This window comes from Streptomyces sp. NPDC079167, from assembly GCF_040686735.1.
Classification (GTDB): domain Bacteria; phylum Actinomycetota; class Actinomycetes; order Streptomycetales; family Streptomycetaceae; genus Streptomyces.
Genome location: NZ_JBFBLO010000021.1, coordinates 57672 through 115342 on the forward strand (window position 1 = coordinate 57672; position 57671 = coordinate 115342).

A 57671-nucleotide genomic window follows, 5' to 3' on the forward strand; every position below is an offset into this window, starting at 1 on the left:
GAACCGCGCGATCTCGGCGGCCCGCAGGCGCCAGCGCAGCGCGTAGCCGGACCGGCGCGGCGCGTGTCCGGGGCCGGCGGCCCCGGAGCCACCGGAATACAGTGGCATCCGCGTGCGTTGGTCACGTACGATGGGCCGTGCACCCCACAGAGGGTGTGCGCATTTGAAAAAACAACATGGGGATGATCGGTTTCGACAGCGGATGTCGAAGCAGGGGAAGCGAGTCGAGGAAGCGGCAATGATCTCGTAAACCATATGTCGCAAACAATAATCGCCAATTCCAAGCGCGATTCCTCCGCCTTCGCCCTCGCTGCCTAATTAGCAGCTAGCGAAGACTCTGCGGAGTGTCAGCCCGGGGTTGATCCCGACCCGGATCCTGGCATCAACTAGGGATCTAAACTTCTAAGCCCGGTCACGGGGCCTAGAAGGAAATCAAACAGTGACTGGGCCTGTCGGAGGCTTGTTCGCGTGACCTCCGGGGCCGAGAAAAGCGTAGCGAACTGCACTCGGAGAAGCCCTGGTTCCGCACCGTTGGACGCGGGTTCGATTCCCGCCATCTCCACAATTCCCATGTGAACGAGGACCCCGTTGCCCCTGGCAGCGGGGTCCTCGTTTTTTTCGGGGTGGTCGTTTTCTCACGTGTTCCCCTTCAGGCTCTGCGCGTTCCCACGGCAGCCACGGCCAGGGCGAGAGCCGCCGCGCACACCGGTGCCGCGTAACCGCTCACCGTCCCGGCGTGCTCGACCGCCCAGCCGCCCGTCGCGGACCCCGCCGCTATGCCGCCCAGGAGTGCGGTGACGGCCAGCGTCATGCCCTCGTTGATCTGTGCTGCCGGGGTGAGCCGCTGGATCAGCGTCATGCCGGTGACCATGGTGGGGGCCGTCGCCGCTCCTGCCAGCAGCAGGCAGCCGGCCAGCACCGGCAGTGAACCGGTGGTGGTCGCGGCCAGCAGCGGCAATGACATCAGGCCCGTCATGCAGGTCAGGCAGAGCAGCAGCCTGCGGTGTACGTCCCCGGCGGGGCGCAGCGAGCCGTAGACCAGGCCCGCCACGCAGGAACCCGCGGCCTGGAGAGCCAGGATGGCGCCTCCCGCATGGGCGATGGAGACGACCTCCATCGCCCCGAAGACCGCCCCCGTGGCCAGGAAGACCATGAGCAGTGCGGGTACGCCCGGGGTACGCAGGGGCGAGGCCGCAGGAGTGCGGGGCGCCACCGGCGGCTCCGTCGCGCGCTGCGCGGCGAAGACCAGGACGCCGGTCATGAGCAGGACCGCGCCGGTGAGCGTGCCGGCCTCGGGGAAGAGTGCTCCGCAGAGGGACGCCGCGAGGACCGGGCCGAGCATGAAGCACAGCTCGTCGGCGGCCTGTTCGAAGGAGTTCGCCGTGTGCAGGGCCGCCGGGTCGCCCCGGTGCAGATGGGCCCAGCGGGCCCGGGACATGCCGCCGGTGTTCGGGGTGGTGGCCGTGGCGGCGTAGGCGGCGAAGAGCGTCCAGACCGGTGCGTCGTAGCGCACGCAGAGCACCAGGGTGAGCGAGCCGAGCACCGCGACGGCCGTCGCGGGCACCGCGATCCTGGCCTGTCCGTACCGGTCGACGAGGCGCGCCGTCCAGGGGGCGACCACGGCGGTCGCCGCCAGTCCGGTCGCGGTGACGGCCCCGGCCAGGGCGTACGAGCCGTGCGCCCCGGCGATCATGATGACGGCGCTGACGCTGAACATGCCCATGGGGAGCCGGGCGAGGAGATTGCCCGCGGTGAACGCGCGCGCTCCGGGGGTGGCGAGGAGGCGCAGGTACGAACCCGGAAGTGACGGGGGAGTGGCGGTTTCTTGATGCACGCGTCCACCCTCGGATCGGGTGGCCCGTGGCGTCCAACACCTGATCGGACCCCATTGACGCACTTTTGTTGTAAATTGACCCCGTGGCCGCGACCGACATCGATCCCCGTCTTCTCCACGCCTTCGTCATGGTGGCGCAGGAGCTGCACTTCACCCGGGCCGCCGCCCGGCTCTACGTCGCCCAGCAGGCGCTGAGCCGGGACATCCGCCGGCTGGAGCGAGAGCTGGGCCGGGAGCTCTTCGTCCGTACCACCCGGCAGGTGTCGCTCACCGCCGACGGGGAACGCCTCGTCCCGTACGCCCGCCGGGTGCTAGACGCCCACGCCGCACTCTCCGCCGCCTTCGCGGACCCGGCGGACCGGCCGCTGCTCGTCGATCTCAACACCGACGGGATGACGGCGGCCCGGGTGCTGGCCCGCGCGCGGGAGCTCGCGCCGGAGTGCGAGCTGATGGCGCGCTTCGAGAGCGGGCTGACCTGGGCGGCCGGTGAGGTGCTCGCCGGGCGGCTCGACGTCTCCTTCGGGCGGGCCGCCGGGCTCGATCCCGCGGTGCTCGCCCAGCTCTCCGTACAACCGGTGCGGTACGAGCCCATGGCGGTCCTGCTGCCGCACGGTCATCCTCTGGCCGGGCGCGAAGAGGTCGCCCTGAGCGATCTGACCGGTGAGACCGTCTACGCCGGGGCGGGCAATGCGCGCACGCTGGAGTGGACGGACCTCGCGGCCGCGCTCTTCGAGGAGTGGGGGATCGTCCTGGCGCCGCCGGCCCCGCTTGCCGTCGGAGTGGCCGAATTTCAGCGGGTGATGGCGAAGACGGGGAACCCCGTGCTGGCCGTCGCGGGCTTCCCGCCGCTGCCGGGGACGGTCCTGCGCCCGCTCGTACGGCCGGTGCCGCTGTCGCCGCTGCTGATGGTCTGGCGCAAGGGGCTCGACCACCCCGGCCTCTCCGCATTGCGCGCCGCAGCCGCCGAACTCGCGGCCACAGAAGGATGGATGGTACGGCCACGGACATCGTGGCTACCGGAAGCCGATGTGTCACTTATGAGTCACTGTTCATGAACAACAGGCGATACGACCCTCTCCCGGTCGCCGTCGTGCGCTACATTCGGGGCTTCGGGTGCTCGGTGGCAGGTGGCGCGCGGACGGGGTGGGGGCCCGGTTCGTTGGCATGATTCCAGTCATTTCCCGCGCATCTGTTTGATTCAGTGGGGGAAGTGCGATCACCTGTGGAAAATTGGCGCGAAGGTACCCGTACCGGGCACACGCACGAGCCGAACGACGTCACCGTCCAACTCGACGGACTCGGGCGTCAGCTCTCCGAACTACCCGTCGAACCCGGCCCGCCGGCCCCGTCCGACGGCCCGGTCTTCGTCGACGAGAGCGGCCGCCGGAGCAAGACGTACAGGCGTGTGGGCTGGGTGCTCGCCGCGATCTGCGCGGTGTACGCGGTGACGCTCGTGGTCGCCGTGCTCGGAGGGAACTCCACCGCTCCGTTCCTGCCGCTCTCCCGGCAGGAGGAGAAGCACGCCGAAGAGGTCGAGGTGCGGCCCGCACCGAGTGACGCCACCGTGTCCGGGAGCCCCGGAGCGACGCCCAGCGCCTCCGCCTCCGCCTCGGGCACCGTGGTCGCCCCTCCGTCGCGCGGCCCCGACGCGTCCGGCTCCGCCCGGCCCGGCGCGAGTGCCTCGGCCTCCGCGGCCGGCGAGCCCGCCCGGACCGGCACCGCTTCGGCCCCCGCCGTCCCGGACGACGCGGTCCCCGAACAGCCGGCCGGTGACTCCTCGCCGCCGGCCACCACCGAGCCGTCCGTCGACGACAGTCCGCTGGCCTCCCCGGACCCCTCGGAAACACCGGTGCAACCACAAGAAGGCGCTCAGTAGATGACAACCCCCGTTTCGCGGGGCAGACACAACCGGAAGAAGAAGCGGACCGTCAGGCGCAGACTTCCCATGCGCTACCTGCTTCCGTCACTCCTTCTTGTGGCCCTGCTCGCCATGCTCATGCTGCGCGGATACGTGCACAGCGAGATCCTCGCCGACCACCGCGTCCAGCCGCCCGCTCCCACCACCCAGGTGCCCGACAAGGTGATCGAGGGCGGCCCGGTCATCGACGCCCGCGCGGCGGGCGAGGAGGCCGAGACGCTCCGGATACCCGACCACAAGATCGTCCTGACCTTCGACGACGGCCCCGACCCGGTCTGGACCCCGAAGGTCCTGGACGAGCTCAAGAAGCACCACGCGCACGGCGTCTTCTTCGTCACCGGCACCATGGCCTCGCGCTACCCGGACCTCGTCGAGCGGATGGTCGACGAGGGGCACGAGGTCGGGCTCCACACCTTCAACCACCCCGACCTCTCCTTCCAGTCCACCAGCCGCATCGACTGGGAGCTGTCCCAGAACCAGCTGGTACTGGCGGGCGCGGCCGGCATCCGTACGTCGCTGTTCCGGCCTCCGTACTCCTCGTTCTCCGACGCCATGGACAACAAGTCCTGGCCGGTCACGCAGTACATCGGCAGCCGCGGCTACCTCACCGTCGTGAACAACACCGACAGCGAGGACTGGAAGCGCCCCGGCGTCGACGCGATCATCGAGCGCGCCACGCCCCGGCACGGCGAGGGCGCGATCATCCTGATGCACGACTCCGGAGGCGACCGGTCCCAGACCGTGGCCGCCCTGGGGAAGTTCCTGCCCCAGATGCAGGACCGGGGTTACGACTTCACCAACCTGACCTCGGCGCTCGGCGCCCCCAGCGCACACACCCCGGCCACCGGGTTCGCGCTCTGGAAGGGCAAGGCGTTCGTCGGAGCGGTGGGGATCTCCGAACACGTCACCGGCGTCCTGGTGGTGGGCCTCGCCGTCATCGGCGTGCTGGTGATGGTCCGCTTCGGCCTGATGCTGCTGCTGTCCTTCCTGCACGCCAGGAAGGTGCGCCGCAGGAACTTCAGCTGGGGCGCGGAGTTCGACCGGCCCGTCTCGGTCCTCGTCCCCGCCTACAACGAGCGTGAGTGCATCGAGGCGACCGTCCGGTCGCTGGTGGCGAGCGACTACCCGATCGAGGTCATCGTCATCGACGACGGCTCGACGGACGGCACGGCCGACCTCGTCGAGGCGATGTGGATCCCGAACGTCCGGGTCGTGCGCCAGCGCAACGCCGGCAAGCCCGCCGCCCTCAACAACGGCATCGCGCACGCCCGCTACGACATCGTCGTGATGATGGACGGCGACACGGTCTTCGAACCCTCCACCGTGCGTGAGCTCGTGCAGCCGTTCGCCGACCCCAGGGTCGGAGCCGTCGCGGGCAACGCCAAGGTCGGCAACCGCGACTCGCTGATCGGCGCCTGGCAGCACATCGAGTACGTGATGGGCTTCAACCTCGACCGCAGGATGTACGACCTCCTGGGCTGCATGCCCACCATCCCCGGGGCGGTCGGCGCCTTCCGCCGGGAGGGGCTGGACCGGATCGGCGGGATGAGCGAGGACACCCTCGCCGAGGACACCGACGTCACCATGGCACTGCACCGCGACGGCTGGCGCGTCGTCTACGCGGAGAACGCCCGTGCCTGGACCGAGGCCCCCGAGTCGGTGCAGCAACTGTGGTCGCAGCGCTACCGGTGGTCCTACGGCACGATGCAGGCCATCTGGAAACACCGCCGCGCGGTCATCGAGAAGGGACCCTCGGGCCGCTTCGGACGTGTGGGCCTGCCGTTCGTCTCCCTGTTCATGGTCGTCGCCCCGCTGCTGGCGCCCCTCATCGACGTCTTCCTGCTCTACGGACTGGTCTTCGGCCCGACGGGGAAGACGGTCGCGGCCTGGTTCGGCGTCCTGCTGGTGCAGGCCGTCTGCGCCGCGTACGCCTTCCGGCTCGACCGGGAGCGCATGACGCATCTGATCTCCCTGCCGCTCCAGCAGATCCTCTACCGGCAGCTGATGTACGTCGTGCTGCTCCAGTCCTGGATCACCGCTCTCACCGGGGGCCGGCTGCGCTGGCAGAAGCTGCGGCGTACGGGCGTGGTGGAGGCACCGGGAGGCACCCAGACCCGACGTAAGGACACGGACAAGGACCGGAGGCCGGTGGCATGACCCACCCCGACCAGGGGCACGCGCCGGCCGGTGGCGCGTACACCGTGCCGCTGCCCGTCCCGCCCGCCCCTTCGGCGTACCCGGAGCACGGCACCGCCGCCCCTTCGGCGTACCCGGAGCACGGCACCGCCGCCCCTTCGGCGAACCCGGAGCACGGCACCGCCGCTCCGGAGACCGCCGGCCGGACTCCCGCGCCCCTCGCCAGGCCCGTGCGGGACCGCTACCTCGACCTGCTCAGGGCCGTGGCCCTCGTCCGTGTCGTGGTCTTCCACCTCTTCGGCTGGGCCTGGCTGACCGTCCTCTTCCCGTCCATGGGCGTGATGTTCGCCCTGGCGGGGTCGCTGATGGCGCGTTCGCTGGCCCGGCCCGCGGGCAGCGTGATCCGCAGCCGGCTGCGCAGGCTGCTGCCCCCGATGTGGCTGTTCTCGCTCGTCGTCCTGCCGGTGATGTTCGCACTGAGCTGGAAACCCGTCCGGGAGGAGGGGCTGTGGTGGTTCATCAAGCTCGGCAACTACCTCTTCCCGCTCGGCTCGCCCCCGTACCCCGAGGAGAGCGGCTCCACCGGCGGTTGGCTGGAGATGGACTGGGCGGACCAGGCGGCGGGGCCGCTCTGGTACCTCCAGACCTACCTCTGGTTCGTCCTCGCCTCGCCCCTGCTGCTCAAGGCGTTCCGCAGGCTGCCGTGGGCCACACTGCTCGCCCCGGTCGCCCTCACGGCGGTGATCGGCACCGGCCTCGTGACCGTCCCCGGCACCTTCGGCGAAGGACTCCTGGACTTCGCCGTGTTCGGGTCCTGCTGGGTCCTCGGCTTCGCCCACAACGACGGACTGCTGAAGGAGATCCCGCGTTATCTGGCGGTGTCGTCCGCCGCGATCGTCATGGGCTTCGGCCTGTGGTGGGCGTCCGGGCACCTCACCGAGGAGGGCTGGAACCTGGACGAGATCCCGCTCGCCCAGGCCACCTGGTCCCTCGGTTTCTGCGCGGTCCTCCTGGTCTACGCCCCGTCCTGGAAGAAGCTCCCCGGCAGGCTCGCCGGCTGGGACAGCCTGGTCACGCTGGCCAACAACCGGGCCGTGACGATCTACCTGTGGCACAACCTGCTGCTGATGGCGGCCGCGCAGCTCGTGGAAGGCCTCTGGTCCGTCCCGTGGTTCGGCGACACGTTCGACACGTACATCGAGAAGTCGTACGACGGACTGATCCTGATCGCGATCTGGCCGCTGATCGGTCTCGCGATCCTGGCGTTCGGCTGGGTCGAGGACGTCGCCGCCAAGCGCACGCCGCGCCTCTGGCCGAACGGGCCGGACCGCAGGCGCCGGGCATGACCGGCCCGCGTGGGGTGCTCACCGCACCCCACGCGGCCGAGTGAGAGCAAGGTTGCGCACCGGTCACCTCACGGCACCGCACCGAAACGCGGGCTCCCTAGCGTCGGCAGGACAACACCCCGACCCCTGTGGAGGCGCGTGATGGCCGGTCGTTGGATCGAGCAGTGGGAGCCGGAGGACGAGACCTTCTGGCGCGAGACGGGCGAGAAGACCGCCCGGAGGAACCTGTGGTTCTCCGTGCTCTCGGAGCACATCGGGTTCTCGATCTGGTCCCTGTGGTCCGTCATGGTCCTCTTCATGGGGCCGGAGTACGGCATCGACCCGGCCGGGAAGTTCTTCCTGATCTCCACGGCCACCCTGGTCGGCGCCATCGTCCGGGTGCCGTACACCTTCGCGGTCGCGCTGTTCGGCGGGCGCAACTGGACCGTCTTCAGCGCCCTGTCCCTCCTGGTGCCGACCCTCGCCGCCTTCTGGGTGATGGAGCCCGGCACCTCGTACACCACGTTCCTCGTCGTCGCCGCGCTCACCGGCATCGGGGGCGGCAACTTCGCCTCGTCGATGACGAACATCAACGCCTTCTTCCCGCTGCGCAAGAAGGGCTGGGCGCTCGGGCTCAACGCAGGCGGTGGCAACATCGGCGTCCCGGTGGTCCAGCTCATCGGGCTGCTGGTGATCGGTACGGCGGGCGCCGCGCATCCGCGGATCGTGCTCGGGGTGTACGTACCGCTGATCGTTGTCGCCGCGCTGGGCGCCGCGCTCAGGATGGACAACCTCCGGCCCGTGCAGAACGACACCGGGGCGGCGCTCCAGGCCGTGCGCGAGCCGCACACCTGGATCATGGCGGTGCTCTACATCGGCACCTTCGGCTCGTTCATCGGTTACAGCTTCGCCTTCGGACTCGTCCTGCAGACCCAGTTCGGCCGCACTCCGCTGCAGGCCGCCTCGCTCACCTTCATCGGCCCGCTGCTCGGTTCCCTGATCCGGCCCGCGGGCGGCCGGCTCGCCGACCTGTACGGCGGCGCCCGGATCACCCTGTGGAACTTCGCGGCCATGGCCGCGGCCACCGGTGTCGTCGTCTACGCCTCCGGCATCGAGTCGCTGGCGGTGTTCCTCGTCGGCTTCATCGCGCTGTTCGTGCTGACGGGCCTCGGCAACGGCTCCACGTTCAAGATGATCCCGGGCATCTTCCACGCGCAGGGCATCGCCAAGGGACTGCGGGGCGAGGAGGCCGCTGCGTACGGACGGCGGCTCTCCGGGGCCGCCATGGGACTCATCGGGGCGGTCGGCGCCCTGGGCGGCCTCGCGATCAACCTGGCGTTCCGCCAGTCCTTCGCCACCTCGGGCGCCGGAACGGCCGCGTTCTGGTGCTTCCTCGGCTTCTACGCCGTCTGCTTCACCCTCACGTGGGCGGTATACCTTCGGCGTACCCAAGCGGTGGCCGCGAAGCCGCAGCTCAGCTATGCCGAGGTGTGAGCATGACCACAACACGTCGTATGACGTAACGGGCGGGAAATACAGGAGAACCGAGACTGTCACGCAGGGTTGACAGTCTCGGTCCTCCGCATCATCGAGCACCAGCGGGACGAGAGCCGGGTATCACGCCATGCACGACGACGACGCACAGCACGGGCCCCTGGCGGGCTTCACGGTCGGGGTGACCGCAGCCCGTCGCGCGGAGGAGTTGGGGACGCTCCTCACGCGCAGGGGCGCCGCGGTCCTGCACGCGCCCGCACTGCGGATCGTGCCGCTCGCGGACGACAGCGAACTCCTGGCCGCCACCAAGGAACTGATCGACAACGCACCGGACGTCGTGATCGCGACCACCGCCATCGGCTTCAGGGGCTGGGTGGAGGCCGCCGACGGCTGGGGCGTCGGTGACGAGCTCCTCGAACTGCTGCGCGGTATCGAGCTGCTGGCCCGTGGCCCCAAGGTCAAGGGCGCCATCCGGGCGGCCGGTCTCACCGAGGCGTGGTCGCCGCAGTCCGAGTCGATGGCCGAGGTGCTGGACCGGCTGCTGGGCGAAGGCGTCTCGGGCCGCCGGGTCGCGCTCCAGCTGCACGGCGAACCGCTGCCCGGCTTCGTCGAGTCGCTCCGTGCGGCGGGCGCCGAAGTCGTCGGCGTACCCGTCTACCGGTGGATGCCACCGGAGGACATCACCCCGCTCGACCGCATGCTCGACGTCACCGTCGCCCGCGGCCTCGACGCCCTCACCTTCACCAGTGCCCCCGCCGCCGCGTCCTACCTGAACCGGGCGGAGGCGCGCGGCATGCTCCCCGAGGTGCTGGACGCCCTCAGCCATGACGTCGTCACCGCCTGCGTCGGACCGGTCACGGCCCTGCCCCTGCAGGCCAAGGGCATCGACACCGTCCAGCCCGAGCGCTTCCGGCTGGGGCCGCTCGTCCAGGTGCTCTGCGCCCAGCTGCCCGCCCGGGCCCGCGCGCTCCCCGTCGCCGGCCATCACGTGGAGATCCGGGGCCACGCCGTGCTGGTCGACGGAGCCCTGCGCCCGGTGCCGCCGGCCGGCATGGCCCTGCTCCACACGCTGGCCCGCAAGCCCGGCTGGGTGGTCTCCCGCGCCGACCTGCTGCGGGCCCTGCCGGGCAGCGGCAGCGACGAGCACGCGGTGGAGACGGCGATGGCCCGGCTGCGTACGGCGCTGGGGGTGCCCCGGCTGATCCAGACGGTCGTCAAGCGCGGCTACCGGCTGGCGCTGGACCCGTCTGCGGACACCAAGTACGACGCCTCCTGACGGGCCGCTACGGTGCGGGGATGATCGAAGACGCCCATATCCTGACCGACGGTGTCCGGCTGAGGCCCGTGACCCTGGACGACGCCGCCTCGTTCGCCGAGACCCTGACCCGCAGCCGCGCGTACATGCGCCGCTGGGAGCCCGTGCGCCCCGAGCTCTTCTTCACCCCGGAGGGCCAGCTCCAGCGGCTGACGGGCCTGCTGGCGGACCGGGACGCGGGGCGCGCGATGCCCTGGGCGCTGGCCGACGACGAGGACCGGGTCGTGGGGGCGATGACGCTCGCCTCCATCGAGCGCGGGCCGTTCCGCAACGCCCGGCTCGGCTACTGGATCGACGTCGACCGGGCGGGCCGGGGCCTGGCCACGGCCGCCGTGACCCGGGTCTGCGAGCTGGCACGGGACGGGCTCGGGCTGCACCGGGTCGAGGCCGGGACGGTGCTGGACAACGCGGCCTCGCAGCGGGTGCTGGCGAAGTGCGGCTTCGAGCTCTACGGCACGGCGCCGCGCTATCTCCACATCAACGGCTCGTGGCAGGACCACCGGCTGTTCCAGCGCATCCTGCACGACGGCCCGCCGCAGCGCTGAGCGGTGCCTGCCGGGAGTGCCGGTGCCCGCCCCGCGGGTGGCGCGGGGGCCGGGCGGGGACCAGTTCCGCGAGCGGGAAGCCGGACTTCTCCGCGACCCGGCAGGACGCCTCGTTGCCGGCTCCGTGGAACAGGTCGAGGCTCCGGAGCCCGTCCTCGGCGAAGGTGGTGAACGCCCAGTCGGTGAGCGCCCCGAGAGCGCGCGGGGCCACGCCCCGGCCGCGTGCCGCCGCCGTCGTCCAGTAACCGGCCCGGGCGCTCTCCGCGCCGGGGCCGGAACGGTTCAGCGCGAGGTTGCCGACGAGCTCACCCTGACCGGCCGTGTCGGTCACCGCGAAGCTGAACCGCCTCCCGGACGCCCACCCCTCCTCCTGCGCGGTCATCCAGTGCTCGGCCTCCCCGGCGTCCGGGACCTGAGTCCGCAGCCACCGCCGCATCGCCGGGTCGTCGTACGCCGCGAGCAGCGCCGGTACGTCGTCCCGCCGCCAGGGGCGCAGGAGCAGGGAGCCGGCCGTCAGCGTGACCGTGGCGTCGTTCATGCGGACACGGTACGGCGGTGTCCGCAGGGGTTCCGGGCCGGGCCGGATCCGGGCACTCTGGGGGTGACTCTCCTCGACAGATGACCCCCGAGGCGGTGACAGGCTCATGGCGGCGGGCACGGGCGCGTACGACCGGCGGTTCGACCCGGGGCGTGTCTGTCTGGACCTGGTGGCGACGGGGCCGGTCTCCGGCGCGTGCGAGCGGCTCGACTGCCCGGCGCGTCTCGCCGAGTGGCTGGTGGCCTCGCGGCTGGTCCCGCGAGGGACGCCGCTGGCGGCGGTCGACGAGACCTGGGTGGCGCGCTTCCGGCAGTTGCGTACGAGAATCGACCGGCTGATGGCGGCTCAGCTGACCGGGGGGAGCGCCGACAGCGCCCTGGAGCGGGTCAACGCGCTGGCAGCGGGCGCCCCGCCGGGGCTGCGGGCCGTGCGGGGCCGGGGCGGTGCGCTCGTACGGGCGCCGATCGCGGACCCTGGGTGCCGGGAGCTGCTCGCCGAGGTGGCCCGGGACGCCGTCGACCTGCTCACCGACCCGATCGCGCGGGCGGGACTGCGCCGGTGCGAGGGCGACGCCTGCCGGCGGCTCTATCTGGACACGTCGAGGGGGCGGCGGCGCCGCTGGTGCTCCAGCGAGGTCTGCGGCAACCGGGAGCGGGTGGCCAGGCACCGGCGCCGCGTGAGGGCCCTGACGTGAGGACCTTCACGGTCCCGAATGCCCGGCGAACGTCGCAGTCCTGAGAAATGCGGCCTGGTCGCCGTGTCGAGTACCGGCGGCGAGGAGGTCCGTCACCTCAGGGTCCGTACCGGAATGGGGACACGGGACGAAGGATTCCTCCCACCCGATCGACGCGCGGACACGATCCGGGCGGCAGGTGCGCCGGAGGCCCCCTTTCGCGTACGGTTGACGGCTGCCCGATGCACGTCAGAAGGGGGCCTCGGTGGCCGCGCAGGATGCCGCTGTCGATTCGTTGCGGGACCGGGAAATCGGTGTCGAACAAGAACATCTGGACCGGGTCTACCGCCGTCTCGAAGAGAAGATCGACGAGGCGGAATTTCTCATGCAGGACGCCAGCAAACGGGGCCAGGTAGGCACCCCCGGGGCACTCGCCGAAAGGGACGCCCAGGTCTTCCGCGCCGGAGTCCATCTGAACCGGCTGAACAGTGAGTTCGAGGACTTCCTCTTCGGGCGGATCGATCTGCTGCGCGGCAAGGACGGCGAACGCGGCCCGGACGGCGCCTTCACCTCCGTGGAGGCGGCGGACGACGCCGTGGGGGAGGACGACACAGCCGAGATCGCGGAGACCCTCCACATCGGCCGTATAGGAGTGCTCGACTCCGACTACGCACCGCTGGTGATCGACTGGCGGGCGCCGGCCGCCGCGCCGTTCTACCGTTCGACGCCGAAGGAGCCGGGCCGGGTCGTACGCCGCCGGGTCATCCGCTCCAAGGGCCGCAGGGTCCTCGGGGTGGAGGACGACCTGATGCGTCCGGAGCTGACCGCACGGCTGGAGGGCGACGAGCTGCCCGTCATCGGTGACGGCGCCCTGATGGCCGCGCTGGGCCAGGCACGCAGCCACACGATGCGGGACATCGTCTCGTCGATCCAGGCCGAGCAGGACCTGGTGATCCGGGCCCCCGCGGCCTCCGTCACCGAGGTCTCCGGCGGCCCCGGCACCGGTAAGACGGCGGTGGCCCTGCACCGGGCCGCGTACCTCCTCTACCAGGACCGGCGCCGGTACGCGGGCGGCATCCTCGTCGTCTCGCCGACCCCGCTCCTGGTCGCGTACACCGAAGGAGTGCTGCCCTCGCTCGGCGAGGAGGGCCAGGTCGCGATCCGCGCGGTCGGTTCGCTGTCCGACGAGGCCGCCGGGGTGGAGGGCGCGACCACCTACGACGAGCCTGCCGTCGCCCGGATCAAGGGCTCGTCCCGGATGCTCCACGTGGTGCGCAAGGCCGCCCGCGGAGCCCTGGAGCAGCCCGCGCCCCGGCCCGCCCCCCAGGAGGGCCAGCTGGAGTTCGGAGAGGCCCCCGCCGAGGCGGGGACCCCCACCCGGCTGCGGGTGGTGGCCTTCGGCGCGCGCGTCGAACTGGAGGCCGACGAGCTCCGGCGGATCCGGCACAACGTCCTCGGCGGCACGGCGCCGGTCAACCTGCTGCGCCCGCGCGCCCGCAAGCTGCTCCTGGACGCCCTGTGGAACAAGTCGTCCGGCCGGGGCCGCTACACCGACCCGGAGCTGGCCGCGGAGCTGCGCTCCTCGTTCGACGAGGACGTGTCCACCGAGACGCCGTTCCTCACCTTCCTGAACGCCTGGTGGCCGGAGCTCACCCCGCGTCAGGTGCTCGCCGCGATGTCCGACGAGCGGCGGCTCAGCAGATGGGCGCGCCGGATCCTCAACCAGGGTGAGGTGCGCCGTCTGGCCCGTTCGCTGAAGCGGCTGGACGAGGACGGCAAGGGCCCGCTCTCCGTCCACGACGTGGCGATCCTGGACGAGCTCCAGACCCTCCTGGGCACCCCGGCCCGCCCGAAGAGGCAGCGGGAGGCGGACCCCCTGGACCAGCTCACGGGGCTGGAGGAGCTGATGCCGCAGCGCGAGGAGACGCAGCGCGAGCGGGCCGAACGGCTGGCGGCGGAGCGTACCGAGTACGCCCACGTCATCGTCGACGAGGCGCAGGACCTGACGCCCATGCAGTGGCGGATGGTCGGCCGCCGCGGCCGGCACGCGACCTGGACGATCGTCGGCGACGCGGCGCAGTCCTCCTGGTCGGACCCGGACGAGGCGGCCGCCGCCCGTGACGAGGCGCTCGGCAACCGGCCGCGGCGCCGGTTCACCCTCACCGTGAACTACCGAAACCCGGCGGAGATCGCCGAGCTCGCGGCCAAGGTGCTGGCGCTGGCCATGCCGGGGATGGAGTCCCCGGCCGCGGTCCGCTCGACGGGTGTCGAGCCGCGCTTCGAAGCGGTGCGGGACGGCGACCTCGCCTCGACCGTCCGCGAGGAGGCCCGCAGGCTGCTCGACGAGGTGGACGGCACCGTGGGCGTGGTCGTCGCGATGAACCGCCGGGCCGAGGCCCGTACCTGGCTCGCGGAGCTCGGCGAGCGTGTCGTGGCGCTGGGGAGCCTGGAGGCGAAGGGCCTGGAGTACGACGCCACGGTGGTGGTCTCACCCGCGGAGATCGCCGACGAGTCCCCGGCCGGGCTGCGCGTGCTGTACGTGGCACTCACCCGTGCGACGCAACAGCTCACCGTGGTCTCAGGGGAGCGCGACATGCCGGACGAGGACGGGGTTCCGGACCTGCTGAGGGACTGAGGGAGGGGCCGTCGGCGCCTGCGTGCGGAGTGCTCCGCGGAGTCAACCCGTCGCACGGGAATCACTTTTCCGGGGTGTTTGTTAGCCTGGAGTCGGCACCGGCTCGATCCAAGCCCCCGGGCCCAACCTTAGTCGCTACGAGCGACCACTTGCCGCGAGGCGAGCATGGCGGGCCGGTGTCACCTGACTCGTGGAAGACAGACCCGCGTCACCTTCTGGTGGCGCGGGTCTGTTTGTGTTCACGGGTTACGCATCTGCTGGGGTTCCAGGGTTACGCATCACCACTACTTCTCGTATGGTGGAAGAAAGTTTCCGAAAGGTGGCAGTCATTAACTGCTACCGGCCGGTAGGTGCGACGATCGGAACGCACGTGCGGGGCTGAGCCCCGTCCGCGTGCGGCAACGAAGCTCAGGAAAGCGAAGGACTCGGCCATGGCAACGGCGCCCAGCGTCTCGTACTCGATGACGGTCAGGCTGGAGGTGCCCGCGAGCGGCACAGCGGTCTCCCAGCTCACCACGGCCGTGGAGTCCTCCGGAGGCTCGGTCACCGGCCTCGACGTGACCGCCTCCGGCCACGAGAAGCTGCGGATCGACGTCACGATCGCGGCCTCCTCCACCTCGCACGCGGACGAGATCGTCGAAGGCCTGCGCGACATCGAGGGCGTCGTCCTCGGCAAGGTCTCCGACCGTACGTTCCTGATGCACCTCGGCGGCAAGATCGAGATGGCGTCCAAGCACCCCATCCGCAACCGTGACGACCTCTCGATGATCTACACCCCCGGTGTGGCGCGGGTCTGCATGGCGATCGCCGAGAACCCCGAGGACGCCCGCCGCCTGACCATCAAGCGGAACTCCGTCGCGGTGGTCACGGACGGCTCGGCGGTGCTGGGCCTGGGCAACATCGGCCCGATGGCGTCGCTCCCCGTGATGGAGGGCAAGGCGGCCCTCTTCAAGCGCTTCGCCGGCATCGACGCCTGGCCGATCTGCCTGGACACGCAGGACACCGACGCGATCGTCGAGATCGTCAAGGCGATCGCCCCGGGCTTCGCGGGCATCAACCTGGAGGACATCTCCGCCCCCCGCTGCTTCGAGATCGAGGCACGGCTGCGCGAGGCCCTGGACATCCCGGTCTTCCACGACGACCAGCACGGCACCGCGATCGTCGTCCTGGCCGCGCTGACCAACGCGCTCCGCGTGGTCGGCAAGGCGATCGGTGACGTACGGGTCGTCATGTCCGGCGCCGGCGCTGCCGGCACGGCCATCCTGAAGCTGCTCATCGCGGCCGGGGTCAAGCACGCGGTGGTCGCCGACATCCACGGCGTGGTGCACGCGGGCCGCGAGGACCTGGTGGACGCCACCCCGGACTCACCGCTGCGCTGGATCGCCGACAACACCAACCCGGAGGGCGTCACCGGCACCCTCAAGCAGGCCGTCGCCGGCTCCGACGTCTTCATCGGCGTCTCCGCTCCGAACGTCCTGGACGGCGCCGACGTCGCGGCCATGGCGGAGGGTGCGATCGTGTTCGCGCTCGCGAACCCGGACCCCGAGGTGGACCCGGCAATCGCCCGCGAGACGGCGGCCGTTGTCGCCACCGGGCGCTCCGACTTCCCGAACCAGATCAACAACGTGCTGGTCTTCCCGGGTGTCTTCCGAGGTCTGCTGGACGCTCAGTCCCGCACCGTCAACACGGAGATGATGCTCGCCGCGGCGCGAGCCCTCGCCGACGTGGTCGCCGAGGACGAGGTGAACGCGAACTACATCATTCCCTCGGTCTTCAACGACAAGGTCGCGGGCGCGGTCGCGGGTGCGGTCCGGGAGGCCGCGAAGGCGGCCGGCGTGGCCGAGGCGGCGTCCGACCCCGCGTAGTCCCCTCCGCTCCGACGGCCCTGCCACACGCCGTCCGCGGGGGTCGGCGACGGCTCCCGCGGGCGGTGCCGTAGCTCACGTCCGGGCGGCCCGTACGGCGCGTCGCGGGTCGCGGCGTCCCAAACGCCCCTTTAGGGTGGGCGGGCAGCGAGCCCCACAGGCCCGGCATCCGCTGCGGACCGCTCCAACAAGTCGACGGAACGTCATCACAGGCAACCGGTGGTGCTTTTCGTGTGACGACGAGGGGTTCCGGATTGGCGTTAGCGCCGCAGGTGGGGGCAGGATGCGTATTCGGGCGCGAGGGTCTGACAGCAGACCCGGGTCCGGGGACTGTCAGAGGGCCCTGGCAGCATCGGCTTCGATCTCACGCCTCACAGGCAAGAAGAACACGGGAGTACAAACATGAACCGCAGTGAGCTGGTGGCCGCCCTGGCCGACCGTGCCGAGGTGACCCGCAAGGACGCCGACGCCGTTCTGGCCGCCCTCGCCGAGACCGTCGGCGAGATCGTCGCCAAGGGCGACGAGAAGGTCACCATCCCCGGCTTCCTGACCTTCGAGCGCACCCACCGTGCCGCTCGCACCGCTCGTAACCCGCAGACCGGCGACCCGATCAACATCCCGGCCGGCTACAGCGTGAAGGTCTCCGCGGGCTCCAAGCTCAAGGAAGCCGCCAAGGGCAAGTAAGGCCCCGAGGCATCAATGAAGGGCGGCCGTCCCGACCGGGGCGGCCGCCCTTCGGCATGCCGAGGGGCGGGCCCGGGGCTTCGGCCCGCCGCACACCGCCCGTGCGGGCGCTGTGAGGCGCCCTGCGGCGCTCCGGCCCCCTCCGGTGGCCCCGGAGGGGGCCGGGTGTCCCGTTCGGCTCTGTACGGGCGTTCTGCGGCGTGCCCGCCGGTGGCCGGGGCGGGACACGAGCGCAGGACCGACGCAGAAGCCCGCCGCCCCGGTCCCTCGCGGGGGCCGGGGCGGCGGACTGTGGTGCGCGGGTGCGCAGTGCTGTGTGCGGCAGCACTGTGCGTACGCCGGAGTGCGCCGGCGGGCGCGTCAGACGAGCGAGCCGCCGGGAAGCTCGACCTTCGCGCCGAGCTTCTCGAGCTTGTCCATGAAGTTCTCGTAGCCGCGGTTGATCAGGTCGATGCCGTGCACCCTGGACGTGCCCTGGGCCGCCAGGGCGGCGATCAGGTACGAGAAGCCGCCGCGCAGGTCGGGGATGACCAGATCCGCGCCCTGGAGCTTCGTGGGCCCGGACACGACCGCCGAGTGCAGGAAGTTCCGCTGGCCGAACCGGCAGTCGGAGCCCCCGAGGCACTCGCGGTAGAGCTGGATGTGCGCACCCATCTGGTTGAGCGCCGAGGTGAAGCCGAGCCGGGACTCGTAGACCGTCTCGTGGACGATCGACAGTCCGGCGGCCTGCGTCAGGGCCACCACGAGCGGCTGCTGCCAGTCGGTCTGGAAGCCGGGGTGCACGTCCGTCTCCAGGGCGATGGCGTTCAGCGCGCCGCCCGGGTGCCAGAAGCGGATGCCCTCGTCGTCGATCTCGAAGGCACCTCCGACACGCCGGAAGGTGTTGAGGAAGGTCATCATCGAGCGCTGCTGGGCGCCGCGCACGTAGATGTTGCCCTCGGTCGCCAGCGCCGCGGACGCCCAGGAGGCGGCCTCCAGGCGGTCCGGGATCGCCCGGTGGGTGTAACCGTCGAGCCTGTCGACACCCGTGATCCGGATGGTCCGGTCGGTGTCCATGGAGATGATCGCGCCCATCTTCTGCAGTACGCAGATGAGGTCCTCGATCTCCGGCTCGACGGCGGCGTTGGACAGCTCGGTGACGCCCTCGGCGAGGACGGCGGTCAGCAGCACCTGCTCGGTGGAGCCCACCGACGGGTACGGCAGCCGGATCTTCGTGCCCCGCAGTCGCTGCGGGGCCTCCAGGTACTGACCGTCGGCCCGCTTCTCGATGACCGCGCCGAACTGGCGGAGCACCTCGAAGTGGAAGTCGATCGGCCGGCCGCCGATGTCGCAGCCGCCGAGGCCCGGGATGAACGCGTGGCCCAGCCGGTGCAGCAGGGGGCCGCAGAAGAGGATCGGGATGCGCGACGAGCCCGCGTGGGCGTCGATGTCGGCGACGTTCGCGCTCTCGACGTGCGACGGGTCGAGGATGAGTTCGCCCGGCTCGTCGCCGGGGCGGACGGTCACGCCGTGCAGCTGCAGCAGCCCCCGGACCACCCGCACATCGCGGATGTCGGGCACGTTGCGGAGCCGGCTGGGCCCGCTGCCGAGCAGCGCGGCGACCATTGCCTTCGGCACCAGGTTCTTGGCGCCTCGGACGCGGATCTCGCCCTCCAGCGGGGTTCCGCCGTGGACAAGCAGGACATCGTCTGTGCCGGTCATGTATCTCGCGTTCCGGAGTGGTCGGGCAGGGGGCCATCAAAAGGGTAATGGGCCCCCGCCCCCCTTCCGTAAGGCGCCGGGGGGTGTACGAACGTCATGAATCCGCCACAACACGTTCTGCTTGCCGGTCCTTGCGGAGGGTCACCGTCCGCGAGGGGCGTCCGCCGGTCCCCCGATCGTGCGCTCCCCGCGCGCCCGTGCGGTGCCCGTACGCCCTGAGCTGCGGAGGGGCGCGCTCCGGGGGCGGTCGCGCCACTTGGCCCCCGCGGAGGGCCGGGATGCGGGATCATCTGTGCCATGACGGAGGTGTCCTCGCTCACAGGGCGGCTGCTCGTGGCCGCGCCCGCCCTGGCGGACCCGAATTTCGACCGTGCGGTGGTGCTGCTCCTCGACCACGACGAGGAGGGCTCGCTGGGTGTGGTCCTGAACCGGCCGTCCCCGGTCGGTGTCGCGGACATCCTCGCGTCCTGGGCCGGTCTGACCGGCGAGCCGGACGTGGTCTTCCAGGGCGGTCCGGTGTCGCTCGACTCCGCCCTGGGTGTGGCGGTGATCCCGGGGGACGAGGGGCCCTCCCCGGCCCCCATCGGCTGGCGCCGGGTGCACGGGGCGATCTGCCTGGTGGACCTGGACGCGCCGCCGGAGCTGCTGGCGGCGGCCCTCGGTTCCCTGCGGATCTTCGCCGGATACGCGGGCTGGGGGCCGGGCCAGCTGGAGACGGAGCTGAGGGACGGCGCCTGGTACGTGGTCGAGTCGGAGCCCGGAGACGTCTCCTCGCCACGCCCGGAACACCTCTGGCGTGCGGTTCTGCGGCGGCAGCGCAGCGAACTGGCCATGATCGCGACGTATCCGGACGACCCTTCGCTGAACTGATGCGCGGAGCTTTCAGTACGCTTGGCAGTTATGAGCACTCTTGAGCCCGAGCGTGGGGCAGGTACGGGGACCCTCGTAGAGCCGACGCCGCAGGTGTCGAACGGCGACGGTGACCACGAGCGCTACGCCCATTACGTCCAGAAGGACAAGATCATGGCGAGCGCCCTGGAGGGCACTCCCGTGGTGGCGCTGTGCGGGAAGGTCTGGGTTCCCGGACGCGACCCGAAGAAGTATCCGGTCTGTCCCATGTGCAAGGAGATCTACGAGTCCATGGGCGCCGGTGGCGACAAGGACAAGGGCAAGGGCGGCAAGGACAACAGCGGCAAGAAGTAGACCGCCCGGCCCTTATGACCTCTTAGCTCTTTTACCTCTTTCCGGAACCTGGCCCCGGCCCCCGGGATGCGCGGAGACGCGCGTCCCGGGGGCCGTTCGCGTGCCGGGGGCCCGTGCACGTCCGTCCTCGGGGCGGCGGGAGCGTGGGTTCGCGTTGCACGGGCTGCACCACGAGGTCACAGAGTGGTTGAGACCACTTGTCGGCGTGCTGGGGCGCCCTTAGTCTCCTGCGAGTTGTGCAGAACGAAACGCACGTTGCATGGAATGCAACGATTGACCGGTAGGGGTCCCGGATGAAGCTTTCTGCTCGAATCGCCGCTCCGGCCACGGCACTTGTGCTGGCCGGCCTCACCCTCACCGCCTGCGCGCCGGGGACCTCCGAGACCGGCGCGGAGGGGGACGAGAAGTCCGGGACGCTCCGCGTCTGGCTCTTCCAGGAGGTCGGCAACAAGCCCAAGGAGAAGGTCGTCGACGCCGCCGTCGCCGACTTCGAGAAGTCCCACGAAGGGGCCGAGGTCGAGGTCGAGTACATCCCCGTCGACACCCGCGCCCAGCGCATCAAGGCCGCCTTCAACGACCCGAAGAGCGCCCCCGACCTCATCGAGTACGGCAACACCGACACCGCCGGATACGTGAAGGACGGCGGACTGGCCGACATCAGCAAGGAGTTCGCCGCCTGGGACGACGCCAAGGACACCGACCCCACCGCCAAGCAGTCCGTGACGGTGAACGGCCAGGTCTACGGCGCGCCGCTCTTCGTCGGCGTACGGGCGCTGTACTACCGCACCGATGTCTTCGAGGAACTCGGCATGAAGCCTCCGAAGACCCAGGACGAGCTGATCTCCACGGCCAGGAAGATCCACCAGGAGAAGCCGGACCTGTACGGCCTCGCGGTCGGCGGCGCGTACACCTACGGCGCCATGCCCTTCATCTGGGCCCAGGGCGGCGAGCTGGCCGAGGAGACCGGGGTGACCTACCGGTCCGCCATCAACAGCGCGAAGGCCCGGAAGGGCATCGAGGCCTACACCTCGCTCTTCGGCGACGACAACTGCCCGGCCGCCAAGTGCGCGGCCATGGGCGGCAACGCGACCGTGACCGCCTTCGCGTCCGGCAAGGCGGCCATGGCGATCGGCGGCGACTTCAGCCACGCCGCGGTCGAGGCGGGCAAGGTGAAGGGCAAGTACGCCGTCGTGCCGCTCCCCGGCGCGAAGAAGGACTCGATCGCCCCGGCGTTCGCCGGAGGCAACAACATCGGCGTACTCAAGAGCAGTTCGCACCGCACCCTCGCGGTCGACCTGATGAAGTCCCTGACCGGCAAGAAGACGCAGGCGAAGATGTTCGACGCCATGGGCTTCCTGCCGACGTACACGGACGTGCTGGACACCGCCGCGGAGAAGGAGCCCTTCGTCGGCCCCTTCGTCGACACACTCGGCGCGGGCGCGAAGTTCGTCCCGGCGTCCCCGGCCTGGGGCCAGATCGACGCCTCGCTGGTCCTGCCGACCATGTTCCAGGAGATCGTCAGCGGCCGTAAGGACGTGGCCGCCGCCTCGGACGACGCGGCGAAGAAGATGGACGCGGCGTTCGCCGAAGCGGGCTGACGATGACCGCCTACACCGCACCGCCCAAGGTCCCCTCCGTGTCCGGGGCGAGCGGGACGCCGTCCCGCACGCCCCGGCGTCGCCCGGCGTCACCGGCACGGCGCTCCGGCTGGACCCCCTGGCTCTATCTGCTCCCGGCGCTCGTCCTGCTCGGCGGACTCCTCGTCTACCCGATCTACCAGCTGGGCCTGATCTCCTTCCTGGAGTACACCCAGGCCCAGGTCAGCGGAGGCGCACCGACCACCTTCCAGGGGTTCGGCAACTACGCCACCCTCTTCGGCGACAGCCAGTTCTGGCAGGTGCTCCTCTCGACCGTGGTCTTCGCCGCGGCCTGCGTGCTCGCCACCCTGTTCGTCGGCTGCGCCCTGGCCGTCCTGCTGACCAGGATCCGCGCCCTGCCCCGGCTGGCGCTCATGATGGCCGCGCTGGGGGCCTGGGCGACGCCGGCCATCACCGGCTCGACCGTCTGGGTCTTCCTCTTCGACCCGGACTTCGGCCCGGTCAACAAGGTGCTGGGGCTCGGCGACTTCTCCTGGACGTACGGGCGCTACAGCGCCTTCGCGCTGGTGCTCCTGGAAGTGCTCTGGTGCTCGTTCCCGTTCGTGATGGTGACCGTGTACGCGGGCATCCGGGCCATCCCCGCCGAAGTGCTGGAGGCGGCCTCGCTGGACGGCGCCTCGCAGTGGCGGATCTGGCGGTCCGTCATGGCTCCGATGCTGCGCCCGATCCTGATCGTCGTCACCATCCAGTCGGTCATCTGGGACTTCAAGGTCTTCACCCAGATCTACGTCATGACCAACGGCGGCGGCATCGCCGGCCAGAACCTGGTGCTCAACGTGTACGCCTACCAGAAGGCGTTCGCCTCCTCGCAGTACAGCCTCGGATCGGCGATCGGCGTCGTGATGCTCGTGATCCTGCTGGCCGTGACGCTGGTCTATCTGCGCCTGATGCGGCGCCAGGGGGAGGAACTGTGAGCGCACGCACGCTGCTGCGCGTCCGTCGGCCCGGAAGGCTCGCGGCGGAGGCCGCGGCCCTCGTCATCGCCGTCGTGGTCGCCTTCCCGCTCTACTGGATGGTGCTCTCCGCCTTCAAGCCGGCGGGCGAGGTCCAGTCCACCGAGCCCCGCCCCTGGACCCTGTCCCCGTCCCTCGACTCGTTCCGCCGGGTCTTCGAACAGCAGGAATTCGGCCGTTACTTCCTCAACAGCCTGATCGTCGCCGGCACCGTCGTCATCGCGTCCGCGCTGATCGCCTTCCTCGCCGCGACGGCGGTGACCCGGTTCCGCTTCAAGTTCCGCACGACGCTGCTCATCATGTTCCTCGTGGCGCAGATGGTGCCGGTCGAGGCGCTGACCATCCCGCTGTTCTTCCTGATGCGGGACTTCGGCCAGCTCAACACCCTGGGATCACTGATCCTGCCGCACCTCGCCTTCTCGCTGCCGTTCGCCATTTGGATGCTGCGAGGCTTCGTCAAGGCCGTCCCCGACGCGCTGGAGGAGGCCGCCTACATCGACGGGGCGAGCCGCAGCCGTTTCCTGTGGCAGATCCTCTTCCCGCTCGTCTTTCCCGGCCTCGTGGCGACCAGCGTCTTCTCGTTCATCTCGACCTGGAACGACTTCCTCTTCGCGAAATCGTTCATCATCAGCGACACCTCCCAGTCGACGCTTCCCATGGCGCTGCTGGTCTTCTTCAAACCCGACGAGAACGACTGGGGAGGGATCATGGCGGCCTCGACGGTGATGACCATTCCCGTACTGGTCTTCTTCGTCCTCGTACAGCGCCGCCTGGTCTCCGGACTCGGCGGAGCGGTGAAGGACTGACACATGAACCACCTGATCCCCGCGCCGGTGCGCACCGGTGGAGACGACAGCGGCGCGTTCCTCCTCGACGGGGCCACGACCCTTGACGCCGGCCCCGGGACCGAGGGCACGGAACGCTGGCTGCGCACCACCCTCGGGTCCGCCTTCGGTCTGCCGCTGGCCCCGCGCACCCCGGCCGACCAGGGCGGCAACACCGTCGGCCTGCGGATCGACGCCAACCTGGAGCCCGAGGGCTACCGGCTGTCCGTGACGCCCGCCGACGGCGTACGAATCACCGGCGGGAGCGCGGCCGGAGTGTTCTGGGGAGCGCAGACCCTGCGTCAGCTCCTCGGCCCCGAGGCGTTCCGCCGCGCGCCGGCCGGCCCGGGCGCGAGCAGGAGCATCCCCGTCACGGAGATCGAGGACGGCCCCCGCTTCGGCTGGCGCGGGCTGATGCTCGACGTGGCACGCCACTTCATGCCCAAGGACGGCGTGCTGCGCATGCTCGATCTGCTGGCCGCCCACAAACTGAACGTCTTCCACTTCCACCTCACCGACGACCAGGGCTGGCGCGTCGAGATCAAGCGCCACCCCCGGCTCACGGAAGCGGGCGCCTGGCGCGCACGCACCAAATACGGCCACCGCGCATCCGAACTGTGGGACGAGACCCCGCACGGCGGTTACTACACCCAGGACGACATCCGCGAAATCGTCGCGTACGCCGCCGAGCGGCATATCCGGGTCGTCCCCGAGATCGACATCCCGGGCCACTCGCAGGCGGCGATCAGCGCGTATCCGGAACTGGGCAACACCGATGTCATCGATACCTCCGCGCTTTCCGTGTGGGACACCTGGGGAGTCAATCCGAACGTACTCGCCCCCACTGACAACACCCTGCGCTTCTTCGAGGGCGTCTTCGAGGAACTGCTCGACCTGTTCCCCGCGGAGACCTCGCCCTTCATCCATGTCGGGGGCGACGAATGCCCCAAGGACCAGTGGAAGGCGTCGCCCACGGCACAGGCCCGCATGGCCGAGGCCGGCCTGGCCGACGAGGACGAGCTCCAGTCCTGGTTCATCCGCCACTTCGACCGCTGGCTCACCGCCAGGGGCCGCCGCCTCATCGGCTGGGACGAGATCCTGGAGGGCGGACTCGCCGAGGGCGCGGCCGTGACGTCCTGGCGGGGCTACGCGGGCGGGATCACCGCCGCCGAGGCCGGGCACGACGTCGTGATGTGCCCCGTGCAGCAGGTGTACCTGGACTACCGTCAGGACGGCGGCCCCGACGAGCCGATGCCCATCGGGTACATCCGCACCCTGGAGGACGTCTACCGCTTCGAGCCCGTGCCCCCGGCCCTCTCCGAGGAGGCGGCCCGGCACGTCATGGGCACCCAGGCCAACGTCTGGACCGAGGTCATGCAGAACCGCGACCGCGTCGACTACCAGGTCTTCCCGAGACTCGCCGCCTTCGCCGAGGTCGCCTGGTCACGGCTCCCGGCCCCGGACGAGCGGGACTTCGCCGGCTTCGAACGCCGGATGACCACGCACTACGCACGGCTCGACGCCCTGGGTGTCGCCTACCGGCCCCCGGCCGGCCCGCACCCGTGGCAACGCCGGCCCGGCGTCCTGGGTCGCCCGATCGAGGGACCGCCCCCGACCGTGTGACCACCGCCCCGTCCGACGGCCAGGGGAACCGAATAAGTCGTACGAACCCGCTGAAGAGTGTCAATTCGTGCGACGGGCAGAAGGGCTGCCAAAGGTGACTTTTCCCCTGGTCGTGGGTGGAAACACCCTTGGTGGACCCTCGCGTCGGACAGCCCGGAAGATGTGCCAGAGTTGCCACGTCCCGGCCGTGAGCACGTACCGTACGGCGGACAGGCGGGACTGCCGGGACACCGGGAAGGGGCAGCTGGGTTGACCACGCACGCACCGCAGGCGATGCAGTCGGTGACGCTCCCGGCCTCGCTCGACGAGGCCGTGGCGGCTCTCGGCGCCATGCCTGCCGCCGTCCCCGTCGCCGGGGGCACGGACCTCATGTCGGCCGTCAACAAGGGCCTCCTGCGGCCCTCCGGGCTGGTCGGCCTCGGCCGGATCAGCGAGCTGCGCGGCTGGCACTACCAGGACGGCCACGCCCTGCTCGGCGCCGGGCTCACCCACGCGCGCATGGGGCGGCCCGACTTCGCCGCCCTCATCCCCGCGCTGGCCGCCTCCTCGCGCGCCGCCGGCCCGCCCCAGATCCGTAACGCCGGGACGCTCGGCGGGAACATCGCCAGCGCGGCGCCGACCGGCGACGCCCTGCCGGCACTGGCCGCCCTGGAGGCCGAGCTGGTCATCGCGGGCCCCGGGGGCTCCCGCCGTGAGATCCCCGTCTCGCACCTGCTGGCGGGCCGCGAGATGCTCCAGCCCGCCGAGCTGATCGGCTTCGTCCGCGTGCCCCTGCTGCACGCCCCCCAGGTCTTCCTCAAGGCGACCGGCCGCACCGGTCCCGGCCGCGCCACCGCCTCCGTGGCGGTCGTCCTGGACCCGGCGCGACGCGGGGTGCGCTGCGCCGTCGGCGCGATCGCCCCGATGCCCCTGCGGCCGCTCGAGGCCGAACGCTGGATCGCCTCCCTGATCGACTGGGACGGCGAACGCGGTCTGGCCCCCGACGCGCTGGCCGCCTTCGGCGAGTACGTCGCGGCGGCCTGCATCCCCGACCAGGCTCCACCGGACGACGGGGGAGAGGCACCTCCGCTGTCGCCCGCCGTCCTGCACCTGCGGCGCACGGTCGCCGCGCTCGCCCGACGCGCACTGGGGAGGGCACTGTCGTGAGCAATGAAGAGAACCCCGAGCAGCCCGACCCGTACGCCGGCTGGCAGCCGACACCGCAGAGCGGTGAGTACGACGCCGAGGCGACCGCCTTCGTCCACCTGGACCCGGAGGACCTCGCCGGCCTGACGAGCGACCCGCTGGCCGCCCCCGGGCAGGGCTACGTCCCACCGATGATCCTTCCGCTGACCCCGGCGGCCGGCCTCGACCCCGCGGCGACCGGCAGCTGGGTCGTGCAGACGCAGAGCCAGCAGGAGCGGGCGGCCGGCCACTCGCCGGACGCGGAGCCCGCACCGGAGGCGGTGCACTGGCCCGACCCGAACCAGCAGCAGGACCCGTACCGGCAGCCGTACCCGGACACGTCGCAGTACGTGCAGACGTCGTCCACGACGGCCCAGTGGAATTTCACCGAGGCCGTCCCCGCGGAGCCCGGGCCGGAACCGGCCCCCGAACCCGCCGGCCACACCGGCGAGTGGACGATCCCGGTGGCGAGCGGCGACCTCCCGGAGGAGTCCGGCGAGTTCGCCTCCTCGGCGATGGCCTCCCAGTGGTACGCCGACCCGCCCCCGGCCACGCTGCCCGGCGGCGCGCCCGCCCCGTGGGCGACGCAGCCACCGGCCGCCGGTCCCGAGGCCGCCCCGGAGGAGGCCCCGGCCGGGCCCTCGGAGGCCGCGGAGACCCCGGAGGACGCGCCGCAGACGGAGGAGACCGCGGAGGAGCCCCTCGCGGGCCCCGAGGCGGTCGCGGAGGCGGCAGGCGAGCCGGAGGCGCCCCTGGAGGCCCCGGCGCCCACCGCCGACGCCCCGGAATCCGTGGCGGAGGCACCCGGAACCGAGGCGCCCGAGGCCGAGGTACCCGGAACCGAGGTACCCGGGGCCGAGGCGCCCGGAGCCGAGGCGCCCGGAGCCGTGCCCGTCGTCGGACCCACCCCCGAACCCACCCTCGAACCCGCCCTCGAACACGGCCCCGTGCCCACGGAGCAGCACGCCGACCCGGCCCCCCCGGCGGGCCCCAGCGAGCACCCCGCGGCCTCGTACGTCCTCCATGTGAACGGCGTGGACCGCCCCGTCAGCGACGCCTGGATCGGCGAATCACTGCTGTACGTGCTCCGGGAGCGCCTCGGCCTCGCGGGAGCCAAGGACGGCTGCTCGCAGGGCGAGTGCGGTGCCTGCAACGTCCAGGTCGACGGCCGCCTCGTGGCCTCCTGCCTGGTTCCCGCCGCCACCACCGCCGGCAGCGAGGTCCGTACCGTCGAAGGGCTCGCGGTCGACGGCGAACCCTCCGACGTCCAGCGGGCCCTGGCCGAGTGCGGGGCCGTCCAGTGCGGATTCTGCATCCCCGGGATGGCCATGACCGTCCACGACCTCCTGGAGGGCAACCACGCCCCCAGCGAGCTGGAGACCCGTCAGGCCCTGTGCGGCAACCTCTGCCGGTGCTCCGGCTACCGGGGCGTGCTCGACGCCGTACGCGACGTCGTCGCCGGCCGGGAGGCGACCGCGGACGCGGCGGCGACCGCTCCGGACGACGCCGAACCGCGCATCCCTCACCAGGCCGCCCCCGGCGCGGGCAGCGTCCAGGCACACGAGGGAGACGTCCGGTGAACACCGCGCCGTCTCCCGCACCACCGGTCATCCCCACCACCAGCCGCCGCAGCGGAGCGAACGACAAGGAGGCGGCGTGACCAGCGACGCAGCCACCGCGACCAGCACCACGCACACCACACCGCCGTCCGACGGCCCCGACCCGGCCCAGGAGACACCCGCGCTCGGACTGGGCGCCTCGCTGCCGCCCGCCGACGCCCGCGCCAAGACGGAGGGCACCTTCCCCTACGCGGCCGACCTGTGGGCCGAGGGGCTGCTGTGGGCCGCGGTGCTGCGTTCCCCGCACCCGCACGCGCGCATCGTCTCGATCGACACGGCGGCGGCCGCCGGCATGCCAGGGGTGCGCGCGGTCGTCACGCACGAGGACATCCCCGGGGACGGTTCGTACGGCCGCCGGGTCGTCGACCGCCCCGTGTTCGCCTCCGAACTCGTACGCCACCACGGCGAGGCGATCGCCGCCGTCGCCGCGGACCACCCCGACACCGCCCGGCTGGCCGCCGCCGCGATCACCGTCGAGTACGAGGTCCTCGAACCCGTCACCGACCCCGAGAAGGCCTTCACCGCCGAGCCCCTCCACCCCGACGGCAACCTCATCCGCCACATCCCGCTGCGTTACGGCGACCCGGACACCGTGGGCGATGTCATCGTCGAGGGCCTGTACCGCATCGGCCGTCAGGACCCCGCCCCGATCGGCGCCGAGGCCGGCCTCGCCGTGCCCCGCCCCGACGGCGGCGTAGAGCTCTACACGGCCTCCACCGACCCGCACACCGACCGCGATCTGGCCGCCGCCTGCTTCGGCCTGGACCCCGAGCGGGTCAAGGTCGTCGTGACCGGCGTCCCCGGAGCGACCGGCGACCGCGAGGACCCCGGTTTCCAGATCCCGCTGGGCCTGCTCGCCCTGCGCACCGGCTGCCCCGTCAAGCTGGCCGCCACCCGCGAGGAATCCTTCCTCGGGCACGCCCACCGCCACCCCACCCTGCTGCGCTACCGCCACCACGCGGACGCCGAGGGCCGGCTGGTCAAGGTCGAGGCACAGATCCTCCTCGACGCGGGCGCGTACGCCGACTCCTCGTCCGAGTCGCTGGCCGCCGCCGTGGCCTTCGCCTGCGGTCCGTACGTCGTCCCGCACGCCTTCATCGAGGGCTGGGCGGTCCGCACGAACAACCCGCCCTCCGGGCATGTGCGGGGCGAGGGCGCGATGCAGGTGTGCGCGGCGTACGAGGGCCAGATGGACAAGCTGGCGGCGAAGCTGGGCATCGACCCGGTCGCACTCCGGCTGCGCAACGCCCTGTCCACGGGCGACATCCTGCCCACCAGCCAGACCGTGACCTGCCCCGCACCCGTCGCGGAACTCCTCGGCGCGCTCCGCGACTTCCCGCTCCCCGCGCTTCCCAAGGACACGCCGGAGGACGACTGGCTGCTCCCGGGAGGCCCGGAGGGCGCCGGCGAACCCGGAGCCGTACGCAGAGGTGTCGGCTACGCCCTGGGCATGGTCCACATGCTCGGAGCCGAGGGCGCCGACGAGGTCTCCACGGCCACGGTGCGCGTCCATGACGGGGTCGCCACGGTCATCTGCGCGGCTGTCGAGACCGGCCAGGGCTTCACCACGCTCGCCCGCCAGATCGTCCAGGAGACCCTGGGCGTCGAAGAGGTCCACGTGGCGGCGGTGGACACCGACCAGCCCCCCGCCGGACCGGCGACGCACGGCCGCCACACCTGGGTCTCGGGTGGCGCGATCGAACGGGCCGCCAAGATGGTCCGTACGCAGCTCCTCCAGCCGCTGGCACACAAGTTCGGGATGTCCACGGAGCTCCTGCAGATCGCCGACGGCAAGATCACCTCGTACGACGGTGTGCTGTCCACGACGGTCAGCGAGGCGATGGAGGGCAAGGAACTCTGGGCCACCGCCCAGTGCCGCCCCCACCCCACCGAGCCCCTGGACGAGTCCGGCCAGGGCGACGCGTTCGTGGGCCTGGCGTTCTGTGCGGTCCGCGCGGTGGTCGACGTCGACATCGAGCTCGGCTCGGTCCGGGTGGTCGAGATGGCGGTCGCCCAGGACGTCGGCCGGATCCTCAACCCGTCGCAGCTGGCGACCCGCATCGAGGCGGGCGTCACCCAGGGAATCGGCGCGGCCCTCACGGAGAACCTCCGCACCGCCCGCGGCGTGATCCGCCACCCGGACCTCACCGGGTACGCACTCCCGACGGCCCTGGACGCACCGGACATCCACATCGTGAAACTGATCGAGGAACGCGACGTGGTGGCCCCGTTCGGCGCCAAGCCGGCCTCGGCGGCCCCGGTGGTGACGTCCCCGGCAGCGGTGGCCTCGGCGGTCCGGGCGGCCACGGGCCGCCCGGTCAACCGCCTCCCGATCCGGCCGCAGGCGGCGGTGGCCTCCCCCAAGTCGTAACGCTTCGGACGGGGTTACGCACCGCCCGTGCAACCTGGGGCACGGTGTGTCACCGGTGGTGGTTACAGTGACTCGGTAGCTGTAGTCGGCTGTATCCGGGGGAGGGTGCTGTGCTGCCGAGTGAGGGCGGAGCGGGACCGGTGGCGGTGCCGATGCCGGGGTTCGCCGGAGCGGGCATCGCAGCGGCGTCCCTGGCGACGGAGCTCACGTCGTTCACGAAGTTCCGTGCCCGCATAGACGAACTTCTGCGCGACCTGAAGGAGTCCCCTGCGGGGCCCGGGAAACTGGCCGAGGACCCCATGTCCCGTCGGCAGTTCGGCGGCGGCGACAACCGGTGGGCCGAGGCCGCCTCGCTGTTCACGTCGTACCGGACGGTGATCACGGAGCTGGAGACGCTGTCCAAGCTGCTCTCGGACTGCATCGAGGGCATGAGCATCGCGGTGCTCGCCTCGCACAACGGCTACGCGAACATCGACGAGGACCTGCGTCGGCGGATGCTCGCGATCAGTGACGGGGTGGAGAATCACTACGGCGGGAAGTACGACCCGACGGGGCAGCGAAACGGGCAGGGGCCCCCGGACGTGCCCAAGCCGGAGCCGACCACCGGATCGATCTGATGACGCCGACGTGCACGGGAACAGCACGCCGGATGGGCGGGGGCTAGGGATGGACCACGGGGAAGCAGGACAGGGCACCCCCTTTGACAGCATGACCCACGAGACCATGCTGGCCTGGCTGGACATGGCCAACAGCGGGGCGATCCAGGGTGCCTCGGACCGGCTGCTGAGCGCGGCGAAGGAGATTCGCACGGTCGCGAATGAGCTCAAGGGTCGCCCTCAGACGGTCGAGTGGAAGGGCGAGGGCGCGGACGCGTTCCGCACCTGGAGCGCGGACCTGGCCAACGCGACGCTGCGGCTGGGCGACTACAGCGAGGGCGCGTCGAAGTGGCTGGCCCAGGCTTCGGACTCGCTTGCCTCGGCCCAGGTGGCCATCCCGCGTACGCATGCTGGAGCGCAGGCGAATCTGGATGCGGCACGGGCGGCGCGGAACGACCCGGACGCGTCCGCGGTGGCGCAGAAGTCGGCTGAGACGCTGCTCGCCGCGAAGGAGGCGAACCGCCAGGAGGCTGCGGCGGAGATGCGGAAGCTGGCGCAGTCGTACGCGTTGTCGGCGTCGCAGCTGGACGGGCTGGAGAAGCCTGTGTTTCCGCCGCCGCCGGGGGCGATCGTGCCGGAACGAGCAGTTGGCTACGGCGGCTCCGAGACTTACGGCACATCAACCGGCGACTTGGGAGCCGCAGAGGGCGAAGGCGCGATCCGCGAGGGGACTGCGCACTCCCAGTCCTCACAGGCAACGGGTTCAGGAAGCCAAGGCGCTTCTGGCTCATCAGCGGTTCGCGTGCCGCCCGACCTGGGAACTCCGGCGAGTATGGAAGTCAACAGCACGGCGACTCTGCCGCAGTCGTCACCCACGCCCTCGGCGCCACAGCCGGGGCCGCCGGTTACGGGTAGGCCGGACGGTGGTCTGCCCGCCGGGCTCGCCGTGCCGCCCGCGTTCGGCGGTGGCGCACGGACAAGGCCAGGACCCTTCGGCAGGGGTGAGGGCGCAGGGCTGAGCGTTCGCCCACCGTCGCTGCCTGGCCAGGGCGTGCCCGGTTCGAACTCGGCAAGCCGCACACCTCGTGATGCCGGCATCACCGGTGGTCGGCCGGTAGCACAGCCCACCGGCCGAGGGCTTCCCGGCGGAACCGTCGTCGGCGGTGAGGGAACGCAGGCGCGGGGCCCCATGGGGCATGGCGGGGTGAGTGGCGGGGGCGCCGCCCGGAGCAGGGCCTTGGGCGTACGGCCACCGGCTGGTGGGACCAGCGGAATCGTCGGTGGCCGGCCCCAGCACGTGGGGCGTTCAGGCGAGCGTCCCTTCACGCCTGGTGGGTCAGGCCTTGTCCGGAGCAACGAAAACGGGCGTGCTGCCGGACAGACGGCAGGTGGATTGCGTGCACCGTCAAGCCGTCGGCCTGGAGACCTGCGCCATGATGAGGGCGGTGAGCGTCCGGACTACTTGATCGAAGACGAAGAGACGTGGAAGCAGGACGGACGTCGCGCAACGCCGCCCGTTATCGACTGATGGAACGACTTCGGATAGGGACGCGAATGCTCGCCAGCGGTGTGCACAGGGTCGGGACAAGGGGCATTGTTTCGGCGGCGCTCGGAGCACTGCTGGTGGCTGCCACAGGAGGGACTGCCCAAGCGGAGTCGGTCCGTTCGGATCAGTGGCACCTGACAGCGATGAAGGCCGAGGGGATGTGGCGGAGCAGCACAGGGAGCGGCGTCACTGTTGCGCTGATCGATACAGGGGTCGATACGTCAGTCCCTGATCTGCAAGGACAGGTGCTCGACGGGAAGGACTTCGCTCCGGACGAAGCCGGCGATGAGCACTCTGACTACGACGGCCATGGCACGGGCATGGCTGGCCTGATCGCGGGAACAGGCGACAGCCGCAGCGGAGACGGTGCGTTCGGCCTGGCACCCGGTGTGAAGATTCTTCCTGTCCGGGTTCCCGACAAGGCTGCCAACCTTGCGGAAGACATTGAACAGTTCAACGCGAAGGTTCCTGCGGCCATCCGGTATGCCGCCGACAAGGGCGCCAAGGTCATCAACATCTCGCTGGGCACGAGCGAGGGCTCACAGCAGTTGTCGGACTCCGTGAAGTACGCGCTCAGCAAGGGCTCATTGGTCTTTGCGGCAGTAGGTAACGACGCCAAGAGCACCAACAGCGTCAAGTACCCCGGAGCAACTCCCGGGGCCGTGGGCGTGGCGGCCATCGGAAAGAACCTGCAGAGGACAGAGGAATCCCAGTTCGGGCCCCAGGTAGACCTCTCCGCGCCGGGCGAGGAGATGATCCACGCCTGTAAGAGCGAGACAGGCCTCTGCACCTCGCACGGCACCAGTGATGCCACCGCCCTCGCTTCCGCCTCCGCCGCACTCATCTGGTCCAAGCACCCGGACTGGACCAACAACCAGGTCCTTCGAGTGCTGCTGAACACGGCCGGTGGCCCCACGACCGGCGAGGAGCGTGTGGACGACATCGGTTACGGCATCGTCCGGCCTCGTATCGCCCTGCAGACGCCCGGCGACCCGGGCCCCGCCGACGAGTACCCGCTCCCGGATCTCGCAGCGGCCGATTCCCCGGAGCCCTCCGCCCGGCCGTCCAAGCCCACGGGCGGTTCCGAAAAGAGCGACGAGCCGGCCGCCGCAGCACCCGCCACCGACGACGGTGGCAACGCCGGTCTCTGGATCGGCCTGGGCATCGGCGCGGCGGCCCTCATCGGAGTCGCTGCGACCGCCCTGGTCGTCCGCTCCCGCCGCCGGACCGCGGCCCCCACTGCCCCGCAGCCGTACCAGCCCCCGTATCCGCAGTACGGCCCCCCGCCCGGCGGGCCGTACGGGGGGCCGCCGGGCCAAGGGCCCGCCGCCTGAGTTTGCACGGGTTGCCCGACCGCCGCGCACCAGGACGGCGACCGGATGGTGGCCCGGCGCTCGGGTCATGAGACTCGGGGTTCGAGCGCCGTGTGTGGCCCCATCACTCGTTCGGGGGTTGGGCGATGCCTGCGGGGTCGACGCTTGAGCTTCGGGCTTCGAGGGTTGAGACGCGAGGGCCGGGGTTCGAGACGTGTTGTTCATCCGGGGGGTAAGTAAGGGTTTTTGGGGAAACCTCCCCTCCCTCCCACCCCGTCACGGCCAGCAAGTATGACTAATTGTGATCGAGTTGCGGCGGAGAGTCGCGGCTGCTTACGGTGCCCACAACGAGACGACCCCGACACGGTGTTAGCAGCACCGGCCGGGGTCTGACCCAAGATCGATACCCAAGAAAGACGATCTCGTGGCTATCCAGCACCCTAGCTCCGCCCCGCCCGCCCCCGCAGCCTCGCGCCCGTACCGCAGGGCCTACACCGGCTACGGCAAGCAAACGATCCCGGCTCAAGGCCCATCCAACGCAAGCGCCTTCGCCCTCCTCCCCGAGCGTGAACGCTACGTCGCCGCGTATGTCGACCACCTGCCCGACGGCGCGGCCATGGACATCAAGTCGCTGGCCAAGGACCTGCCGCTGTACGGCCAGATGGCCATCGGCACCGCCCTGCGCGCCCTCTCCGTGGCCGGGCACCTGCGCCGTGTGCGCTGCCGGGTCGAAGGGGCCGGGCAGTGCCGGTGGGTGACGCTCACCTACTGGTCCCGTACCGCCCATGACAACGAGTGGTGGACCGCCAGGCTCGCAGGCGATCCGGACGCCGCCCCGGAGCAGGCACCCGTGCCCTCCGCCGAGCCGGTGGCCGTACCCCAGCAGCGCACAGTGGGGCGACCCGCAGTGAACGCGCCCACAGCTGCCGCGGCCCCGTCCCCCGCCTACCTCGCCCTCGCCGAAATCGGCCGCAGCGAGCCGCGCCTGGCGCTCTCCGCCGCCGACTGCGCCGCGCTGGAGCCGCTCGCCGCCGCATGGTTCGCGCGAGGCGTCAGCACCGACCACCTGACCTGGGCACTCACCGCCGGGCTCCCCGAACGCGTCGGTTCACCCGTAGGCCTGGTACGCCGCCGCCTCACCGACAAGATGCCGCCCCACCTGCCCACACCGACGCAGGGACCGCCTGCCGCTCGTCCTGCGTGCGGACTCCTGGTCGAGTGCACCGAATGCGGCCGCCCCGGCCCGGCCGAAGCACTCCCGGACGGCCTCTGCCGCCCCTGTACGACCGCGCACCCGTCGGCGGAATCGTCAGGGGCCGCAGCCCCGGCCGAGGTCGAACGCGACGTTTCAGCCCTCGTCGCCGGCCTCCGTAACCTGATGCGCACTCCCTGATCGGCATCCTGCGGGCGCAGGCACTCAATCCCTGGAAGTCCGCGGAGGTCATCGAGACGAAGGTGAGGCAACTGTGAGCGACGGACCCCGACTGACCTGGTTCAAGTCCAGCTACAGCGGTAACGAGGGCGAGGCCTGCCTCGAAGTCGCCTACGACTGGCACAAGTCGAGCTACAGCAACAACGAGGGCGAGGCATGCGTAGAGGTGGCCGCCGGCCCCCACACCGTCCACGTCCGCGACTCCAAGGTCACCGACGGCCCCACCTTCGCTGTCACCCCCGCCGCCTGGACCGCATTCGTGGCGGGTGCCGTCACGGACTGACCGCGTCTGGGAGCCGCTGGATTCTCAGCAGGCGCCGTCGTCGACGGTGGTGGTCAGATCGTACTCAGGGATGGAGTTGCTGCTGCCGTCCGCACCCGGGACGAAGACTCCGCCCTCCGAGGACTTTTCCTCCGTGACGTGCATGCAGACGGTGGTGCTTGCGCCGCCCCCGGAGATCTCGTAATCATGCCCGGCTCCGGCGCGCTCCACGGAGACGCGGTACATGGGCCCCTGGCCCTCGCCCGCCCTCATGACGTCCGCCTTGATCAGTGAGGCGTAGCCATCCGTCGGATCGCGGCGGATCTGCGTTTCGCCGGCCATGGTCTCGGCCGCGTCCTCGGCCGCCTTCCGTACCTCGTCCGTGTTCCAGGAGCCCTTGTCGATGCTGCTCTGGACCTGGCAGCCACCGAAGGCGAAGACCCCGGCGACCCCGAACGCGGCAATCCGCCCCACGGCCAGAGCCCCGTCCGACGGCTGTCTCGCGGCGTGCGGCCGGGCCCGCCAGTACAGCCGGTACGGGCCGACCAACGCCACGGCGAGGAACGCGGCGGCTATGACGAACAAGAAGACGATGACAACCATGCAGGAGTCCCCCGTGATCGCGCTGACTTCGCGCCCGGACAAGGGGCCAGATGCTACTCGCCCGAACCGGCGCGACTCGGATCGCGGTTGAGCCCGAAAATCTCGTCCGATCGGCGCCGGTCAGGACGAAACCGATACGGTAAGCAGGCCGAGGGCTCCCGTGCTCACTCCGAAGTAGACGCTGCGTCCGGAGCGGTTGTCCGGTGGTTCCGCAGCCTTGCGGGCTGAACCACCGGCGGCAGAAAGAGAAACTGATGTTCCTGAGGTGTTCCCATGCGTAGGGCAACCGTCGGCCTGGCGATGGCCGTGTCGCTCCTGGCCGGTGCCGTCGGCTGCGGTGAGGGCGAAAAGAGCCGGGCCGAAGAGGCCTGGGAGCAGTCCGTGGCACCCGAGCGGCTGTGTGGAGGTGCTGCGGTGTCCGCCCGGGCAGGCAAGGCTCTGAAGGTGATCACCGGTTCCTCGAGGTTCGAAGCGTCGAGCGACGACTACACAGTCGCCGGTGCTGCTAAGGACCTGAAGGACCGGTTCACGTCCTCCGTCACAGGGCGCGGGGATGTCTGCCGCGTCTACGTCCCCGTCGGTGTACCCGGTGACAGTCTGCGGATCACCTGGCGGCTGTCCGGCAGTGCCCCGACGGGCGCCCCGGCGTCGAAGTACACCGCACTGGAGATGGGGGAGCAGGCCGGTACAGCACCAGACCGCGCGTTCGTCACCTTCGCCTGTCGGGGCGGGGAACTGCCAGGTGTCGCGCCGGCGCATGTCGAGATCGAAGTCTGGAACGAGGCGTTGCCAGGTGAACCCGACGGCGACGCCGAGGCGCTGAAGGACGCCTATGCGACCGTCGCCCATTCGTTCTCCTTGGCCATGGCCAGTGAGATGGGCTGTGAGGACGGCGGAGGACTGGAAGCGCAGCCGTCGCTGCACCCGGTGTAGCCGCTGACGCACGCAGAGACGGCCGTCCCTGCGCCATGGGGACGGGCGGAGGGATGCCGGCCAAGTATCGCGACGACATGGGAGCCCACAAAGCCTGGCGGGCGCGTCACCGGTTGCTCCGTGTTCCTGCAGGCCGTGGCGGCACCGGCTGACGGCGGTGGCGGGGCCCCACTCCGGTGTGGGCTGGGCGGCGGGCCACATCTCACGGTGCACCCGGCTCCACATGGAGAAAGCCCCTCTGCCCTGCCGAAAACGTCGGGCAGGGGACTCCCTCGTTGGCTCCGATGGGTACGTCGTGTCGACTACGACACGTCGGCCCCGGCGAGGAGCCGGCCCTCGCCGTGCGTCAAGGTCACCGACAGGCGGCAGACCCTTCGACCGCCTTGGTGTAGTCGGTGATCAGATCCTTGATGGCGTCCTGGTCGTCGACGCCCGAGTCGCGGGTCTGGACCACCGTGTAGAGGTCCTGCTCCGGATGTTCCGACGACTTGCAGGAAGGGCCGGTCTTGCCGACGCCGGCCTTCCCGGTGTAGACGAAGCGTTCGTCTTCCGACAACGTCCCCTTGTCCGTGTCGGCGTATCCCTCCGAGACCCCCGCCGCGTTGTCGCCCTCCCCCCACCAGGCCTGGACGAGGTTCAGGGCCTCCTTGCCGTCCACGGACAAGTTGCAGCGGATCGTTCCCCCGTTCGGCTTCTCGGTGGCTGAAGAGAGGGAGTCACCGCCGGGCAGCGCGGCCTTTACCAGCGCGGGATCCACGGGGATCCCGCACAGCGACGTGGGCACGGTGTACGCCTTGTTGGGCGGGTCGTCGCCGGAGCACGCCGACAGGGCGGAGGCGAGGGCGACGGTGGCCGACAAGGAGACAGCCGCACCGATGAATCGGTGGCGCCGGAGAGATCCACGGGCAGACAACGCGAGAAAGCCTTTCTCGGTTCGGAGGGGAACGACGCGACGGGCGCCGTTCCCGGACGGTCGATCAGATGTCAGTCTTCAAGTGCGGGGACATGAAGTCGGTGTTCGTACCCGCGGCCCGGAATCCCTCCTGGGCTGCCGCGCGCGCCTTCTCGTCGATACTGTCATCCATCAGGTCGTCACGGTTGTGCGCCTTCGCAGCGTTCTCCACGGCTGTCTCGGTGTACCCCGCGTTCTGGTCGAGGCCGCTCTCCCACTTCTCTCCCATGACGGCGCCCGCGTCGTCCTTGGCATGGCCCTCGGCGTCCTGGAAGAAGGCTTCAAGGACCATGCTGCTCGCCGTCGACGCCACGCCGCCGGCTACTGCGCCGCCGACCGGGCTCGCGATGAACGACGTACCGACGCCGATACCTGTGCCGATACCCCCGGAGATGGCGTTCTTCCACTGTCCCACGGACTGGTCGAACGCCTTGTCGGCTTCGTCGGCGGGCCCCGCGACCGCCTCCTGGCGGCCGATGGCCAGCGTGCCGGACACTTCGCCCGAGCCGTGGGCGATCTGCTCGATGGCGAACTGCGTGTCGTTCGAGTAACGCTCGTCGGCCGGCAGGTCCGGGTTCATGTGGTAGTCCATGAGGTTCGCCATGTATGCCTTGTTGGCCACCTCCACAGCCGCGTACCCCTCGGGGTTCTGGCCGACGGTCACCAACAGGGCATTTACGTCGCGGTGGTTGAGCGTGGCCGAGCTGCCGGCGACGGGGAACAGCTTGTTCGTGTCCTCGTCCTGGTCGTCAGTCATGGCCCGGTTGATGTCCGGCAGGTACTCCGAGGTGATCTGTCCGATGCTGTCAGACATGTAACTGTGCTTCGTGAGCCGTTCGTTGTCGTCCGCGACGGAGGACACGATGGACTCGAAGAGCTTGGTCTGTCCCTCGTTGTGGGCGGGAGTGTCCGCCGTCGGCAACTCGCCCGCCGGGTGCCCTGTCGTGGCAGCCTCCAGGGCGAGGGCGAGATTGTTGCGTCCGGTGTTGTCGTCCTCGTTCTTGAGGTTGGTCTCCTGCGGCCACTCCCGCTCCTCGAACAGGTATTGGAAGTTGGAGAGCGGGACCTTCCCGTTCTTGCCGTTGCCGTCCGTGTCGCGCTCGAAGGGGGAGTCCTCCTTGGAGACGAACCCCTCGTTGAAGAAGTCGGTCGCCGCGTCCGGGCTGTTGGACAAGCCCTTGAGGTAACCGGTCAGCGGGTCGTCGCCGCTGTCGTCACCGATCCGGTTGAGATACGGGTCCGGGCCCATGTGTTGCCATGCCATGTTGGCGTGCTCGCCGTTGCCGGTGAGCTCGCGCTCCTTCTCCATGAGCTTGGTGCCGTAGCTCTTGAGGAACTGGTCGTCGTAGTCGCCGGTCCGCATCAGGTTGCTCATGACCTGGAAGCCCATGGGACCACCGCCGTTCCGGCCGATGGGCTCGTCGCCGATCTTGATCATGTCGCCCTTCCAGCTCGTCATGCCGGCGGAGTCGCTCTGCGTGGCGGTGGCGAGCGTCAGACCGAGATTGCGCTGGAGGTCATCGAACTTGTCGAGCCGTTCGTGGCCCAGGCGCGGGTTCACGGCGGGGTCGTTGATGCCCTGCCAGAGCTCGAGGGTCTTCTTGGGGCCGAGCTCCGTGGCGAACCGTTCGGCGAACAGCGGGTCGTCCTTGTACTTCTCCAGACCATTGTTGATCTTGTCGAACTCGGCGGCGGTGAGGTCCTTGGGGTTCTTCGCCGCGATCTTGGCGAGGTCCTCCGCCGCTTGGACGGCCTCTGCCGCGGAGTCGCGGTCCTTGTAGTTGGCGTCCGAGAAGCCCATCTTGGCCTGATCAGCGATCGCGATCAGCACCTTGCTCGCGGAATTGTCGCTCTCCGAGGCCTTCTTGAGGATCCCCTGCACCTCGTCGCGCAGCGCGGTGACATCGCTCTGGCTGTGCTCCGGAACGGAGGTACCCTTCGCGGCCCGGTCCGGGTGGATGTTCATGGTGACGGTGAAACCGCCGTCACCGGTGCTGGTGACGGTCAGATTCTTCTTCTGCCCGCGAGTGATGGCGCCCTCAAGATCCTTTTTGTGCTGCCGCAGCTCGTCCCGGGTGTCGCTGAGGATCTTGTGAATGGTGTTGGCCTGCGTGTGGGCATCCTTGAACTCGCCGGCGGTCTTGCCGACGAACTCCTTGGTGACCTGGGCGTTCATGCCGGCCCAGTCGGCCTTGTTGGCGGCCGTGTGCAGCCCGTCCTTGGCCTGCCTCTCCAGCTCTACAAGGTGCCGTACGAGCAGGCCCCAGTCGGAGACGGCTTCGTCGAGCGTAGTGAAGTTGGCGAAGCGCAGCGCGTCGAGATCCATGGGTTGTCGTTTCTCCTGTACGTCTGTGGTCGCGCTGCTACTTCTTCGGCTCGTACGCCGGGTTCTTCTTGCCCGGCTCGCCGACCCGCTCGTCGAATCCGGCATCCAGGGTCTCGATGCTGCTCACCTGACGATGGATGTAATGCTCGTCACCGGCGTGCACCTTCTTGGTGACCTGCATGTGGTTGGAGATATGGGCGCACGCGTCCATGAGTGACTTCAGCTGCTCTTCCCACCGGGTCGACACGTGTTTGAGTCCGCCGCCCAACGCGAAGCCCTGACCGCTCAGGTCACCGGCGGCCTTGTCGCTGCTGGGGACGGCCACCCGGGCCTTGTTCCAGAGGTCGTCGTAGAGGCCGTGCGCCTGGCTGCCGATTTTGGTCAGATCGCTGTGGCCAACCTTGAGATCGCCCGTCTGCGAGGGCAGAGTCATGGAGCCGCCGCCCCCGGGGTCGAGCTGGTTCAACTGCATCCCGGTCGAATGCCTATCGGCGGCGTCCGCCTTCAGCTGCTCCCACTCGTCCCATGCCATGGCAATCCTTCCCCCGCCTACCTGTCCTGGACCGTCGCGCCCGGTGGACGTGTCGGCTTCAGGCCAAGCTAGCAACTCGCCAAGATGTTCACATGGGGAGGAGTTCGAATCCTTGAGCAGCGGTTGTGCGCATCTCGTGGAGGTCCAGGAGCCGCACGGTCTGAATGTCTTGTTGTATCCGTACTAATACCGGTTTATCTCTTCCAGGTCCCGGCGTAGCGGCCGACATACGCAGGAACGGCCGCCCCCGCGCCATGGGGGCGGCCGTTCCCTTTCGGGTTCTCCCGCGTGGAGGCCGTGACCGGATTCGAACCGGTGTAACTCGAGTTGCAGTCGAGCCCCTGAGCCTCTCGGGCACACGGCCGTGCGTTTCTTGATCTGCTGTCGACCGTACGGGCCCGCCGGGACCGGGCCAAGGGCTCCGGGAGGGCCGCAACACGACTGCCATACCGCGTTCACGTTCGCGGTCCGGTGACGTGGCGGTCGTACGACGAAGGGACCAGTCGGGTACCGCCCACCGACAGGGGTCACCGGGTGTGGTGGCCCTTACTCTGGAGCGCATGACTGCCCTGGATCCCAGTGACGCCGAGGTTACCGCCGCCATAGTCGAGACCTCCGAGCCGGTGGAGGTCGCCGAACCGGCGGAAGGTGTTCTCGGGCGGACCTACCGGGCACTCAGCATCGGCATCGTCTCCGTCGTCCTGCTCATCGCCTTCGAGGCGACCGCCGTGGGCACGGCGATGCCGGTCGCCGCCCGGGAGCTGCACGGCATCCCGCTCTACGCGTTCGCCTTCTCCGCGTACTTCACCACCAGCCTCTTCGCCATGGTGCTCTCCGGGCAGTGGGCCGACCGGCGCGGGCCCCTCGCCCCGCTCGCCACCGGGATCGGGGCATTCGGGGCCGGGCTGCTGCTCTCCGGGACCGCGGCGAACATGTGGACGTTCATCCTGGGACGCGCCGTCCAGGGCATCGGCGGCGGGCTCGTCATCGTGGCGCTGTACGTCGTGATCGGGCGGGCCTACCCGGAGCGGATCCGGCCGGGCATCATGGCGGGCTTCTCGGCGGCCTGGATCGTCCCGTCCGTCGTCGGCCCGCTCGCCTCGGGGACCGTGACCGAGCACCTGGGGTGGCGCTGGGTCTTCGTCGGCATCCCGGTCCTCATCCTCCTGCCGCTGGGCCTCGCGCTGCCCGCGATCCGGCGGATGGCGGGAGGGGCCACCGACGCGGAGGCAGCCGCGGAGCCCTTCGACCGGCGCCGCATCCGGCTCGCACTCGGGATCTCGGCGGGCGCCGGGCTGCTCCAGTACGCGGGGCAGGAGCTGCGGTGGGCCTCCCTCGTCCCGGCGCTGGCCGGTGCCGCGCTTCTCGTCCCCGCCGTGCGCGGGCTGCTGCCCCGGGGCACCGTACGGGCCGCGCGGGGGCTGCCCGCCGTGATCCTGCTGCGGGGGATATCTGCCGGCTCGTTCATCGTCGCGGAGTCCTTCGTCCCGCTGATGCTCGTGACCCAGCGCGGGCTCTCCCCGACGCTGGCGGGCCTCTCCCTGGCCGCCGGCGGCCTGACCTGGGCGCTCGGCTCGTACGTCCTGGCCCGGCCCCGGCTGGAGCCCCACCGGGGGCCGCTGATGGTGCTGGGCATGGTGCTCGTGACGCTGTCGATCCTCGCGGCACCCAGCGTGCTGATCGAGGCCGTGCCGGTGTGGACCCTGGCCGTCGTCTGGGGCGTCGGATGCTTCGGCATGGGCATGGTGATCGCGTCGACGAGCGTGCTGCTGCTGAAGCTGTCGGCCCCGCAGGAGGCGGGCGCCAACTCGGCCGCCCTCCAGATCTCGGACGGGCTGTCCAACGCGCTGCTGCTCGCCGCAGGCGGCGCCGCCTTCGCGGCGCTCGGTGGCGGCTCGGTGGGCGCGGCCGCGCACGGGGCCGTGGGGAGCGGTACGGCCACGGCGCACCCCGGGGCGTTCACGGTGGTGTTCCTGCCGATGGCGGCGGTGGCGCTGGTGGGGGTGTGGGTCGCGGGGCGAACGCAGCCGCGGTAGCGCCCGGATAGTACCAGTTTGGCCCCATGCAGTGGTACCGTTTTGGTATGGCTATGAACCTGCGCCTCCGCGACGACCAGACCGAGGCACTCAAGCAGCGGGCCGAGCAGGAAGGCACCAGCATGCACGCGATACTGCTCAAAGCTGTGGACGACTACCTCGCTCGGACAGCGCAGGAGGCGATCGTCCGTAAGACCGCCAAGGAGCAGGCTGCCAAGTGGGGCGAGCTAATGGACCGGCTCAAGTGACCTGCGTGTATCTCTCCTCCGAGGACATCCTTGTCATCGCCGGATATGCCTGCTCCGACATGCAGGTCGTCGTGCGGGACGTGGGACTCCTGGAGTCCGCAGCACACCGTCCGTCCGCCGCCATGTTCGGCGAGGAGGCGTATCCGGACGTGATCGACAAGGCCGCTGCGCTCCTCCAGTCCCTTGCGATCAACCGTCCGCTTTTCGACGGCAACAAGCGGACGGCATGGCTGTCCTGTGTCTCGTTCCTGGCGATGAACGGAGTGGACCTGCGCCCCGACATCGATGCGGCGGAGCGCCTGGTCATCGCGGTGGCGACCGGCGAGTTGGACGAGGTGAAGGTCATCGCCCGAGGGCTGCGGGAGCTGGTCGTCGTCGAGGTGTGAGAGCCGTCGCATTCTGCTCCGGGGCGGCGCCGTCCGGGGAAGGTTCCGTTCCCGCCGCCGGTAGGGTGGCCCGGTTGTCGTATCGCGTACGGGCCGGCTGCGGCCCCGTCGGACAGCGCCCCACGTACCCGAGAGACCCGAACCGGAGACCGTGACTACTACCGCCTCCCACCACCTCTCACCCGCCTTTCCCGGCCGCGCCCCCTGGGGTACGGCCGGCAAGCTGCGAGCCTGGCAGCAGGGTGCGATGGACAGGTACATCCAGGAACAGCCGCGCGACTTCCTCGCGGTCGCGACGCCCGGCGCCGGGAAGACCACCTTCGCGCTGACCCTCGCCTCATGGCTGCTTCACCACCACGTGGTGCAGCAGATCACCGTGGTGGCACCCACCGAGCACCTCAAGAAGCAGTGGGCGGAGGCTGCCGCCCGTATAGGCATCAAGCTCGACCCGGAGTACAGCGCCGGTCCCGTGAGCAAGGAGTACCACGGGGTCGCGATCACGTACGCCGGTGTCGGCGTGCGCCCCATGCTGCACCGCAACCGGTGCGAGCAGCGCAAGACGCTCGTGATCCTCGACGAGATCCACCACGCCGGGGACTCGAAGTCCTGGGGCGAGGCCTGCCAGGAGGCGTTCGACCCGGCCACGCGGCGGCTCGCGCTCACCGGTACGCCGTTCCGGTCCGACACCAACCCGATCCCCTTCGTCGCGTACGAGGAGGGCAACGACGGCATCCGCCGCTCCTCGGCCGACTACACCTACGGCTACGGCAACGCCCTCGCCGACGGTGTCGTCCGCCCCGTGATCTTCCTCAGCTACAGCGGCAACATGCGCTGGCGCACCAAGGCCGGTGACGAGATCGCCGCCCGGCTCGGCGAGCCGATGACCAAGGACGCCATCGGGCAGGCCTGGCGCACCGCGCTCGCGCCCACCGGCGAGTGGATTCCCAACGTGCTGTCCGCCGCCGACAAGCGGCTCACCGAGGTGCGCAAGGGGATTCCGGACGCCGGCGGGCTCGTCATCGCGACGGACCAGGAGTCGGCGCGCGCGTACGCCAAGATCCTGAAGAAGGTGACGGGCGAGTCCCCGACCGTGGTCCTCTCCGACGAGAAGGCGGCGTCGAAGAAGATCGACAGGTTCAGCCAGGACGAATCGCGCTGGATGGTCGCGGTGCGCATGGTGTCGGAGGGCGTCGACGTCCCGCGCCTCGCGGTCGGTGTGTACGCCACGACCATCTCGACGCCGCTCTTCTTCGCCCAGGCCGTAGGCCGTTTCGTACGCTCGCGGCGCCGTGGCGAGACGGCTTCGGTCTTCGTGCCGACCATTCCGATGCTCCTCGACTTCGCGAACGAGATGGAGGTCGAGCGGGACCACGTGCTCGACAAGCCCAAGAAGGGCAGCGACGAGGAGAACCCGTTCGCCGAGGAGGACCAGCTCCTCGCTGACGCGGAGAAGCTCGAGGACGAGGAGACCGAGGAGCAGCTGCCCTTCGAGGCACTGGAGTCCGACGCGGTCTTCGACCGGGTGCTGTACGACGGCGCGGAATTCGGCATGCAGGCGCACCCGGGCAGCGAGGAGGAGCAGGACTACCTGGGCATCCCCGGCCTCCTCGAACCCGACCAGGTACAACTGCTCCTCCAGAAGCGGCAGACCCGGCAGATCGCGCACAGCCGGCAGAAGCCGGCGGAGGAGGCGGACCTGCTGGAGAAGGCGGCCGAGAACCGCCCCGTGGTCACGCACAAGAAGCTGCTGGAACTGCGCAAGCAGCTCAACACGATGGTGTCGGCCTACACCCACCAGAGCGGCAAGCCGCACGGGGTGATCCACACCGAGCTGCGCAGGGTCTGCGGCGGCCCGCCCAGCGCTGAGGCGACGGCCGGGCAGATCCAGGACCGGATCAAGAAGGTCCAGGAGTGGGCCACCCGGATGCGGTGAGCTTTTCCTGGCGGCCCCGGTGCGTGGGTGGAGTGATCCGCGCGCACCGGGGCCTCGGCGTAATGCGGACCGATCCGCAGGCCGTTCGCGCAGAACCGTTCGCGCGGGGCGCGCGCCGTGCCCCGAGGGCGCGTGAGGGTGCCACACGCGCCCGTGGTGGGGAATATTTTCGGCACTTGTTTCACGGTGAGTTAACAATCGTTCACGGGTCATGTACGCAGCGTTGCCGCGGTGTCACCCGACTTGGACGCGCGTAGATGTTCGCGTTCCGGACGGTCCGCCGCTGACCGGCGGTTATGCCATGCGGCTCCGGAGGGAGACCGGATTCTGGACGAGGGCTTCCGCTGAGCGGACCCTCTCGCTAATGTCCCCGAAACATGAACGCCCCGTGGCAGTGTGGCCGCGGAGCGCAGCCGGTGCCATGGCCAGTCGGCGGCCTCTCGGTGCGTCGCCGTGGGACCGGCGTCGGCATCCCGGAGAGACAACCGCCCCGCTCACCACGAGGGAGAGGGCGTCGTGACCGCGGAGACTTCTCAGACGCTCGACCGGGGACTGCGTGTCCTCAAGCTGCTCGCCGATACCGACCACGGCCTGACCGTCACCGAGTTGTCGAACAAACTCGGCGTCAACCGCACCGTGGTCTACCGACTGCTCGCCACCCTGGAACAGCACGCGCTCGTACGGCGTGACCTGGGCGGCCGGGCCCGAGTGGGTCTGGGCGTGCTGCGCCTGGGCCGTCAGGTGCACCCGCTCGTCAGGGAGGCGGCACTGCCCGCGCTGCGCTCCCTGGCCGAGGACATAGGGGCCACCGCCCACCTCACGCTCGTCGACGGGTCGGACGCGCTGGCGGTCGCCGTCGTCGAGCCGACCTGGACCGACTACCACGTGGCCTACCGGGCCGGGTTCCGGCACGCCCTGGACAGGGGCGCCGCCGGCCGGGCGATCCTCACCGCCCGGCAGAAGACGGTCGACCACCCGGGCTACACCCTCACCCAGGGCGAGCTCGAAGCCGGTGCCTGCGGGGCGGCCGCGCCGCTGGTCGGGGTCTCCGGTGTGGAGGGCAGCGTGGGTGTGGTCATGCTCGCGGACGCCGTACCGGAACGGGTCGGGCCGAGAGTCCTCGACGCGGCCCGTGAGGTCGCCGACGCGCTGCGTTAGGACGAGCGGACGCCCCGGCCCCACCGCGCCGGGGCGGTCGGAGCCGTAGGCGCGCGGCGGATAGATTGGGCGGGTGGCCATTCGTCTCTCCCGCCCCCGCCTCCTCGCCCTCTGCGCGCTGCCCGTCCTCGCACTGTTCGGTACGGCGGCCTTCGCGCCGCTGCCGTTCACCGTGGCACAGCCCGGCACCACCGCGGACGTCCTCGGGGACGACAAGGGGACACCGGTCATCACGGTCAAGGGCGCGCCGACGCACCCCACCGACGGCAAGCTGCTGATGACGACGATCCTCGCGACGTCGCCGACGGCCGACATCGGCGTCGGTGACGTGGTGGACAGCTGGTTCAGGACGGACCGGGCGGTCATGCCCCGGGACTCCGTCTACCCGACCGGCGACTCCGAGAAGGAGATCGAGCAGCACAACCTCCAGGACATGGCGGAGTCGCAGAACGTCGCGGTCGACGCGGCCCTGAACTACCTGGACATGAAGCCCGGTTCGGTGGACATCACCCTGCACCTCGCCGATGTCGGCGGGCCGAGCGCGGGCCTGTTCTTCTCCCTCGGCATCATCGACAAGCTCTCGGACAACGGCGCCGGAGGCAATCTGACCGGCGGCCGCACCGTCGCCGGCACGGGGACGATCGAGGCCGACGGCGCGGTCGGCGCCGTCGGCGGAGTGAGCCTCAAGACGCAGGCCGCCCGGCGGGACGGCGCGACCGTCTTCCTGGTGCCGAAGGCCGAGTGCAAGCAGGCGAAGGCCGAGCGGCCCGAAGGTCTGCGGCTGATCCCCGTCACGACGCTGAAGAGTGCGGTGTCCTCGCTACGGGCCCTGGACCAGGGGGGCAAGGTACCGGGCTGCTGACCTTCGGCTCCGGGCCCTCCATGGTCCGCCACGCGGGAAAGACCAGCGGGCTCAGCGTCGCCAGGAAGTAGACCCCTCCCATCGCCAGCAGCGCCCCCGTCGCGCCCATCCCCTCGACCAGCAGCCCCGCCACCAGCCCGCCCACCGGCATGGCGAGCTCGCAGCCCGCGGTGAGGGCCCCCGCGACCCTGCTGCGCAGCTCCTCCGGCACGCGTTCGTACGTCATCGTCGTCAGGATCGGGTTGAGCATGCCGCCCGCGATCCCGCTCAGCGTCATCGTGACCGCGAGCGGCAGGGTGGTCCCGGTCAGCGCGGCGACCAGGAAGCGGGGAGCGCCGCACAGCACCACGCAGACCGAGAACACCGTCCGCCGCGAGAAGCGGTGCCCCACCGCCCCGTACAGCAGGGCGCCCGTCAGCCCGCCGGCGCCGAACAGCGCGGTGAGCAGCCCCAGATGGGTCGCCCCGCCCAGCTCACCTTCGGCGTGCACCGGCAGCAGGACGGCGTTCCAGCCCTGATCGGTGCCGTTCATGAACATGACCATCACCACGACGGCCAGCAGCAGCCGGTTGCCCAGCAGATAGGCGTAGCCCTCCCGCAGCTCGGCGCTGTAGGTGCGGAGTGACACGGGGGCCGCTGCCCTGCTCGGCTCCGCCGAGCGGATGCCCCGTACGCCTGCCGCGACCAGCAGTGCGGACAGCGCGAACGTGGCAGCGTCCAGCAGGAGCACGGTCTCGGCGCCGGCGAAGGCGATCAGCACGCCGGCCAGTGCGGCGCCCACCATACGGGCGCCGCGCGAGACCGCGTCGAAGAGGCTGGCGGCGCGGGCGAGTGTGGTGCCCGCGTGCTCGGCGAGGTCGGGGACCAGGACGTAGCGGGCGGTGTTGCCCGGCGTGTGGGCCAGACCGTTCAGTGCCATCAGCGCGCACAGCATCCAGAAGTGGAGCGCGCCCGCGTGGTGCAGCAGTGGGATGGCGGCGACGGCAGAGCCGCAGACCGTGTCGGAGGCGACCGAGACCCTGCGCCGGCCGATCCGGTCGATGACGGGGCCGCCGATCAGGGCGGCGACGACGATCGGGAGGGTCGCGCAGAAGGCGACGACACCGGCCCGGCCTGCGCTCCCCGTGGTCTCCAGGACGAACCACGGTACGCCGATGAGGGTGAGCGAAGTGCCCGCGGTGGATATCGAGTTGGCCGCCAGGACGGCGGCGAGCGGTGTGCGGTCCCGTGTCCGGTTCCCCCCGTCCACCCGTCAGGCCGTTCGTACGGCGCGTGCCGGGGGAGGCGGGCTCTGGGCCAGCCGGAGACCCAGCTCGACCAGCGTCCAGCCCATCCGGTGACGCAGTCCGGGGCGTACGGGGGTGAACTCGGCCGCTTCATGGCGGAGTTCGGCGGCACGGTAGGTGTGGAGCAGCAGGTGGATGTCGCTGTGCATGACGGGGATCCCCTCAGTCGGTGGGACGCGGGAACATGTGCAGGTGGGTGCGGACCACGGCCGATCCCTCGGTGTCCTCGGGGACGCGGTCCTGGTAGCTGTGGACGAGCTCGTGCATCTTCTCCGCGAGCTCCTGCGAGAGCTCCGGGGTGAGGCGCAGCTTGAAGTCGCTGAGCTCCCAGGCCCGGCGCCACTCCCCGGACCATTCGTGCATCGTCCCCAGCCAGGTGTTCAGCTCCTGGCCGTGCGTGGTGGCGATCTCGTGGAGCACGACCCCGACGGCGCCACGCACCTCGGCGTCCGGGTGCTCCAGGAAGCTGCTGGTGCTGAAGGTGTTGCCCATGTGGACGGCCTTCCACCACCGCTCGCGCCCCTTGCCGCGCTCCGGGTCGTCCTCGACGAAGCCGTACGTCGCGAGCTGGCGCAGGTGGTAGCTGGTGGCCCCGCTGGACTCGCCGAGCCGGTCGGCGAGTCCGGAGGCGGTCGCGGGGCCGAACTCCCGCAGGGTGTTCAGCAGCCGGATCCGCAGCGGATGGGCGAGACCGCGAAGGGTGCGGGTGTCGACGTGGTGGATCTTCGGGTCGTCGGCGTACGGCGACGGCCGGCGCTCGGGCTCGTTCGGTGGCATGCCACGACCATAGAGTTGCAAAGGCTGCTTTGCAACACGTTTTTTGCAACGACTTCTTTGGAAGTCCGTGTTCTGTCAGGGCCCGACCCGTCCCGGCCTTTCGCCCTCCGCTCAGCCCTCCTTGATGAATCCTTCCTTCACGAGCCAGTCCTTCGCGACCTCGTGCGGGTCCTGGCCGTCCACGTCCACCTTGGAGTTCAGCTCCTGTGCGAGCGGCGTCGTCAGCTTCTTGGTGACCGGCGCCAGCAGTCTGGCGATCTCGGGGTACTTGTCGAGGGTCGCCGTGTGAATGGCGGGGGCGGCGTTGTAGTTGGGGAAGAACTGCTTGTCGTCCTCCAGGACGTCCAGGTTCATCGCCTTGATCCGGCCGTCGGTGGTGTACACCTCGCCGAGCAGGCAGGAGTCGGACTCCGACACCTGCGTGTAGATGATCCCGGCGTCCATCTTCTGGATGTTCGACGCCGGAAGCCTCATCCCGTACTTCTTCTGCATGCCGGGGAGTCCGTCGTCGCGCGAGGCGAACTCGTTCTCCACGCAGACGGTCACGGCCTTCGGGTCCTTCTTGGCCAGCGCCGCCACGTCCGACAGCGTCTTCAGGTGGTACTTGGCGTTGTTCTTCTTGCTGATGGCCAGGGCGTAGGTGTTGTCGAGCGTGGACGGCGGCAGCCAGGTCACCCCGTTGCCCTTGTCCTCGTCGCGGACCACCTCGTACTGCTTCTGCGGGTCGACGACCGGCTCGGCATGGCCCAGATAGGTGATCCACGCCGTGCCCGTGTAGTCGTACAGGGCGTCGGCCTCACCCTTGACGACCGCCTCGCGCGCACTGATCGACCCCGGCAGGTTCGTGCGGTCCAGGACCTCGGCGCCCGCCGCCTTGAAGAGCAGGCCCATGATGTGCCCGAGGATGATGTTCTCGCTGAAGTTCTTCGAGGTCACCGTCAGCGACGCGCCCTGGAGGGGCTGCCCCTGCCCGACCGACCCCGGTTCCACCTCGTCCACCAGCGGTGACCCGCTCTTCAGCCCGCACCCCGTGAGCAGGAGGGCGAGCGCGGCCGCCGATGCCAGGCCCGTACGTACCCTCACGCTTCCTCCAGTCCGCGCGGCGTCAGCCACAGTTCGACCAGCGATGCCAGCCAGTCCACCAGCAGTGCGAGCACGACCGTCAGTACGGAACCGAGTACCAGCACGGGCATGCGCTGCGTCTGGATGCCCGAGGTGATCAGGTCACCCAGCCCGCCGCCGCCCCCGAAGGTGGCCAGCGTCGCCGTGCCCACGTTGAGCACCAGGGCGGTGCGTACGCCCGCCAGGATCAGGGGGACGGCGAGAGGCAGTTCGACCCGGGTGAGCGTGCCCGTCGCCGACATCCCGATGCCCCGGGAGGCCTCCACGAGGGTCGGCTCGATCTGGTTCAGACCCGCCACCGTGTTGGAGAGCACCGGCAGGACCGCGTAGATCACCATGCCGGTGATGGCCGTCGACGGTCCGATGCCCAGCCAGATCACCAGCAGGGCCAGCAGTCCGATCGCGGGCGTCGCCTGACCGATGTTGGCCAGGGCCGTGACCCAGGGGGCGGCCTTCTTGAGACCGCGCCGGGTCAGCGCGATACCGATCGGGATGGCGATGACCAGCACCCAGAAGGTGGAGATCGCGGTCAGCCTGACGTGCTGCCACCAGCGCACCTGCACGGTGTCGCCGGCCAGTGAGTTCTCCGCGACGGAGTCGAGGTCGACGTTGGTGATCCACAGATACGTCACGACCAGGACGACGGCGCACACGGCCGGGACCAGCACGAGCTTCTTCCAGGTGATGCGGCGCGCCTGGCCGGGCGGCGGCGGGGCGGGCTCGCTCTCCTCGTCGCGGAAGGCGTGACCGTTCACGTCGTGCTCGCCGGGTGGCCGCGCGTCCTTCGGGGATGCTTGACGGCTGGGAGTCATAGCCCGCTGCCACCGCCTTCGAGCTCCTGCTCCGTCTGATGGGACCGGGACTCCTCCAGGTCGTGCCGGTGCTCCATCGCGGCGAGCCGGTCGGCCTCCAGAAGCTCCTGTACGGAGTTCAGCAGCGTGTGCATGTCGACGACGCCGATGAACTCGCCGCGCCGCCCCGTCACCGCGACCCGCCCGCCGCTGTCGGTCAGCACCGCCTCCAGCGCGTCGTGGAGCGTCGCGTCACGGGTCACCGTGTCGTGCACCAGCTGCCCGGCCCTGGCGAGCGAGCCCTTGGCCCGCATCAGGTCACCGCGCCGCAGCCATTTGTACGGACGGTTGCGGCGGTCCAGCATCAGCAGCTCGTTGTGCTGGCCGTCCCGCAGCTTGTTGAAGATCGACTGGAGCGGGTCCTCCACGGTCACCGTCGGGAAGTCGGCGATCCCGACGTCCCGTACGCGGGTGAGGTTGAGCCGTTTCAGGGCCGCGCCCGCCCCCACGAAGCCGGAGACGAAGTCGTCCGTCGGGTTGGTGAGGATGGCCTCCGGGGTGTCGAACTGCGCGATGTGCGAACGCTCCCGCAGCACCGCGATCCGGTCGCCCAGCTTGATGGCCTCGTCGAAGTCGTGGGTGACGAACACGATCGTCTTGTGCAGCTCGTGCTGGAGCCGGATCAGCTCGTCCTGGAGGTGGTCGCGGGTGATCGGGTCGACCGCCCCGAACGGCTCGTCCATCAGCAGCACCGGCGGGTCGGCGGCCAGCGCCCGGGCCACCCCCACGCGCTGCTGCTGGCCGCCGGAGAGCTGACGCGGGTACCGCCCGTGGAACTCCCGGGGGTCGAGACCGACCAGGTCGAGCATCTCCTCGACCCGGTCCTTCACCCCGGACTTCGACCAGCCCGTCATCTTCGGCACGAGGGCGATGTTCTCCGCGACCGTCATGTGCGGGAAGAGACCGGAGGACTGGATGGCGTAACCGATCTTGCGGCGCAGCTTCACCGGGTCCATGTCGGTGACGTCCTCGTCGTTGATCCTGATCCGCCCGGACGTCGGCTCGATCAGACGGTTGATCATCTTCAGAGTGGTGGACTTCCCGCAGCCCGAGGGGCCCACGAGGATCACGGTCTCACCGGCCTTGATGTCCATGGACACGTTGTCCACGGCCGGGTTGGGGTTCCCGGGATAGGACTTGCTGAGGTTCTCCAGCTGGATCGTCGCGCCCGAGGTGGCCGGACGGGGCGGGGCCGACTCCGTCGACCCGGTGGCTGTCTCAGGCACGGATCCCCCTAGGGATGGTGAGCCGCCCGAGCAGTACGTACGCGGCGTCGAAGAGCAGGGCGAGAATGACGATGCCGACCGTGCCGGCGAGAACCTGGTTGATGGCGTTGGCGCTTCCGAGTGAGGCGAGTCCGCGGAAGATCTCGTTGCCGAGACCGGGACCCGAGGCGTACGCGGCGATGGCGGCGATGCCCATCAGCATCTGGGTGGCGACCCGGATGCCGGTGAGGATGGGCGGCCACGCGAGCGGCAGTTCCACCTTGAGCAGCCGCCGCGTGCGGGACATCCCGATGCCCTTCGCCGCGTCGACGAGGGAGGGATCGACCCCGCGCAGCCCGACGATGCAGTTACGGACGATGGGCAGCAGCCCGTACAGGGTCAGGATGATCACGGTGGGCGGGACCCCCAGGCCGACCAGCGGGATCAGCAGGCCGATCGCCGCGAGTGACGGGATGGTGAGGACCGCCGAGGTGGAGGTGACCGCCAGGGCACCGCCCCAGCCGCTGCGGTAACTGACCACACCGATCAGGACGCCGAGGACGGTGGCGATGACCATGCACTGGAAGACGGCGCTGACGTGCTGGAACGCGTCCGTGAGCAGTTGCTGGTGCCGTGTGCCCACATACTCCCAGAAGTTCACATGTTGCTCCCTCGGCTCAGTCGGTGTCCTCTGCAGCCTGCTCGATCAGCGGGATAATACGCAGGGGCACCGGATTTTCCATGACGATCGCCGTGGAGGCCCGGACGATGCCATCAAAGCCGAGGACCAGGTCGATCACCCGCTGGAGATCGGCGTTCGAGCGGGCCACGAGCCGGCAGAGCATGTCCCCGTGCCCGGTCGTGGTGTGCAGCTCCAGCACCTCCGGCACGCTGCTCAAATGGGCCCGCACGTCGGCGCCTTGTCCCTGCTTGATCTCCAGCGTGGCGAACGCGGTGACGGGGTAACCCAGCGCCGCCGGGTCCACGTCCGGGCCGAAGCCACGGATGACGCCATTGGACTGAAGACGGTCCAGTCTCGCCTGCACCGTCCCGCGCGCCACCCCCAGCCGCCGCGACGCCTCCAGCACACCGATACGGGGCTCACGGGCCAGCAGCACGATGAGCCGGCCGTCCAGTCGATCGATCGCCATGATCCGTCTCCCGATGGTCAGCCTGTACGGACAGCCCGCCCATCCTGGCGTCCGGGTGTGCAGATTGACCAGAGGATCCGCGAACTGTTGCGCACCTTGCGGAGCGGCGGGAACCTTCGGACATGACTGAGACTGTGCACACCACCCCCGACACCGCCCGGCAGGCCGATCCCTTCCCGGTCAAGGGAATGGACGCGGTGGTCTTCGCTGTGGGCAACGCCAAGCAGGCGGCGCACTACTACTCGACCGCCTTCGGCATGAAGCTCGTCGCCTACTCCGGACCGGAGAACGGCAGCCGCGAGACCGCGAGTTACGTCCTGACCAACGGCTCCGCCCGCTTCGTCCTCACCTCCGTCATCAAGGCGTCCACGGAGTGGGGGACCTTCCTCACCGACCATGTGCACGCCCACGGCGACGGCGTGGTCGACCTCGCCATCGAGGTCCCCGACGCCCGTGCGGCCTACGCCTACGCCGTCGAGCACGGCGCGCGGGGCATCACCGAGCCGTACGAGGTCAAGGACGAGCACGGGACGGTCGTCCTGGCCGCCATCGCGACGTACGGGAAGACCCGCCACACGCTGGTCGAGCGCGGCGGCTACGACGGCCCGTACCTGCCGGGCTACACGGCCGCGGACCCGATCGTCGAGCCGGCTGCCAAGAGGACCTTCCAGGCCATCGACCACTGCGTCGGCAACGTCGAGCTCGGCCGGATGAACGAGTGGGTGACCTTCTACAACAAGGTCATGGGCTTCACCAACATGAAGGAGTTCGTCGGCGACGACATCGCCACCGAGTACTCCGCCCTGATGTCGAAGGTCGTCGCGGACGGCACGCTGAAGGTCAAGTTCCCCATCAACGAGCCCGCGATCGCGAAGAAGAAGTCGCAGATCGACGAGTACCTGGAGTTCTACGGCGGCGCCGGCGTCCAGCACATCGCGCTCGCCACGAACGACATCGTCGCGTCCGTGAAGGCGATGCGGGCGGCCGGCGTGCAGTTCCTGGACACCCCGGACTCGTACTACGACACCCTGGGGGAGTGGGCGGGCGAGACCCGCGTGCCCGTCGAGACGCTGCGCGAGCTGAAGATCCTCGTCGACCGCGACGAGGACGGCTACCTGCTGCAGATCTTCACCAAGCCGGTCCAGGACCGTCCGACGGTCTTCTTCGAGATGATCGAGCGGCACGGCTCGATGGGCTTCGGCAAGGGCAACTTCAAGGCCCTGTTCGAGGCGATCGAGCGCGAGCAGGAGAAGCGCGGCAACCTGTGACCACGCGACAGGGCCCCTTCTCCCGGCCGGGAGAAGGGGCCCTGTGCCGCTGTCACGGGGCCTTCGAGGCCCCCGGAGTCGCCGAGGCGGACGCCGACCGTGCCGGCTCAGGTCCGGCCGTCTCCCCGGCAGGCTTCCCGGCCGCCTTGCCCGACTCCTTGCCGCCCTCCGCCGAGGAGTCCGGCGCGGGCTCCGGCGACGGCTCCGTCCGGGACTCGTCCCCGGCCCCCTTCTCCGGCGTCCCGGGCTCCGGAGCGCCCTCCGGCCCGGACGGCCGCACCGCCGCGGGGCCGCCCGCCGCCGGCTCACCCAGCTCGTCCAGGGCCTCCCGCGCCAGCGGGGCGGCCAGCGGCGAGAAGTCCGGGTCCGTGCGGAGCGCCTCCTCCAGATGGCCGCGGGCAGGGCCGTCCTGCCCGAGCGCACTCTCGATCACACCCAGGTGGTAGGCGTACGAGGCGTCCCGCACACCGGTCTCCACCGCCCGCTCCGCGTACTGCACGGCCTCCTCGCTCCGGCCCGCCCGGTGCAGCGACCAGGCCAGGGCGTCCGACACCGCCGCGCTGCGGCGCTGCGAGGCCCACTCGGTGCGCATCAGCTCCACCGCCGCCTCCGGATCGCCGTGGTCGGCCTCGAAGCGGGCCTCGGTCAGGGACTCGTCGACCCCGGACGTCCGCGCGCGGGTGAGGAGCTCGCGGAGCTTCGTGTACTGGGTGCGCGCGTCGCCGTCCAGGCCCAGGGACTCGTACAGCTCGGCCAGTTCGAGCACGTACTCGGGGCGGGGGAACTTCGTCGTCACCGTCCGGTACTCCGCCAGCGCCTCGTCCGTGCGGTCGAGTGCCGCCAGGGCGCGGGCCCGGCCCGCGAGGGAGGGGAGGTGGCCGCGGTCCGTGCGCAGGGCGGCGTCGTACTGCGCGAGGGCTTCCGCCGGCTCCCCGCGCTCACCGGCGAGGTCCCCGAGGCGGTGCAGGGCAGCCGCCTTCGCGGCAGGTGTGCCGGCGTGGTCCGCCGCCTCCTGGGCGGTGGCCAGGGCGTCCTCGCGCCAGCCCTGGTTGCGGTACATGTCGGACGTCCTGGCCAGGGCGGGGGCGCCCTTGCGCAGGGTGCCGAACTTCTCCGTCGCCTTGGCCGCGGCCGCGTACTCACCGAGGCCGTTGTAGGCGTCGATCAGCACCGGGTACGCCGTCCAGTCCTTCGGCTGCCGCGCGCGGACCGTCTCGCCCCACTTCTTCGCGGCGAGGAAGTCGTTACGCGCGTTGGCGAGCGTCCCGAGCCCCACCCAGGCCCGTACGTTCCCGCGCTCACCCGGCTGTGCGGCCAGCGAGCGCTGGAGGGCCTGCTCGGCCCGGGTGTAGTACGCGGTGTCCGCGGACCGCCGGCCCCACTCCACGTACGCCGTGCCGAGCACCGCCCAGGACGGGGCGTCCGCGGGGTGCGTCTCCACCCACTTCTGCCGGTCGCCGATGAGAGCCGTCAGGTCGGACAGGGACGCCGGGGCGCCCGCGGCCGCGGCGGCCTCGGCCCGGGCCACCGGCCCCGGCGTGGGCGGTGCGGCGACCTCGTCGTCGTCCGGCACGGCGATCACCGCACCGGCCACGAGCACGGCTCCCGCCACAGCGCCGAACGCCGCCCTGCGCAGCGTGGTGCGCACCGGCGCGGGAGGCGGTGGGACGGCCGTCGCGCCCTGCGGCGGCAGGGGGGAGGGGGACGGCTCCGGGTTCTGCTGCGGCTTGGCATCCATGGCCATCACTCTGCGTCAGTACGAAGATCGCATCGCGCTCCCCGAAGGGTGACGCAGACGGGTTCACACCATTGGCCCCGGGTGCCACGCTTGGATCATGGACCCTCTCCTCGAACGACTGCGCGCAGGTCTCCCCGCCGAGGCCCTGATCACGGACCCGGACGTCACCGCCTCGTACGCCCACGACATGGCGAGCTTCTGCGACGCCGGTGCCCCCGCCGTCGTGGTGCTCCCGCGCACGGTCGAGGAGGTCCAGCACGTCATGCGGACCGCGACCGCCCTGCGGGTCCCCGTCGTCCCCCAGGGCGCGAGGACCGGGCTGTCGGGCGCGGCCAACGCCTCCGACGGCTGCATCGTGCTCTCCCTGGTGAAGATGGACCGGATCCTGGAGATCAGTCCGGTGGACCGGATCGCGGTCGTCGAGCCGGGCGTCGTCAACGCCACGCTGTCCCGCGCCGTCAACGAGCACGGGCTGTACTACCCGCCGGACCCCTCCAGCTGGGAGATGTGCACGATCGGCGGCAACATCGGCACCGCGTCCGGCGGGCTGTGCTGCGTGAAGTACGGAGTCACCGCCGAATACGTCCTGGGCCTCGAGGTCGTCCTGGCCGACGGGCGGCTGCTGAACACCGGACGCCGCACGGCGAAGGGCGTCGCCGGATACGACCTCACCCGGCTCTTCGTCGGCTCGGAAGGCAGCCTCGGCATCGTCGTGAAGGCCGTCCTCGCGCTGCGGCCCCAGCCCCCGCAGCAGCTCGTGCTCGCCGCCGAGTTCGCGTCGGCGGCGGCGGCCTGCGACGCCGTGTGCCGGATCATGGAGCGGGGGCACACCCCGTCACTCCTCGAACTGATGGACCGTACGACGGTGCGTGCCGTCAACGCGATGGCCTCCATGGGCCTTCCCGAGACCACCGAGGCGCTGCTGCTCTGCGCCTTCGACACGCCCGACCCGGCGGCCGACCTCGCCGCCGTCGGCGAACTGTGCACGGCGGCCGGGGCCACCGAGGTCGTGCCCGCCGACGACGCGGCCGAGTCCGAACTCCTGCTCAAGGCCCGCAGGCTGTCCCTCCCCGCGCT

At 70.5% G+C, this 57671-nt stretch carries 51 protein-coding genes, 1 tRNA gene and 1 other RNA gene (2 of these 53 cut by a window edge); 36 read left to right on the forward strand and 17 right to left on the reverse strand.

Going from position 1 to position 57671, the window contains the following annotated elements:
- Both smpB and ssrA read left to right on the forward strand, forming a co-directional pair.
- Positions 1-46: the 3' end of an SsrA-binding protein SmpB gene (gene smpB / locus AB0P41_RS31280; protein ID WP_365935511.1), read on the forward strand. Its footprint begins 443 nt before the window's first position; the window shows 46 of its 489 coding nt (coding positions 444-489); its start codon lies off the left edge, out of view; the stop codon is at positions 44-46.
- A gap of 132 nt (positions 47-178) precedes the next feature.
- Positions 179-565, forward strand: a transfer-messenger RNA (tmRNA) gene (ssrA, locus tag AB0P41_RS31285).
- 84 nt (positions 566-649) lie between these two features.
- Here the strand turns inward: ssrA and AB0P41_RS31290 are convergent.
- The gene (locus AB0P41_RS31290) at positions 650-1834 is read right to left on the reverse strand and encodes an MFS transporter (protein WP_365935513.1); all 1185 of its coding nucleotides are present in this window, start codon (positions 1832-1834) and stop codon (positions 650-652) included.
- 83 nt (positions 1835-1917) lie between these two features.
- Between AB0P41_RS31290 and AB0P41_RS31295 the strand changes: the two genes are divergently transcribed.
- The 7 genes from AB0P41_RS31295 (at position 1918) to AB0P41_RS31325 (ending at position 10567) form a co-directional block, all read left to right on the forward strand.
- A complete protein-coding gene (locus AB0P41_RS31295) occupies positions 1918-2889 on the forward strand; it encodes a LysR family transcriptional regulator (RefSeq protein WP_365935514.1) in 972 nt (323 codons plus the stop codon).
- 155 nt (positions 2890-3044) lie between these two features.
- Positions 3045-3710, forward strand: a complete 666-nt coding sequence (locus AB0P41_RS31300) for a hypothetical protein (RefSeq protein ID WP_365935515.1) — start codon at positions 3045-3047, stop codon at positions 3708-3710.
- Positions 3711-5909: a glycosyltransferase gene (locus AB0P41_RS31305; RefSeq protein ID WP_365935517.1), complete on the forward strand. Its 2199-nt coding sequence runs from the start codon at positions 3711-3713 to the stop codon at positions 5907-5909.
- The gene (locus AB0P41_RS31310; protein WP_365935519.1) at positions 5906-7234 is read left to right on the forward strand and encodes an acyltransferase; all 1329 of its coding nucleotides are present in this window, start codon (positions 5906-5908) and stop codon (positions 7232-7234) included. The genes AB0P41_RS31305 and AB0P41_RS31310 overlap by 4 nt, the downstream gene beginning before the upstream one ends.
- A 141-nt stretch (positions 7235-7375) precedes the next feature.
- Positions 7376-8707 carry a nitrate/nitrite transporter gene (locus AB0P41_RS31315; protein WP_356708684.1) on the forward strand — a complete coding sequence of 444 codons (1332 nt, stop codon included), beginning with the start codon at positions 7376-7378 and terminating at the stop codon, positions 8705-8707.
- Positions 8708-8837: 130 nt separating this feature from the next.
- On the forward strand, positions 8838-9983 hold the full coding sequence (locus AB0P41_RS31320; RefSeq protein WP_365935521.1) for a uroporphyrinogen-III synthase: 1146 nt from the start codon (positions 8838-8840) through the stop codon (positions 9981-9983).
- Positions 9984-10003: 20 nt separating this feature from the next.
- On the forward strand, positions 10004-10567 hold the full coding sequence (locus tag AB0P41_RS31325; protein ID WP_356708680.1) for a GNAT family protein: 564 nt from the start codon (positions 10004-10006) through the stop codon (positions 10565-10567).
- Here the strand turns inward: AB0P41_RS31325 and AB0P41_RS31330 are convergent.
- The gene (locus tag AB0P41_RS31330) at positions 10500-11105 is read right to left on the reverse strand and encodes a GNAT family N-acetyltransferase (RefSeq protein WP_356708678.1); all 606 of its coding nucleotides are present in this window, start codon (positions 11103-11105) and stop codon (positions 10500-10502) included. The two genes, AB0P41_RS31325 and AB0P41_RS31330, sit on opposite strands and share 68 nt — an antisense overlap.
- Before the next feature lie 106 nt (positions 11106-11211).
- On the opposite strand from AB0P41_RS31330, the gene AB0P41_RS31335 reads away from it, so the two are divergent.
- The 4 genes from AB0P41_RS31335 (at position 11212) to AB0P41_RS31350 (ending at position 16962) form a co-directional block, all read left to right on the forward strand.
- A complete protein-coding gene (locus tag AB0P41_RS31335) occupies positions 11212-11799 on the forward strand; it encodes an ABATE domain-containing protein (RefSeq protein WP_356708676.1) in 588 nt (195 codons plus the stop codon).
- A 244-nt stretch (positions 11800-12043) separates the two neighbouring features.
- The gene (locus tag AB0P41_RS31340) at positions 12044-14413 is read left to right on the forward strand and encodes a UvrD-helicase domain-containing protein (protein ID WP_356708674.1); all 2370 of its coding nucleotides are present in this window, start codon (positions 12044-12046) and stop codon (positions 14411-14413) included.
- A 431-nt stretch (positions 14414-14844) separates the two neighbouring features.
- Positions 14845-16278: an NAD-dependent malic enzyme gene (locus AB0P41_RS31345; RefSeq protein WP_356708672.1), complete on the forward strand. Its 1434-nt coding sequence runs from the start codon at positions 14845-14847 to the stop codon at positions 16276-16278.
- Between the two features lie 402 nt (positions 16279-16680).
- Complete coding sequence (locus AB0P41_RS31350; protein ID WP_003968811.1) at positions 16681-16962, forward strand: HU family DNA-binding protein; 282 nt, start codon at positions 16681-16683, stop codon at positions 16960-16962.
- A 360-nt stretch (positions 16963-17322) separates the two neighbouring features.
- Here the strand turns inward: AB0P41_RS31350 and murA are convergent, their stop codons facing one another.
- Positions 17323-18663, reverse strand: coding sequence for a UDP-N-acetylglucosamine 1-carboxyvinyltransferase (murA, locus tag AB0P41_RS31355; RefSeq protein WP_329037820.1), 1341 nt, complete (start codon positions 18661-18663; stop codon positions 17323-17325).
- 297 nt (positions 18664-18960) lie between these two features.
- Between murA and AB0P41_RS31360 the strand changes: the two genes are divergently transcribed.
- From AB0P41_RS31360 to AB0P41_RS31425, 14 genes are all read left to right on the forward strand, one after another.
- Positions 18961-19533, forward strand: a complete 573-nt coding sequence (locus AB0P41_RS31360) for a YqgE/AlgH family protein (RefSeq protein WP_356708670.1) — start codon at positions 18961-18963, stop codon at positions 19531-19533.
- Between the two features lie 30 nt (positions 19534-19563).
- Positions 19564-19866, forward strand: coding sequence for a DUF3039 domain-containing protein (locus AB0P41_RS31365; protein ID WP_042837321.1), 303 nt, complete (start codon positions 19564-19566; stop codon positions 19864-19866).
- A 293-nt stretch (positions 19867-20159) separates the two neighbouring features.
- A complete protein-coding gene (locus AB0P41_RS31370) occupies positions 20160-21464 on the forward strand; it encodes an extracellular solute-binding protein (RefSeq protein WP_356708668.1) in 1305 nt (434 codons plus the stop codon).
- A gap of 2 nt (positions 21465-21466) precedes the next feature.
- The gene (locus AB0P41_RS31375) at positions 21467-22438 is read left to right on the forward strand and encodes a sugar ABC transporter permease (RefSeq protein ID WP_356708666.1); all 972 of its coding nucleotides are present in this window, start codon (positions 21467-21469) and stop codon (positions 22436-22438) included.
- The gene (locus AB0P41_RS31380) at positions 22435-23283 is read left to right on the forward strand and encodes a carbohydrate ABC transporter permease (RefSeq protein WP_356708664.1); all 849 of its coding nucleotides are present in this window, start codon (positions 22435-22437) and stop codon (positions 23281-23283) included. The genes AB0P41_RS31375 and AB0P41_RS31380 overlap by 4 nt, the downstream gene beginning before the upstream one ends.
- 3 nt (positions 23284-23286) lie before the next feature.
- Positions 23287-24924, forward strand: coding sequence for a beta-N-acetylhexosaminidase (locus tag AB0P41_RS31385; RefSeq protein ID WP_365935526.1), 1638 nt, complete (start codon positions 23287-23289; stop codon positions 24922-24924).
- A gap of 249 nt (positions 24925-25173) precedes the next feature.
- Positions 25174-26070, forward strand: coding sequence for an FAD binding domain-containing protein (locus AB0P41_RS31390; protein ID WP_356708660.1), 897 nt, complete (start codon positions 25174-25176; stop codon positions 26068-26070).
- On the forward strand, positions 26067-27668 hold the full coding sequence (locus tag AB0P41_RS31395) for a 2Fe-2S iron-sulfur cluster-binding protein (protein WP_365935528.1): 1602 nt from the start codon (positions 26067-26069) through the stop codon (positions 27666-27668). The genes AB0P41_RS31390 and AB0P41_RS31395 overlap by 4 nt, the downstream gene beginning before the upstream one ends.
- A 76-nt stretch (positions 27669-27744) precedes the next feature.
- On the forward strand, positions 27745-30078 hold the full coding sequence (locus AB0P41_RS31400; RefSeq protein WP_365935530.1) for a xanthine dehydrogenase family protein molybdopterin-binding subunit: 2334 nt from the start codon (positions 27745-27747) through the stop codon (positions 30076-30078).
- 110 nt (positions 30079-30188) lie between these two features.
- Complete coding sequence (locus AB0P41_RS31405) at positions 30189-30695, forward strand: hypothetical protein (RefSeq protein ID WP_365935532.1); 507 nt, start codon at positions 30189-30191, stop codon at positions 30693-30695.
- A 91-nt stretch (positions 30696-30786) separates the two neighbouring features.
- The gene (locus AB0P41_RS31410; protein WP_365935534.1) at positions 30787-32202 is read left to right on the forward strand and encodes a hypothetical protein; all 1416 of its coding nucleotides are present in this window, start codon (positions 30787-30789) and stop codon (positions 32200-32202) included.
- 176 nt (positions 32203-32378) lie between these two features.
- Positions 32379-33554 carry a type VII secretion-associated serine protease mycosin gene (gene mycP, locus AB0P41_RS31415; RefSeq protein ID WP_365935568.1) on the forward strand — a complete coding sequence of 392 codons (1176 nt, stop codon included), beginning with the start codon at positions 32379-32381 and terminating at the stop codon, positions 33552-33554.
- 403 nt (positions 33555-33957) lie between these two features.
- Positions 33958-34926: a MarR family transcriptional regulator gene (locus AB0P41_RS31420; RefSeq protein WP_365935535.1), complete on the forward strand. Its 969-nt coding sequence runs from the start codon at positions 33958-33960 to the stop codon at positions 34924-34926.
- Between the two features lie 73 nt (positions 34927-34999).
- Positions 35000-35248: a DUF397 domain-containing protein gene (locus tag AB0P41_RS31425; RefSeq protein WP_356708646.1), complete on the forward strand. Its 249-nt coding sequence runs from the start codon at positions 35000-35002 to the stop codon at positions 35246-35248.
- A gap of 24 nt (positions 35249-35272) precedes the next feature.
- On the opposite strand, the gene AB0P41_RS31430 is transcribed toward AB0P41_RS31425, so the two are convergent.
- Positions 35273-35872, reverse strand: coding sequence for a hypothetical protein (locus tag AB0P41_RS31430; RefSeq protein WP_356708644.1), 600 nt, complete (start codon positions 35870-35872; stop codon positions 35273-35275).
- Between the two features lie 231 nt (positions 35873-36103).
- Here AB0P41_RS31430 and AB0P41_RS31435 point away from each other — a divergent pair, with 231 nt between their 5' ends.
- Positions 36104-36763: a hypothetical protein gene (locus tag AB0P41_RS31435; protein ID WP_356708642.1), complete on the forward strand. Its 660-nt coding sequence runs from the start codon at positions 36104-36106 to the stop codon at positions 36761-36763.
- 352 nt (positions 36764-37115) lie between these two features.
- Here the strand turns inward: AB0P41_RS31435 and AB0P41_RS31440 are convergent, their stop codons facing one another.
- The 4 genes from AB0P41_RS31440 to AB0P41_RS31455 form a co-directional block, all read right to left on the reverse strand.
- On the reverse strand, positions 37116-37676 hold the full coding sequence (locus tag AB0P41_RS31440) for a hypothetical protein (RefSeq protein WP_365935537.1): 561 nt from the start codon (positions 37674-37676) through the stop codon (positions 37116-37118).
- Positions 37677-37740: 64 nt separating this feature from the next.
- Positions 37741-40041, reverse strand: coding sequence for a hypothetical protein (locus tag AB0P41_RS31445; protein WP_356708638.1), 2301 nt, complete (start codon positions 40039-40041; stop codon positions 37741-37743).
- A 37-nt stretch (positions 40042-40078) separates the two neighbouring features.
- A complete protein-coding gene (locus AB0P41_RS31450) occupies positions 40079-40573 on the reverse strand; it encodes a hypothetical protein (protein WP_365935539.1) in 495 nt (164 codons plus the stop codon).
- A 289-nt stretch (positions 40574-40862) separates the two neighbouring features.
- Positions 40863-40937 (reverse strand) — tRNA-Cys (locus AB0P41_RS31455).
- 196 nt (positions 40938-41133) lie between these two features.
- On the opposite strand from AB0P41_RS31455, the gene AB0P41_RS31460 reads away from it, so the two are divergent.
- The 6 genes from AB0P41_RS31460 to AB0P41_RS31485 all read left to right on the forward strand — a co-directional run bounded on the left by AB0P41_RS31460 (position 41134) and on the right by AB0P41_RS31485 (position 47196).
- Positions 41134-42609, forward strand: coding sequence for an MFS transporter (locus AB0P41_RS31460; RefSeq protein ID WP_365935540.1), 1476 nt, complete (start codon positions 41134-41136; stop codon positions 42607-42609).
- A 47-nt stretch (positions 42610-42656) separates the two neighbouring features.
- Positions 42657-42857, forward strand: a complete 201-nt coding sequence (locus tag AB0P41_RS31465) for a ribbon-helix-helix protein, CopG family (protein WP_129263580.1) — start codon at positions 42657-42659, stop codon at positions 42855-42857.
- Positions 42854-43243 carry a Fic family protein gene (locus AB0P41_RS31470; protein ID WP_365935543.1) on the forward strand — a complete coding sequence of 130 codons (390 nt, stop codon included), beginning with the start codon at positions 42854-42856 and terminating at the stop codon, positions 43241-43243. The genes AB0P41_RS31465 and AB0P41_RS31470 overlap by 4 nt, the downstream gene beginning before the upstream one ends.
- 151 nt (positions 43244-43394) lie before the next feature.
- A complete protein-coding gene (locus AB0P41_RS31475; RefSeq protein WP_356708628.1) occupies positions 43395-45176 on the forward strand; it encodes a DEAD/DEAH box helicase in 1782 nt (593 codons plus the stop codon).
- Positions 45177-45692: 516 nt separating this feature from the next.
- Entirely contained in the window at positions 45693-46334 is a 642-nt protein-coding gene (locus tag AB0P41_RS31480) for a helix-turn-helix domain-containing protein (RefSeq protein ID WP_104786256.1), read from the forward strand.
- Between the two features lie 73 nt (positions 46335-46407).
- Entirely contained in the window at positions 46408-47196 is a 789-nt protein-coding gene (locus AB0P41_RS31485) for a S16 family serine protease (RefSeq protein ID WP_365935545.1), read from the forward strand.
- Here AB0P41_RS31485 and AB0P41_RS31490 read toward each other — a convergent pair.
- The 8 genes from AB0P41_RS31490 to AB0P41_RS31525 all read right to left on the reverse strand — a co-directional run bounded on the left by AB0P41_RS31490 (position 47126) and on the right by AB0P41_RS31525 (position 53588).
- Entirely contained in the window at positions 47126-48445 is a 1320-nt protein-coding gene (locus AB0P41_RS31490) for an MFS transporter (protein WP_365935547.1), read from the reverse strand. The genes AB0P41_RS31485 and AB0P41_RS31490 overlap by 71 nt on opposite strands.
- A 3-nt stretch (positions 48446-48448) precedes the next feature.
- On the reverse strand, positions 48449-48631 hold the full coding sequence (locus AB0P41_RS31495) for a hypothetical protein (protein ID WP_356708622.1): 183 nt from the start codon (positions 48629-48631) through the stop codon (positions 48449-48451).
- 13 nt (positions 48632-48644) lie between these two features.
- The gene (locus tag AB0P41_RS31500) at positions 48645-49259 is read right to left on the reverse strand and encodes a winged helix-turn-helix domain-containing protein (RefSeq protein WP_356708620.1); all 615 of its coding nucleotides are present in this window, start codon (positions 49257-49259) and stop codon (positions 48645-48647) included.
- 111 nt (positions 49260-49370) lie between these two features.
- Positions 49371-50342, reverse strand: a complete 972-nt coding sequence (locus tag AB0P41_RS31505; protein WP_365935549.1) for a glycine betaine ABC transporter substrate-binding protein — start codon at positions 50340-50342, stop codon at positions 49371-49373.
- Entirely contained in the window at positions 50339-51193 is an 855-nt protein-coding gene (locus AB0P41_RS31510; protein ID WP_356708616.1) for an ABC transporter permease, read from the reverse strand. The genes AB0P41_RS31505 and AB0P41_RS31510 overlap by 4 nt, the downstream gene beginning before the upstream one ends.
- Positions 51190-52458, reverse strand: a complete 1269-nt coding sequence (locus AB0P41_RS31515) for a betaine/proline/choline family ABC transporter ATP-binding protein (RefSeq protein ID WP_356708614.1) — start codon at positions 52456-52458, stop codon at positions 51190-51192. The genes AB0P41_RS31510 and AB0P41_RS31515 overlap by 4 nt, the downstream gene beginning before the upstream one ends.
- The gene (locus AB0P41_RS31520; RefSeq protein ID WP_356708612.1) at positions 52451-53098 is read right to left on the reverse strand and encodes an ABC transporter permease; all 648 of its coding nucleotides are present in this window, start codon (positions 53096-53098) and stop codon (positions 52451-52453) included. Before AB0P41_RS31520 ends, AB0P41_RS31515 begins: the two co-directional genes overlap by 8 nt.
- A 16-nt stretch (positions 53099-53114) precedes the next feature.
- Entirely contained in the window at positions 53115-53588 is a 474-nt protein-coding gene (locus tag AB0P41_RS31525; RefSeq protein ID WP_362926962.1) for an Lrp/AsnC family transcriptional regulator, read from the reverse strand.
- A 122-nt stretch (positions 53589-53710) separates the two neighbouring features.
- Between AB0P41_RS31525 and hppD the strand changes: the two genes are divergently transcribed.
- Positions 53711-54856, forward strand: coding sequence for a 4-hydroxyphenylpyruvate dioxygenase (gene hppD, locus AB0P41_RS31530; protein ID WP_356708608.1), 1146 nt, complete (start codon positions 53711-53713; stop codon positions 54854-54856).
- A 52-nt stretch (positions 54857-54908) separates the two neighbouring features.
- Here the strand turns inward: hppD and AB0P41_RS31535 are convergent, their stop codons facing one another.
- A complete protein-coding gene (locus AB0P41_RS31535) occupies positions 54909-56594 on the reverse strand; it encodes a tetratricopeptide repeat protein (RefSeq protein ID WP_365935552.1) in 1686 nt (561 codons plus the stop codon).
- 97 nt (positions 56595-56691) lie between these two features.
- Here AB0P41_RS31535 and AB0P41_RS31540 point away from each other — a divergent pair, with 97 nt between their 5' ends.
- Positions 56692-57671, forward strand: the 5' portion of a protein-coding gene (locus AB0P41_RS31540; protein ID WP_365935554.1) for an FAD-linked oxidase C-terminal domain-containing protein. 388 nt of this gene lie beyond the right edge of the window; 980 of the gene's 1368 nt are visible here — the first part of the coding sequence; its start codon is at positions 56692-56694; its stop codon lies beyond the right edge, outside the window.

Excerpts from the sequence above, each read along its gene's own strand:
- AB0P41_RS31305 (WP_365935517.1), top strand. The coding sequence starts at position 3,711 with ATGACAACCCCCGTTTCGCGGGGCAGACACAACCGGAAGAAGAAGCGG.
- AB0P41_RS31310 (WP_365935519.1), top strand. The coding sequence starts at position 5,906 with ATGACCCACCCCGACCAGGGGCACGCGCCGGCCGGTGGCGCGTACACC.
- AB0P41_RS31315 (WP_356708684.1), top strand. The coding sequence starts at position 7,376 with ATGGCCGGTCGTTGGATCGAGCAGTGGGAGCCGGAGGACGAGACCTTC.
- AB0P41_RS31320 (WP_365935521.1), top strand. The coding sequence starts at position 8,838 with ATGCACGACGACGACGCACAGCACGGGCCCCTGGCGGGCTTCACGGTC.
- AB0P41_RS31325 (WP_356708680.1), top strand. The coding sequence starts at position 10,004 with ATGATCGAAGACGCCCATATCCTGACCGACGGTGTCCGGCTGAGGCCC.
- AB0P41_RS31330 (WP_356708678.1), bottom strand. The coding sequence starts at position 11,105 with ATGAACGACGCCACGGTCACGCTGACGGCCGGCTCCCTGCTCCTGCGC.
- AB0P41_RS31335 (WP_356708676.1), top strand. The coding sequence starts at position 11,212 with ATGGCGGCGGGCACGGGCGCGTACGACCGGCGGTTCGACCCGGGGCGT.
- AB0P41_RS31345 (WP_356708672.1), top strand. The coding sequence starts at position 14,845 with ATGGCAACGGCGCCCAGCGTCTCGTACTCGATGACGGTCAGGCTGGAG.
- AB0P41_RS31350 (WP_003968811.1), top strand. The coding sequence starts at position 16,681 with ATGAACCGCAGTGAGCTGGTGGCCGCCCTGGCCGACCGTGCCGAGGTG.
- murA (WP_329037820.1), bottom strand. The coding sequence starts at position 18,663 with ATGACCGGCACAGACGATGTCCTGCTTGTCCACGGCGGAACCCCGCTG.
- AB0P41_RS31360 (WP_356708670.1), top strand. The coding sequence starts at position 18,961 with ATGACGGAGGTGTCCTCGCTCACAGGGCGGCTGCTCGTGGCCGCGCCC.
- AB0P41_RS31365 (WP_042837321.1), top strand. The coding sequence starts at position 19,564 with ATGAGCACTCTTGAGCCCGAGCGTGGGGCAGGTACGGGGACCCTCGTA.
- AB0P41_RS31370 (WP_356708668.1), top strand. The coding sequence starts at position 20,160 with ATGAAGCTTTCTGCTCGAATCGCCGCTCCGGCCACGGCACTTGTGCTG.
- AB0P41_RS31375 (WP_356708666.1), top strand. The coding sequence starts at position 21,467 with ATGACCGCCTACACCGCACCGCCCAAGGTCCCCTCCGTGTCCGGGGCG.
- AB0P41_RS31385 (WP_365935526.1), top strand. The coding sequence starts at position 23,287 with ATGAACCACCTGATCCCCGCGCCGGTGCGCACCGGTGGAGACGACAGC.
- AB0P41_RS31410 (WP_365935534.1), top strand. The coding sequence starts at position 30,787 with ATGACCCACGAGACCATGCTGGCCTGGCTGGACATGGCCAACAGCGGG.
- mycP (WP_365935568.1), top strand. The coding sequence starts at position 32,379 with ATGTGGCGGAGCAGCACAGGGAGCGGCGTCACTGTTGCGCTGATCGAT.
- AB0P41_RS31435 (WP_356708642.1), top strand. The coding sequence starts at position 36,104 with ATGCGTAGGGCAACCGTCGGCCTGGCGATGGCCGTGTCGCTCCTGGCC.
- AB0P41_RS31445 (WP_356708638.1), bottom strand. The coding sequence starts at position 40,041 with ATGGATCTCGACGCGCTGCGCTTCGCCAACTTCACTACGCTCGACGAA.
- AB0P41_RS31450 (WP_365935539.1), bottom strand. The coding sequence starts at position 40,573 with ATGGCATGGGACGAGTGGGAGCAGCTGAAGGCGGACGCCGCCGATAGG.
- AB0P41_RS31460 (WP_365935540.1), top strand. The coding sequence starts at position 41,134 with ATGACTGCCCTGGATCCCAGTGACGCCGAGGTTACCGCCGCCATAGTC.
- AB0P41_RS31465 (WP_129263580.1), top strand. The coding sequence starts at position 42,657 with ATGGCTATGAACCTGCGCCTCCGCGACGACCAGACCGAGGCACTCAAG.
- AB0P41_RS31495 (WP_356708622.1), bottom strand. The coding sequence starts at position 48,631 with ATGCACAGCGACATCCACCTGCTGCTCCACACCTACCGTGCCGCCGAA.
- AB0P41_RS31500 (WP_356708620.1), bottom strand. The coding sequence starts at position 49,259 with ATGCCACCGAACGAGCCCGAGCGCCGGCCGTCGCCGTACGCCGACGAC.
- AB0P41_RS31510 (WP_356708616.1), bottom strand. The coding sequence starts at position 51,193 with ATGACTCCCAGCCGTCAAGCATCCCCGAAGGACGCGCGGCCACCCGGC.
- AB0P41_RS31525 (WP_362926962.1), bottom strand. The coding sequence starts at position 53,588 with ATGGCGATCGATCGACTGGACGGCCGGCTCATCGTGCTGCTGGCCCGT.
- hppD (WP_356708608.1), top strand. The coding sequence starts at position 53,711 with ATGACTGAGACTGTGCACACCACCCCCGACACCGCCCGGCAGGCCGAT.
- AB0P41_RS31535 (WP_365935552.1), bottom strand. The coding sequence starts at position 56,594 with ATGGATGCCAAGCCGCAGCAGAACCCGGAGCCGTCCCCCTCCCCCCTG.